Here is a 57,671-nt window from a genome sequence, read left to right on the forward strand (position 1 = left end):
CCGGCCCATGAGGTCCGACTGGTATTCAGCCAGGTAGTCGTTCACGGTGATCACGTGCACCCCGTTGCCGGTGAGTGCGTTCAGGTAGGCCGGAGCGGTGGCTACGAGGGTTTTGCCTTCACCGGTCTTCATTTCGGCGATATTGCCCAGGTGCAGGGCCGCGCCGCCCATCAGCTGGACGTCGAAGTGGCGCATGCCCAGGGTTCGGGAGGAGGCTTCACGGACCGCCGCGAAGGCCTCGGGCAGGAGGTCGTCCAGCTTCTCGCCGTCCTGGTGGCGTTCACGCAGCCGGTCGGTTTCTTCGCGCAGTTCGGCGTCGGTGAAAGTCTGGAAGGAGCTTTCCAGGGCATTGATGGAATCGGCATAGTTCCGCAGTTGCCTCAGGGTTTTTTTGTCACCCGTGCGGAGAAGTTTTTCGATAAGTGATGCCACGTGAAGTTGCTCCCAGTCTCAAGCTGCCGAATTCTGGCGTGTTCAGTCTACGGGAGAGACACAGGGCCGGTTACGCCTGTTCCCTCTCAGCGGATACACCGCTCCCTGCTCCGGACACGGCGTCTGCGAGCGCCGGTGCCAGGTCTCCTTTCCGGGACACAACAACCCGGTCCAGTTCCAACCACTCTGCCATGAGCTGCAGTTCCGCGGCGAGTTCGACGGCGGTGTCGGCGGGCGCCCCGGGCTCCGCGTGGACAGCCTTCGCCAGCAGGAGGCCGTTGGATCGGTCCGCTTTCAGGTCGATGCGGGCCACGATCCCGTCGCGTAGCAGGAAGGGAAGCACGTAATAGCCGTAGCGGCGTTTCGGCTCGGGGGTGTAGATCTCCAGGCGGTAGTGGAAGTCGAACAGGGCTTCAAGGCGCCGCCGCTCAAAGACCAGTGAGTCGAAGGGGCTCAGCAGTGCGCGTCCGGTGGCTGTACGCGGCAGTTTCGCCTCGGCGTGCCGGAAGAGGGGGTTGTCCCAGCCGGCCACGCTGACTGGCACCAGCCTTCCGGTTTCGACGAGGTGGTCCACTGCCAGGGCTGACGCACGCATCGGCGTCCGGAAGTAGTCGGCGAAGCACCGGAGCGTGCCGATCCCGTGCGCCCGGGCGGCGGCATCGATGAGGCGCACCAGCGCAGCCGCCTTGTCCGCCCCTGCGTCGGGAACGTCCGGCGCTGCGCCGGGCCGTTCGGGCAGGATCTTGGCGGTGAGGGTGTAGCGCCGTTCGAAGGATTCCGTGCGGGACGCGGCCGAGATGAGGCCCGCTTCGAAGAGGTGCTCCAGGACCCGTTTGACGGCGTTCCAGTTCCACCCCCAGTTGTCCTGCTGCCGGTCCTCCACATGACCCAGGTGGGCGGTGAGTTCGGCGGCAGTCATCGGCCGTCCGGCGGCCAGCGCCTCAAGCACCCGGGCGGCGACATCGCTCCGTACCTCGGGGTCCATGGAGTGCGCTCCCACCCACTTCCGGCTTTGCCACAGGACCAGGTCCTGGAAATGGTCCGGACGGATAAAGCTCGCCTCGTGGGCCCAGTACTCCATCATGCGGCGCGGGTGGGTGCCCGCCATTCGCTGGAGGATGGCGCTGTCGTAGTTCCCCAGGCGGGAGAAGAACGGCAGGTAATGGCTCCGCGACAGCACATTGACGGAGTCGATCTGGACGAGGTGGAGGCGGGCAAAAGTACGGCCCACCGCCCGTGATGTCACGGGTCCGGCGGGCCGTACTTTGTCCAATCCCTGGGCTGCCAGTGCGATCCGCCGCGCCTGTTTGAGGCTCAGCACTTCCTGCACGTCAGTCCCTTCGTTGGATGGTCAGCTCCAGCTTATGCGCTGGCTGGCTCATCCTCGGATCGGTACGCGAGAATCTTCTCTTCCAGCGGAGCCACACCCGGTTCGCAGGTCTGGTCAAGGGAGATCACCCCGTAGGTCCAACCGTCGCGGCGGTAGACGACGGACGGCGCTTTGGTTTCCTTATCGACAAACAGGTAGAAGTCGTGGCCCACGAGTTCCATGTTGTCGACGGCGTCGTCGAGCGTGAGTGATGCCGCCGGAAACACCTTGCGGCGGATCAGGACAGGCGAATCCCCCGCCGGGATGTCGTTGTCGACGTCGTACGGCGACTTTTCGACCGGTGCGGCCTGGGGCTCCTGATGGTTGCTTGCCTCCACGTACAGAGGCTCGGTGGTGCTGGCCGGCTCAAGGCTGGCTGTTGCCTCGGTGACCGACTTGGGGGTGTGCCGGCCATGGTGGACCTTCTTGCGGTCTTTGGCCCGGCGCAGGCGTTCAAGAAGCTTGTTGTAAGCGAGATCGAACGCGGCGAACTTGTCGGCGGCGCTGGCCTCTGCTCGAATGACGGGGCCCCGGCCCAAGACAGTCAGCTCAACCGTGAGCAATTCTGCGGTCTGGCGGGCCTTAGTCTCCTTTGAGACCTTCGCGTCCACCCGTTGGACCTTGTCTCCCAGCGATGCGATCTTTGAGATCTTCTCGTCGGCGTATTCGCGGAAGCGGTCTGAAACCGTCAAATTCCGTCCGCTGATCATGAACTCCATGGTGCCCTCCAAATGACTTCGGTGACACGACGGCGGCACTTCCCGGGGCCGATCTGACTGACAGTCGAGCCCCTTTCCGAGCCGCTATCGACAGGTACAACTGATCTTGGTACCCACAACCGACGTTAGTTCATCGCTACCCGTTATTCACCTTTTCTTCGTTTATTTTTTTCAAAGTCGGGCGCCCATCACTGCGGTGGCACCGGGAACGGCCGGTGGATCCGCAACGTCCGGCGGGCGTGTCGCCGCAAGTACGACGGCGCCCAGTACGACGCCCCCTGCCTGATGTACGGCCCGCGCTGCTTCCGCCAGCGTGGCCCCCGTGGTCAGCACGTCATCCACGATGATGCAGGGGCATCCCCGGATGTCAGGCGCGAGGAACGCCGGCCTTGCCCGCATGGAACCCCGGACACGTTTGGCACGGGCGCCTCGTCCGAGTCCTTTTTGCCCTCCCGCCATGGCGTGGGCGGCAGCCAGCACCTGGAGCCGTTCGGGCAGGGCAGCGGCCGACCATGGCCACTGTCCGAAGGTCCCTCCCTTGCGCAGCGCATCGGCTGGGCGCCCTCCGCCGAGGCGGCCGCTGCGGTCCAGATTCCGCAACAAAAGGTGCACGGGGCTGAAACCCCGCCTCCTGAACGCGCTGTTGGTGGTGGGTACGGGTATCAGGCAGACTCCATGCGTCGTGCCGGCAGCCACTGTGATCGCCCTCCCAAGCGCCTTCGACAGCACCGATTCAAGCTGGCGCTGGCCGTATTTCTTGAACGACAGCACAGCCTGGGCGAGCTCCTCCCGATAGACCCCGGCGGCCACGACGGGAAGAATAACCGAACCGTTCACATCCATCAGGGCGGGTGCCTGCCCTTCGGCGCGGAACGGCGTCCGCGTGAGCAGGCGCAGCGCCCGCTCACAGTGTCCGCATAGCGAGAAGTCTTCCGACCCGCAGCAGACGCACTCCACGGGTGCGGCGAGGGCCAACAGTTCGCGGCCAGCCTCCGCTGCACGGTCCGCGGCCCGCAGCCACCACCGTACATAATCGCTGCGGTGTCTTGCCGCCGCCGGCGCAGGCGGCTCGAGATCGGGATCGGGGCTTCTTGTCACAGACCAAGCCTGCCCGACGGGGTATCCCTGCGGGAGCCCGCTGTTCGACTATGTGGGCCCGGCGCTTATGTGGATAAAGTGTGGCCAGTACAACCTGCCCGCACGGCGCGGTGCAGGCCCCTGTGTCAGCCCGGGAATGACGGGTCCACGGGCCCTTTCAGCTGGGGCGACCAACCATTTCCGAGGCGCTGGAAGATACCGTCGGCGGACTGCCCGAAGATTTCCTCGGGTCCGTTGCCGGCGCTGATCGCGGTGAGCCCGGGCCAGGGCGCCAGTTGCTGCGGCTGCGTTGCTGCCAGGGAGAGCAATTCCGGGGTGACGTTGTCAGTGGCCGATGCCTTCATGACGGCTACCGTCGTGTCACTGACCCAGACCCCCTGGTCCGGTTCCCGGTCCGTCAGGAGCGTCGTTGGGGCGGTGAGGTCACGGGGGGTCCCGTCAGCATTGCGTACGATTCCGGTCACCTGCACGCGGGTCTTCCCGTTCTGCTCGGAAATCACGAGAGCCCGCACCCCCTCGCGCGATACGCGGAATTCTTTGACGGTGCGTCCGGCGAGCCAGGCCGGCGCCAGCGTGACAGTGGGCATGGCCGCGGCTTCAGCAACGTTCGTGGGGCGGTAGGCAAGCACTTCCGTTGCCCCGTTGGCCCCGGGCCCGGCAGTCCAGACCCAATCCTGCTGCCCGAACGACGGATGGGTGAGGGTGGAGCGGGTTGTCAGTGCCCGGGCCGGCTGGCCCGGCACGATCGAGTACAGGGTCGTCCGGCTGTTGTTGAGGAACGCCACCGACTGCGAAACGGGCGATTCGGCAGGGGAAACCGGCCCGAGGGCTCCTACGGACTGAATGTCCGGCAACGGCGAAATGCGGTTGTTCTCGTATCGGACCAGTTGGCCGTCATTCACGGCGATCTGGCGGGCCGGGACGTTCTTGTCCCTGACCGGAGGCAGCACGGAGCCGTTGTCCTCGACCCGGACCAGGTCCTGGTTTGCCCGGAGTTCGACGTTGACGACGTCCGGCTGGCCACGGAAGGTGAGAGCCAGCTGGGTCTGCATCCTCAGCCTGTCCTCGCTGGAGGCTTCGACGAGTTCCTTTGCCGACAGGTCCACCTGGGCTGCGCCCGAGACTACCGGTACAGACTCCCGCGTCAGCTTCATTCCGGACGGAAAGGCGCTAACTACGGCGCCCTTGAGATACGGGGCAGGTCCGCTGAGCAAGGCGCTGGTCATGGCTTTGACCGTTTTCTTCTTGTTGAACCATCTGACGTCCGGCACTGCGTAGGTGAAGCCGGGATCGTAGAAGTAGATGGGGTAGGCGCCGTAAATCACCTTGAATGTCTGCTCGGGGATGGCAATTCCGTCAGGGATTGCGGAGATGCGCCACTGACCGTCCACCTGCGTCAGCGTGACAGGAATGTTTTCCTTGGTGCCTTCGGGGAACTGCGTCGCGATCCCGTCTGCATCGACTGAGTAGGCAACGTCCAGTTCGTAGTTGAAGACATTTTCCACACCGGTCCGGACCACCCTGGTTGAGCGGAAAACGAGTGTGCGCTGGTCCGGCTTCCAGGCAACGGAGGCTGCCTGCGTCAGGTATTCCCTGGCAACGGCGTAGTCGTCCTCGTAGCCGCTGCCGGCGAGGTAGAAGTCTTCAATGACGGACTCCGGTCCGGCTCCTTCGCGTGGTGCCACCGGAAAGAAAACGGGCGCGTTGTTGGGCTTGCCGGCGCTCTCATCGGTACTTTTTCCCACCGGCCCCGAGCGCGGGATCTGTGCGCAGGAGGTCAGCAGCAGGAGCAGTAGCGTCATCAGGGCAAGGGCCGCGTTGCGCAACTTTGACGGGGTGCCGGTCATTTTGTTTCTTCCCTGCCCGCGGCCGGCTGTGCGTGCGGCGGGGCGGGCGCATCCGTCGAATCCGCGGGCGATGCAGCGGTTTCCAGGAGCAACATCGTGCCCTGCCCCGATCCGCCAGGCAATTCGACGTCGGCCGGTTCGAGCTGTAGCGGCGATTTGGAGATTGCTTCGCCCTGCCTCAGCGGAAGTGTCAGCCTGAAGTTTGATCCGGTTCCCTTGCTGCCCCAGGCCTGAAGCCATCCGTTGTGGAGCTTCGTGTCTTCCGCGGCGATGGACAGGCCCAGCCCGCTGCCGCCCGTGGTTCGCGCCCGGGCGGGGTCGGCCCGCCAGAAACGGTCAAAGACCCTTGCCGCCTCGGACTGCGTCATTCCGATGCCGTGGTCGCGGACGGCGACGGCGACGGCGGATTCATTTGCCGCTACCGAAATATTGACCGGATTCCCTTCGCTGTGCTCCAGCGCGTTGAGCACCAGGTTGCGAAGGATCCGCTCGATGCGCCGGTCGTCCATCTCCACCACGATGCTCTCATCCCGCGAATTAATGGTGACCTGCGAACCGTATTCGGCTGCGACGGGTCCTGCGTCTTCGACGACTTTCGCCACGAGTTGCAGGATATCGGTGGGTTCGGCGTCGAGCATGGCCACACCTGCATCGAAGCGGGAAATTTCCAGGAGATCAGCGAGCAGGGACTGGAAGCGCTCAACCTGGTTGTAGAGCAGCTCGGCCGAGCGCTTGTTGATGGGGTCGAAATCATGCCGTGCGTCGTACAGGACCTCGGCGGCCATCCGCACGGTCGTCAGGGGCGTGCGAAGTTCGTGGGACACATCGGAGACGAAGCGCTGCTGCATCTGGGACAGAGTCGCCAGCTGGGTGATTTGTTCCTGGAGGCTGGCAGCCATGTGGTTGAACGACGCGCCCAGCCGCGCCACCTCGTCCTCGCCTTTGACTACCATCCGCTCCTGGAGCTGCCCGGCCGCCAGTTTCTCCGAGACCACCGCGGCATGGCTGACCGGGCTGACCACGTTCCGGGTCACGTACCAGGCAATGGCACCGATGATCAGGACCAGTACCGCTCCGCCGGCGAGCAGGACGTTCTGTATCTCGTCCAGCGTTTTCTGCGCGGTGTTCAGGTCGTAAATGAGGTACAGCTCGTACACAGTGCCGTTAAATGTGACTTTGTTGCCCACGGCGATGCCCGGACGGTCTTCGGTACCCACCGGGAACTCCGTGGATGCCCAAAACTGGTCCTTTCCGGACTCCTGAACCGCCTTCCGCAGCTCGGGCGGAATGACACTGACCGTGAGCTGGTCCGACGCCCGCGATTCGACCCAGCGGTTGCGGGGTTTGGTCTGTTCCGGCATCGCCTCGAACACATACCGGCGCTGGATGACGTTTCCGCGGCCCTCCACGGCATTCAGGGTGTCGTACACCAGTGTGATCACGCTGGACTGGTCGGTGACCTGGGCGCCGTCGAACGTGTCCTGGACCTGCTTGACGTTGTACAGAGTCTCCGACTCCGCCTGGGCAAGCCGTTCCTGGAACAGGTTGTTGGCGATCTGGTTCGACAGGTAGGCCCCGACCACTGCGAACGAGCCGATCGAGAGCAGAAGCGTGGTGAGGACTGTGCGGAACTGCAGGGAACGGCGCCAGCGCCGATGAAGGGCCCGCAGCAGGAACCTGACACCGGGCAGGAGCCGGAGCAAGCCGGTCCGGACGAGCCTCGCGACCCGCAGTCCCACGATCCGGGCACGGCGAAGCCAAATGCGGGTCCGGAACGGCAGGTCGGAAAATACGCCGGCCATTGCATCCGTATGCTCCGGAGCGCCGTGTGAGTGGGCGTGTTCCGTCTTTTGGGGGCGGGCTACCTCCGGCTCACTGCCGGCTTCGCCGCGGGACGGTTCAGGAACCTGCTTTGTAGCCGACACCACGGACCGTCAAAACTACTTCGGGGGCTTCGGGGTCCCGCTCGATTTTCGACCTCAGCCGCTGGACATGGACGTTGACGAGGCGCGTGTCTGCCGCGTGCCGGTATCCCCAGACCTGCTCCAGGAGCAACTCTCGGGTGAAGACCTGCCACGGCTTCCGCGCAAGGGCAACGAGCAGGTCGAATTCGAGGGGTGTCAGCGAAATTCGTTCGTCGTTCCGGCTCACCAGGTGGCCGGCCACGTCAATGGTGATGTCGGCGATGCGGAGGGTCTCAGGGGCCTTTTGATCTCCGGGCCGGAGCCTGGCCCTGACACGGGCCACCAGTTCCGCCGGCTTAAACGGTTTGGGCACATAGTCGTCAGCACCGGACTCCAGTCCTCGGACCACGTCCGAGGTATCGGACTTGGCGGTGAGCATAACGATGGGTGAATCCGACTCGGCGCGGATCTGCCTGCACACTTCGATGCCGTCCATGCCCGGGAGCATCAGGTCCAGAAGCACAAGATCCGGTTTTGAGGATCGGAAAACTTCCAGCGCCTGCCCGCCGTCGGCGCAAAAGACCGGCTCGAAGCCGTCATTGCGCAAGACAATCCCGATCATCTCGGCCAGCGCCTCGTCATCGTCCACTACCAGAATGCGTGCCTTCATAGTTATATATTCGCCTATTGAATGGGCTTTGTCCCGTTGAGGGCCGACACGGCATGGCGCGGACACTGCCGCCAGGGAAGCACGCCGGGAGGGCGCTGTGACGCCACAGCCGGAAGAATCAGCCGGAAGCTATGAGGCTTGCGGCCAAAACTATAGGCTGGGAGCGGGCCGGACAGTGCAAACCACAACCGGCCCGGAGCGCCTGGCGGAAGCGGTGGCCGGTCAGCTCGCGGACAGCGTCTTTTGGGGAGGAACAGGTTGTCAGAGCAGGATCCGAACGTGCCGTCCCGGGAGGGTCAGCCACAGCCAGTGCAACCACCCGCCTGGGACGCGCCCGCCCAGTGGACCCCACCGCCGACGGCTCCCAGCGGACAGCCTCCCTGGGGCCCTCCTTACGCCGGAGCGCAACCGGGACATGCCCAACCGGCATACGTAGCCCCGCCAAAACCCGGCATCGTGCCCCTACGGCCCTTGATGTTCGGCGAAATCCTTGACGGAGCCTTCCAGACCATCAGGCGGAATCCCGCGGCAATGCTGGGTGCTGCGATGCTGGCACAGACCCTGGCGACCGTTGTCGGTGAGGTCTTCGCAGCCGAGACCGAATCGCGCGGACAGTCGCTCGGCCTGTGGCTGGCCGGCATGGCTCCCCCGGAAATGGTCAACCTCGGCGGGGGTCTCCTGATCGGCGCTGCCCTTCTGGGACTGGTCTCCTTCTTTATCTCCATTGTGCTTCAGGGTGTGATGGTGGTTCCGGTGGCCCGGTCGGTCCTGAACCGACGCACCGGTTTCAAGGAGATGTGGACATTGTCGCGGTCCAGGATCGGCGCACTGCTCGCTCTTGGCGGTCTGCAGATCCTGGCCGGCATCGCCTTCGCAGTAGTGCTGGTGGGAGGAACCTTCCTGCTGGCCGATTCCATGGGCGCAACGTCGGCGCTGATCATCGTCCCCCTGTTCCTCGGAGGCATTGCGACCATACTCTTGGTCTCCATCCGCCTGATGGTGACGCCGGCGGCGATCGTCGTCGAGGAACAAGGAGTACTCGACGGCCTGCGGAGATCCTGGCAACTCACCCGGCACAACTGGTGGCGGATCTTCGGCATCGTCCTGGTCATTTCCCTCCTGATCGGCATCATCAGCCAGATTGTCCAGATCCCCATCGGCCTCGCTACCGGCGGCTTCTCCTCCGTCATCGCTCCCCATGGTGGAGACGACGGGCAGCGGGTACTTTCCGCAGTTGTCGGGATCGCATCGATTATTGTCACAGCCGTTATCGGTGCCGTCGGGTATGCCTTCCAAACCTCTGTCATGGGCCTTTTGTACATGGACCTCCGGATGCGCAAGGAAGGCTTGGACCTCGCCCTCCAGCGGCAGCTTGAATCAGGCGAAGACTCCGACGGCGTTCCCGGGCGCGGAGTGGCGCCCGAGGGCAACTTTGCGGGCGGTCCCACCTCCGGCAGCTGGACCCGTTCGCCGTACAGTCCCCCGCCGGGCTACGGTCAGCCTCAGCCGTACAGTCCCCCGCCGGGCTACATCCCCCCGCCCGGCTACGGTCAGCCTCAGCCGTACGGTCCGCCACCCGGCTACATCCCCCCGCCCGGCTACGGTCAGCCTCAGCCGTACGGGCCGCCACCCGGCTACAACACCCCGCCCGGCTACGGTCAGCCTCAGCCGTACGGTCCCCCGCCGGGGTACGACCCTCCGCGGGGCTTGAACCCGCCGCCTTCCGGTCCGCCACCGGGCGCCGGATGAGCCGGCCAGGCTTCTTCGAGCCAGTGTTGGACGCGGCGTCAGTAGCAGGCGCGGTTTGGCATTCGACGTTAAGCCGCACGCAGGCCGAACCTCCCGTGGAGCCCGACAGGCAGGAGGCCCGCAGGTGGGCGGTCGAGGAGCTCGCAAAACCCGTATACGGGGATGCCGAGCCCGACTGGCTGACCGATCTGTGGCGGCAGTTCACAGAATGGCTGCGATCGCTTGGCAGCGGCGACCCCGCAGTCCACAGCGGTGTCGCAGTGCCGGCCATCGGAGTGACGATTATCGTCCTTATCGCCGTGGCCATCCTCCTGGCGCGCCCCCGGCTGAACGCCCGGCGCCGCCGCCCGGACAGGAACGACGTCGACGCGGATCCTTCCATCAGCCCGGCAGAATACCGCCGGCGCGCGGCAGCCGCGGCGGCTCGCGGCGAGTGGCGCACCGCCGTCGTCGAACAGTTCCGTGCCATCGTCCGGGCTGCGGAGGAGCGCACCGTTATCGACCCCCGGCCCGGCCGGACCGCGGATGAAGTGGCCGGCCAGCTTGCCGGCGCCTTCGGCAGCCATGCCGCTGCGCTTCGGCGTGCCGCCGGCGTCTTCGACGGCGTACGATACGGCAGCGCCGGTGCCACGGCCGGGGACCACGCCGGCATGGTGGCGTTGGACCAGCTACTTGAAACAGCAAGACCCGACTACGGCCGGACCACCGCGGACCACCTGGAGCTGCCCCGATGACGCCTGTCGTGGAGTCGGAGAAGCGGCCGGAACCTACGGTGACCGGAGGCGGCAGAGCGGGTCACGCCGTCACGGCATGGATCCGCCGGCACCGGACGTGGACCCTGCTGATTCTGGCCTTTTCCGTAGGCGTGGGGCTGACAATCCTGGCCCAGCAATCGCCCCGCAGCGACGGCCTGCCCCTGTCTGCACGCAACGCTGCTCCGGAGGGAGCACGGGCAGCAGCGGAAATACTGGGAAGGCAAGGCGTGGACGTCCGCCAGACCGACACCTTCGACGCAACGATGTCGGCGCTGGACAGCGCCTCCAGGGACAGCGCCTCCGAAGGGAGCGCCCCAGGAGCCGGGGAAGGGCCCGGACCCACATTGTTCCTCTACGATCGAAACGGCTACCTGGACGCTGACCAGCTGCAGGCTTTGCAGCAGGCCACGGACAGGATGGTGGTCATTACTCCCCGGCTGAGCACGCTCAGCGCCCTCGGCGGCGGCATCCGTCCCGCCGGAGTCGTGCCGGCGGGATCGGCAACCCTGGACCCGGGCTGCGCGTTGGACGATCCCGCCGCAGCCGGGGCGGTCTCGGCGGCCTCCGCCTACCTGTATCAGGCCAACCGCGTCTGCTACGAACCCGCGGAAGGCCTGGGCGGGCTCTTTGCCAGCAGTGACGACGGGAGGCTGACAGTGGTGGGCAGCACTCAGATCTTCAGCAACCGCCTGCTCGATGAACAAGGTAACGCCGCCCTGGCCTTCAGAACACTGGGGTCCTCGGACACACTCGTCTGGTACCTTCCCGGCTTGGCGGATGTCACCGCAGAGGACACCCCGAAGACATTGGATGAGCTCGCACCGCCCTGGGTTGCTTTCCTCGGCCCCTGGCTTGCCCTGGTGGCAGTGCTGGCGATGGCCTGGCGGGGAAGGCGGCTGGGACCGCTGGTCTTCGAACCGCTGCCCGTAGTGGTCAAGGCCGTGGAGACTGCCGAAGGCCGCGCACGGCTGTACCATGACGCCCACGCCGTGGACCGTGCAGCGGACAGCCTCAGGGCGGGTGCGCTGGTCCGGCTCGCCCGGGTCCTCCGACTGGGAGCGGATGCTGAGTCCCCGGCGATTGTCGACGCCGCCGCGCGGCACCTTGGGCGCACCCGCGAAGACGCGGCCGGCGTGCTGGAGGCCCGTCCCAGGACGGAGACCGAACTGGTGCACTGGGCCCAGCAACTTGAATCACTAGAGAAAGAGGTAACCGCCCGATGAGTGAGCAGACCAACGGATTCACGCAGGGCGGCCCCGGCGGCCCCGCGCTCGCAACCGCCGAGGCCACGGCGGGCACCGATCCCGTCCGCCAGGCCTTGCTCGATGTGCGGCACGAAGTTGCCAAGGCCGTGGTCGGCCAGGACTCCACCGTCACCGGGCTGCTCATCGCATTGCTCTGCCGCGGGCATGTCCTGCTCGAAGGGGTTCCGGGCGTGGCCAAGACCCTGCTGGTCCGCACACTCTCAGCAGCGCTAAGCCTGGACACCAAGCGCGTGCAGTTCACCCCTGACCTGATGCCCGGCGACATCACCGGCTCGCTGGTCTTCGACTCCCGGACCTCGGAGTTCAGCTTCCGCGAGGGCCCGGTCTTTACCAACATCCTGCTGGCTGACGAGATCAACAGGACTCCGCCGAAGACGCAGGCATCCCTGTTGGAGGCGATGGAGGAACGCCAGGTTTCGGCGGACGGAACCTCACGCCCGCTTCCGGTCCCGTTCATCGTTGCAGCCACGCAGAACCCGGTGGAGTACGAGGGCACCTATCCCCTGCCTGAGGCCCAGCTGGACCGTTTCCTCCTGAAGCTTGCCATGCCGTTGCCCGGGCGTGCCGACGAGATCGAGGTCATCCGCAGGCATGCGGCCGGCTTTGACTCCAGGAACCTGGCTGCCGCCGGCGTACGCGCGGTGGCGGGTGCGGCCGAGCTGGAGCAGGCACGCCTGGCGGTGGCTGCGGTGGAGGTGGCGCCTGAGGTGGCCGCCTACATCGTTGACATTGCGAGGGCAACGCGCGCGGCGCCGTCCTTCCAGCTCGGCGTGTCCCCGCGCGGCGCGACAGCCCTGCTGAGTGCCGCCCGCGCGTGGGCCTGGCTCTCCGGGCGGCAGTTCGTGACACCGGATGATGTGAAGGCCCTGGCCCTCCCCTGCCTCCGCCACCGCGTTGCCCTGCAGCCGGAAGCCCAGATGGACGGCGTGCACGTTGACGGCGTCCTCGCCAGCATCCTGGCTACCGTTCCCGTGCCCCGCTGACTCCATGGCTATATCGGGACGGTACGTACTTCTGGCGCTGGCAGGTCTGGTGCCCATCATGCTGTTTCCAGACTGGGGCACGGTCCTGCTGGTCTGCCTGGTCCTGTGCGCTGTCCTGCTCCTGGACCTCGCCATGGCCGCATCCCCCCGGAAAATCACGTTGGACCGGACCCTGCCCGGGAACGTCACACTGACCGGCAGCGCCGAATCGGTCCTGACCATCGGGAATACCGGTTCACGTCCGCTCCGCGCCTTGGTGCGGGACGCCTGGCAGCCATCTGCCGGTGCGCAGAATCCGCGCCAGCGCGTGGACGTTCCGGCCGGTGAGCGGCGGCGAATGAAGGTTCTGCTGACGCCTGCCCGGCGCGGCGACCTCAAGGCACCGCATGTGACTCTCCGGGCCTTCGGGCCGCTGCAGCTGGCCGCCCGGCAGCGGACACTTCCGTGCCCTGGCTCCGTCCGGGTGCTGCCGCCGTTCCACTCGCGACGCCATCTTCCATCCAAGCTCCGTAAACTGCGCGAGCTCGACGGAAAAGCGGCGGTCCAGATCAGAGGGCCAGGCACCGAGTTCGATTCCCTCCGCGACTATGTCCGTGGTGACGACGTCCGTTCCATTGACTGGCGCGCCACGGCACGGCGCTCCGCCGTCGTCGTCCGCACCTGGCGTCCTGAACGGGACCGGCGCGTGGTGATCATGCTCGATACCTCCCGGACGGCGGCGGCGAGGATCGACGACGAACCCCGCCTTGACACCGGAATCGAGGCGGCCCTGTTGCTGGCCGTCCTCGCCGAACGCGGCGGCGACCGCGTGGACTTCTTCGCCTTCGACCGGCGGATACGCGGACGGGCCGGATCCGCATCCAAAGGTAACCTGCTGGGGCAGCTCGTGCAGGCCATGGCGCCGCTGGAACCGGAGCTCATTGAGCTGGACTGGAGCCAGGTTCCGGGCCAGATCCGGCAGATATCCGCGCACCGCTCACTGGTGGTGCTGCTGACCCCGCTGGACAGCGGCGCGCCGGAAGAAGGACTGCTGCCGATGGCCGCGCAGCTCGCGCAGCAGCACGTGGTGGTGATCGCCTCCGTGCGGGACCCCATGCTGGGCACGATGCAGAAGGAACGGACGACGGCGGCACAGGTGTTCCGCGCGGCAGCCGCCGAACGGGCACTGCTGGAACGCGAGGCAGTGGCCATCCAGCTGCGCCAAATGGGGGTGGAAGTCGTGGACGCCGAACCCCACCAGCTGCCACCCGCGCTCGCGGACGCCTACATCCGGCTCAAAGCGGCAGGAAGACTATGACCCACGTGTCGAAAACCAGGAGGCTATTGTGAACACCCCCATCTATGAGCGGGCCTTGGGCAGCGACTTTGCCCGACTGCAGCCCGAGCTCCAGGAATACTTCTCGCTCGCCCCCGGCTCCGGACGCTATGGCGTCGGAGAGGGGGTGTTCGACGTCGTCGGGTGCCGGCAGACGTGGCTCCGCCCGCTGCTGCGGTTGACCGCCGGGGAGGAAGCGTTCTTCCCGGAGTACGGTGAGCGCATTCCTTTCCGGATCGAAAACCACGCGCACCTCGATCCGTTCGGCCGGTCAAGCCTGACCGCCAGGCGCGAGATCCACTTTCCCGGCCGCACCCGGTTGTTCCACGACACCACCAGCTTTGATGAGTCCCGAAGCAGCCCGGGACTCGTGGACTACGTCGGCCGCTACCGGCGCCTCGTCACCGACCTCAACCTCAGCGTGACCGCTGAAGGCCGGCTCCGCGGCGTCTCCGAAGCGTCCCGGCTCTTCCTGGGCCCGCTGCGCATCCCGCTGCCGGCGGCACTGGATGCCAAGGCCTTCGCGGAGCAGTGGTGGGAACCGTCGGAGGGCGAAAGCGGCAAGCACCGGATCCAGGTCAAGGTGATCCAGCCGCAGCTGGGACTTGTCCTGGTTTATGCGGGGAGCTTCGACTACCGGCTCCGTTCCTATCCGGGCGCCGCCACGACACCTGGCCACCTCCCGGGCTACGCCCGGCCGGACAGGTGGGAAAGCCGCGTTTAGCCGAGTGCCAGCTGGTTGAGCCCGTCCGCCACCTGGGTGAGGCGGACCAGGACCGCGGTGGCGGAGGACGGTGTGTGCCCGGACAGCCCCTCGGATGGCGTCACCCGGATTGAACCGAGCGAGGAAGCCGGTAGACCAAGCTGCCGCCAGGGCCGCCACACACTCTCCACGGCTTCCTGGACGCGCGGCAGGGAAGCAGCGGGGTGGCCGGCGGGCAGCACGCCGGCCCACAGGCTCTTCCCGGCCTCGACCGCACCGGCGAGCTGTTCCCATTGGCGGGATGTCAGCGCCTTGAGCGGAACTGCTATCCCGTCCGCCCCTGCCGCGAGAATGCGCTCGAAAGGCGCCTCAATTTCGGCAACCGCGATGACCGTTTCGGCGGCACCGGCGGCCCTGATGGCATCAATGACCAACCGCCACGACTCTGTCACTTCCCGGCCCGGCACAGCGCGCAAGGTCCGGTAGCCGCTGGAGGTTGGAATCGTGCCGGCGAGGACTGCCGCAATATCGGGTTCATCGACCTGGACCACCAGCCGGGCCCCGGGCACGGCCGTGCGGATGCGTGCCAGGAAATCGCCAACACCGGCCGCCAGCGATTCTGCAATGTCGCGCCGGGCGCCGTAGTCCAACAGGGCACGTTCGCCGTTGTGGAGGTGCAGCCCGGCGGCCAGGCTGAGTGGTCCGCGCACTTGGACCTTGAAGTCCCCCGCCGGACTGTCTTCGGTCCCGGCAACGTCGGCAAGGATGTTGATGTCCGTGGAGAGCGCCGACTTCGCCCGCATGAGGTCCTTGCCCGGCCGATCCACGATCCGCCAACCGTAGGGCTGGACGTCCACGGAGAGGTCCACCAGGAGCGAAGCCGTCCTGCCGAGCGCATCCGAGCCGACTCCGCGGTCCGGAAGCTCCACGAGGAACGGCAAGTGCGGGCTGCCGAGTTCGCCGCGGATGATCCGCGTTGCCTCCAGCGCGTCCTCACCCGGCCACGGCCCCAGGGCGGTGGCAGTTACCTGCGATTCGGGCATGGCCTAGGCGTCTACGGCGGTGGAGGGGGCGGGCGAGGAAAGGACCGGCCGGCTTGCAGCCGTTCCGTTGTTCTCGGCCGCCTGGTGGTCTTCGGCAATGGCTTCGTGGTGCCGGATAACCTCGCCGATGATGAAGTTCAGGAACTTCTCCGCAAAGGCCGGATCCAGGTGCGCCTCTTCGGCAAGGCGGCGCAGCCGTGCAATCTGGGCGGTTTCCCGGCCGGGGTCCCCGGCGGGCAGTTTGTGCGCCGCCTTGAGGAAGCCCACCTTCTGGGTGGCCTTGAACCGCTCGGCCAGGAGAAAGACAAGCGTGGCATCGATATTGTCGATGCTGGACCGGATAGACAGCAGTTCCGCCATGACCGATTGGTCCACCTGTCCGGCCAATGAACTGGCCGCGGGGTCGTAGGAATCGGCGTCTGGAAGGTCTTGGTTCTGCTCGGTCATGATTCCAGTCTATGGGCACCCCGCCAATTCCCCGTGGCTGTTAAGCGTCCGCGCAACGTTGCCTGGGGGACGGAAATGCCCGCCGTCCGGGCTGGACAGCGGGCATCACCACCACGGTATGGAACTAACCGGCGAGCAGCGAGCGGTTCGCTTCCCGGCGCTTGGCCTGTTCGTCCGGATCAGGCACGGGCAGCGACGCGATGAGCCGGCGCGTGTAGTCATGCCGGGGAGTTCCCATCACCTGGGTGCCAAGCCCCTGTTCCACGAGCTTTCCCTTGTAGAGCACACCAACCCAATGGGACAGGATGTCCACCACCGCGAGGTCGTGGCTGATGAACAGCGCAGCGAACCCGAACTCAGCCTGGATGTCTTTGAACAGTTCCAGCACCACGGCCTGGACGGAAACGTCCAGGGCCGACGTGGGCTCGTCTGCAATCAGCAGCTTCGGGTTCAGGATGAGCGCCCTGGCCAGTGACGCGCGCTGACGCTGCCCGCCGGAGAGCTCGTGCGGGAAGCGTTCAGCGTAGGCCGCCGGCAGCTGCACAGATTCGAGCAGTTCGCCCACTCGTTTCCGCGCCTGGGCGGGCGTGGGATTGCTGTGGATGATGAGCGGTTCGGCAACGCAGTCACCGATGGTCAGCTGCGGGTTGAAGGACGCGGCCGGATCCTGGAACACGAAGCCGATCTCCTTCCGGAGGGGCTTGAACGTCCGTTCCTTGAGGTTCAGCATCTCGTATCCCAGCACCTTCAGGCTGCCGCCCGTGGTGCGGTTAAGGCCCGCGATGGCGCGTCCGATGGTGGTCTTTCCGGATCCCGATTCACCGACCAGACCGAAGACCTCGCCTTCGGACAGCGTGAAGCTCACGCCGTCCACGGCCTTGAAGCCGGGGCTGCCCAGCCTGCCGGGGTATTCGATGGTCAGGCCCTTCGCTTCCACCAGGACCTTCCGGTCCTGATGGGCCCGCTCGGTCATTCCCTGGGAGGCGGAATTCCTGCCCAGGTGCGGAACAGCGGCCAGGAGCTTGCGCGTGTACTCCTGCTTCGGCTCGGCAAACAGGACCTTGGCGGTTGCCTCCTCGACGACGTCGCCCTGGTACATCACCACCACCCGGTCGGCGAGATCGGCCACCACCCCCATGTTGTGGGTGATCAACACGATCGAGGTGCCGTACTTGTCCCGCAGGTCCCTCAACAGCTGCAGGATCTCCGCCTGAACCGTGACGTCAAGGGCTGTGGTGGGTTCATCGGCGACGATCAGCCCCGGGTTGAGGGCAAGCGCGGCCGCGATGACCACACGCTGCTTCTGGCCTCCGGAAAACTGGTGGGGATAGTAATCAACGCGGTTTTCGGGATCCGGGATGCCCACTTTCCGGAGCGCGTCGATCGCACGGGATTTAGCTTCCTTTGCTGATACCCGCCCGCCCTTGCCGTGGGCGTGGGCGCGGATGCCTTCGGCGATCTGCCAGCCCACGGTGAAGACCGGGTTCAGCGCCGTGGACGGTTCCTGGAACACCATGGCGACGTCCCGGCCGCGGATCTGCCGGAGCTTGGCCGGGCTGACGCTGATCACGTTGTTGCCGTTGATCAGGACCGCACCGGAACTGATCGCCGTTTCCGGAAGCAGGCCCAGGATCGTTTTGGCGGTTACCGTCTTGCCCGAACCGGACTCGCCGACGATTGCCACGACTTCGCCCGGGTTGACCTCGAGGCTGACGTCCTTGACGGCGTAGACATCCCCTGCGTCGGTGGCAAACGTGACCTTCAGGTGGTCTATGTCCAGGACAGGACCGGTGCCGCGCTTGTCTATGTTGAGGGTCATGAACTTCTCACTTCTCCTTGGATCGCTGCCTGCGCGCCTGCGGTTGAATCCGGCCCGCCCTTGGCGGAGACTGCCTTCTTTCGCCCGCGCAGGCGCGGATCGTTGAGATCGTTGATGCTTTCGCCCACGAGCGTGAGTCCCAGAACAGTCAGCACAATTGCCAAGCCGGGGAACACGCCCGTCCACCAAATGCCTGAGGTGGTATCCGCCAGGGCTTTGTTGAGGTCGAAGCCCCACTCAGCGGCTGACGTCGGTTCAATGCCGAAGCCCAGGAAGCCCAGGCCTGCGAGCGTCAGGATGGCTTCCGAAGCGTTGAGCGTGAAGATCAGCGGCAGGGTGCGGGTGGCGTTCTTGAAGATGTGGCGGCTCATGATCCGGACGTTGGACGCTCCCACCACCTTCGCCGATTCCACGAAGGGTTCGGCCTTCAGGCGGATGGTTTCCGCCCGGATCACCCGGAAGTACTGCGGGATGAACACCACGGTGATCGAAATTGCCGCCGCCACAATGCCGCCCCACAGGCTGGACCTGCCGCCGCTAATGACAATCGCCATCACGATGGCAACGAGGAGGGACGGGAAGGCGTAGACGGCGTCTGCGATCACCACGAGGATGCGGTCCAGCCAGCCCCCGATGTAGCCGCTGACCAGGCCCAGGATCACACCGATGAAGATGGACATGACCACGGCCACCACAATCACCAGGACGGCGGTCTGCGCGCCCCAGACAACCCGGGAGAAGACGTCGTAGCCGCCCACGGTGGTGCCCCAGAGGTGCTTTCCGCCCGGTGCCTGCTGGGCGGGGAACCCGCCGTCGGCGTCGGAGATCTGCGAGAAGCCGTAGGGGGCGATGAGCGGCGCAAGAATGGCGGTGAGAAGGAAGATGCCCGTCAGGACGAGCCCGGTGACAAGCATTCCGCGCTGCAGGCCGACGCTCTTGTTGAAATGCGAGACGACGGGCAGGCGACGGAACCAGGAGGCCCGCGGATCCTTGTAGGTAGTCGCCAGGGAATCGGTGCTCATGTCAGTACCTCACGCGGGGGTCGATCAGCGCGGCGACAATGTCCACGATGAAGTTGGTCACGGCCACGATCACTGCTAGGAGGACCACGATGCCCTGGACAGCCACGAAGTCACGGGCCGTCAGGTAGGTGGCCAGCTGGAAGCCCAGGCCTTTCCATTCAAAGGTTGTTTCGGTCAGCACCGCACCGCCGAGCAGAACTGCGATCTGCAGGCCCATCACGGTGATGATGGGAATAAGGGCAGGCTTGTAGGCGTGCTTGGTCACCAGGCGGAATTCGCTGACGCCGCGTGAACGGCCTGCTTCCACGTAGTCCTTGCCGAGCGTGCCGATGACGTTGGTGCGGACCAGGCGCAGGAAGATGCCGGCCGTCAACAGTCCGAGGGCAAGGGCGGGCAGCACAGCATGTGCCATGACGTCACCGAGGGCGGCCATGTTGCCGCTGCGGACGGCATCCAGCCAGTAGATGCCGGTGGGAGCCTGAAGCGAGGTGAGTTGCAGTTCGCTGGACGTCTTGGCGCGTCCGGCAACCGGGAGCCAACCCAGCCATACGGAGAAGGTCAGCTTGAAGAGCAGCCCGGAGAAGAACACCGGCGTTGCGTAGCAAAGAATCGCAAAGATGCGCAGCACGGCGTCGGGTGCTTTGTCGCGGCGGTGCGCCGCGATCATGCCGAGCGGGATGCCCACCAGCAGTGCGACCAGCAACGCATTGATGGTCAGTTCAAGGGTGGCGGAACCGTAGGTGGTCAGCATCTCCGTGACCTGGCGGTTGTCGGAGAGTGTCGTGCCGAAATTGCCGGTCAGCAGCTGCCCGAGGTACTCGAAGTACTGCACCAGGATCGGACGGTCGTAGCCGGCCGCGGTGATCCTCTCGGCCAGCTGCTCGGGCGGGAGCCGTCCGCCGAGCGCGGCGGTAATAGGGTCACCGGTGATCCGCATCAGGAAGAACACCATCGTGACCAGAATCAGGATGGTTGGAAAAATCAGGAGGAACCTGATCAGGATGTATTGGCCCAGTCCCCCGCCGGACGACTTCTTCTTTGACGGCAGCAGGCCGTCGGCGTCGGTTGGCGGCGCCTCGATAAGTGTTGTCATTGGTACCTAAATGTGTGCTTCCGGCGGCCTCGTGAGCCCCGGAATCTGTTGCCCTGCCTCAGCACGAAAGGCGGGACGCCGTGGCGCCCCGCCTTTTGGGCTGGTCAGGACCGGATGGGGAACTGGACCTACTTGGAAATCACGCCAAGACGGGTCTTGAAGGACGCGTCCAGGGTCTTTTCAACACCCTTGACGTCCTTTCCGGCGACCATGAGCTGGGCGCCCTGCAGCAGCGGCAGCGTGGAGAGATCCTTGGCAACTGACGTCTGGGCTTCACCCAGGACCTTCTCGCGCTCTGCCTTGTCAACAGTGGTGAGCTGTTTGGTGATCAGGTCCGTCACGGACGGGTTTTCGTAGTGGTTCTTCAGGAAGTTGCCCGGTACGAAGAACGGGGTCAGGTAGTTGTCCGCGTCCGAGTAGTCCGGGAACCAGCCGAGCTGGTAGACCGGGTAGACGTCCTTGGTGCGGTCCTTTGAGTAGGTCACCCATTCAGTGGACTGCAGGTCCACCTTGAAGAGGCCGGACTTCTCCAGCTGTTCCTTGATCATGGCGTATTCGTCGCCCGAGGACTTGCCGTAGTGGTCGGGGTTGTACTGCAGCTTAATGTTGACCGGGGCCGTTACGCCTGCCTCGGAGAATGCCTTCTTGGCCTTGTCCAGGCTGGGCTTGCCGCTGCCGTCGCCGTACATTTCCTTGAGCGGCTGGATGGCTCCGACGAACCCGTCGGGGACTACGGAGTACGCGGGCAGGTAGGTGCCCTTGTAGACCTGGGTTGCGATGGCGTCGCGGTCAACGACGTTCGCCATGGCCTGGCGGACGGCGAGCGCCTTGGCGGGATCTGCCTCGGCGGTCTTCGCTCCGAACGGCATGGTGTCGAAGTTGAACACGATGTAGCGCAGCTCGCCGCCGGGACCCTTGTGGACGGTGACCTTGGAGTCCTTTTCGAGGTCAGCGGCGTCCGTAGCGGTCAGGCTGCGGCCGGCAACGTCGATGTTGCCCTGCTGGACGTCGAGCTTGAGGTTGTTCGAATCGGCGTAGTACTTGATGCTCGCGCCGTCATTGGCGGGCTTGCCCAGCAGGCCCTTGTAGTCCGGGTTGACCTTCAGGCTCACAAGCTCGTTCTTCTTGTAGCTCTCGATCGTGTAGGGGCCGGCGAACGGCTTGCCCTTGACGATTTCGTCGTCGCTCATGAGCTTGTCCGCCGGGAAGACCTCTTCATCGACGATGGGTCCTGCATTGGCAGCAAGGACGCCCGGGAAGACCTGGTCATTGCCGGCCTTGAGCTTGAAGACCACCGTGGAGTCGTCCTTGGCGGTAACCGACTCCAGGTTGCCCAGAAGCGAGGCAGGGCCGTTGTCGTCCGCGATCTTGACCACGCGGTCGATGGAGAACTTCACGTCGGAGGAGGTGAGCGCGTGTCCATTGGCAAATTTGAGGTCCGACTTGAGCTTGACGGTGTACTCCGTGGGGCTCGTGAATTCCGCGGACTCTGCGATATCGGGTGTGGCGTCCGCCGTGCCGGGCTTGGCGTTCAGCAGGAACGGGTAGATCTGGTTCATCACCATGAAGGAACCGGCGTCGTACGAGCCCGCAGGATCGAGGGTAACGACCTTGTCCGTGGTGCCGTAGGTAATGGTTCCGCCTCCGGCGCCGCCGGTGGAAGTTCCGCCGCCGCCGGACGGACCTGTGCAGGCTGTCAGTGCAAACGCGGAAACACCCGCGAGCGCGATAGCGCTGTGCAGGGCCTTTTTGTTCATTGCCATCTGTGGACTTTCTGTTCGATGAGTACACGCGTGCCGCCACGCAACTGGATCAGTTGGACTCGGTGGGCGGGACGTTGTCCTGATCACACGATTCAATCAGACGACGGCGCGATGAATCGTTACAACCTGTGAGATGAGACACAAAATTTACCTGATTGGGGCAAAACTATCGTTTTCTTCAGGATTCAGGCCGGATCAGCCTCCGGCGGAACGATTGCGAAACAGCCTCGGTGATTTCCATTGAACAGCCTTCCCCCCGGGAATAGAGTTGCCCTACCCGGCTAAAGGAACACATCATGAGCAAAGCCGCCCTCTGTGTAGGGATCAACGAATTTCAACATCTGCCGAAATCCAGCTGGCTGCAGGGCTGCGCCAACGACGCCCGGGACCTCGCCGGACTGCTGCAGGCCGGGTATGGGTTCGCTCCCACGGAGATCTCCGTGCTGCTGGATTCCCAGGCCACGAAGGGGCAGGTGATGGCGCAGCTCAATTCGATGATGGACCGCGCTGCCGCAGGCGAACTGCAGCATATCGTCTTCACTTTCTCCAGCCATGGGACGCAGATTCCGGACACCAGCGACGACGAGGCGGACCGGCTGGACGAGGCCTTCGCCTGCTACGACATCAACAACACCGGCGATTCATGGGACCCGGGCACCGTCATTTCGGACGACGAATTGTTCACCCTCTTTGCCCGGCTGCCTGACGGCGTGCTCATGGACGTCGTACTGGACACATGCCACAGCGGCACGGGCCTGAAATCACTGGACCTCCTGCCCGGGCGGCGGCCCCGCTTCCTGCCGGCACCGACAGCCCGCGGCGTTGCCGCCACCGAGTTCAGCGACACCAGGGCACTGCGGGACCTGGTCAAGGCCGGCAGGGGCGTCAAGCCGGTCCTCCTGGCTGCCTGCCGGGCCGACCAGACGGCCGCCGATGCCTTCCTCGACGGACGCTACAACGGCGCCTTCACGTACAACTTCATCAAGGCCGTCACAGGCGACGGCACCTTGGGCCGGGCCGACCTGCTCAAGTTGGTCAGCAAAGGCCTCCGGGCCGGCGGGTTCGACCAGGTGGCCCAGCTGGAAGGCTCGACGGCGGCACGGAAAGCTCCGTGGGGAAGCTGACGGAGAGGGGTAGCTGACACAGGCTCACTCCCGGCGTTCATCCTCCGGGTGGTACGTTGCCGTCGGCATTTTTACCCCTGCTTCCCGTTTGATGGTTTCCAGTTTTTCCTGCTGCCACTCCGCGTCCATGACCGGCTTGAGCGCGGCGAAACACAGCCGTCCGCCCTCATCGAAACGCAGCAGACCCCCGCCACGTACCGTGTAGTAGTCGCTGTCCACCCGGAGGCCAAGCTTGTTCCTTGCTTCGGATTTCGACATGGTGACTGACTGCACGTAGGAGGCGCCGATTTCGGAGACGACGAAACCATCCGGTCCCACGCGTGTGCTGGGGCGCACCCGGCTCACAACGGTGCTCGTGTCCTGGTCGATGCCCGCTGCCTCGATCAAACGCGGGTTTTCCCACATGAACCGGTTGACCTCCTCGGGATCGGCGGCCAGCGCAGACAACCGGACCGGGTAGCGCAGATCGCGAAGATGCTTCAGCCCGTCCAGTAGCTCATCGGGTTCCGTGGAAAGGTCGATGTCCCAAAAGGCGTCCCGCACGGCCTGCCGGTACCCCATCATGTCCGTCGGCACCAGCACTGCGTCGGCTGCGAGGATTCCGCGTAGCAAGTCCTCCCAGCCCGGGTCCACCGGCGGCATGTAGGCGAGCCCCCGCAGCACCATCCCAAGCATCTGGTGCCCAAGATGCGCTCCGGCTTCGGCCACCTGGTAGCGGCTCGAGCGGCCGCCCGGCTTTTCCAGCCGCTGCAGCCAGAGTTTGACGACGGCGTCCAGCACCGCCTTCACGGCGATCTCGCCCCGCCGGTGTGGTTCCGGATCCAGCCGCCACTCGAACGGCACGTCCATGTCGAGCGGCCTACGGGCGGCGCCGCGGGAGAACAGTCCGTCCGCCAGCCCGAAGAGCCCGGACGCCAGGACTTCCTTTTCCATGTTCCGGGCGGCTACGCCGCCCCGCCTGCCGTCAGGGCCCGGAACGGCCACTGATAACTGTTGTTCCACCCGCTCGGGGGATGAAAACACGCTCAGCATTGCCACGAGATCCGCTATGCATTCGTGCATGGCATACCCGTCAAGCAACGCGTCGCCGTCCGTCCACAGGCGCCGGTAACCGTCAAGGACCGCGTGCGTCACTTCATGGGCCACGAGGTCGTGATACAGCGCCAGCGGTACGGAACGCTTGGAACGGTCATCGGTTCTGTGCCCGAAACGGATCAGGCCGCGCTCGCGGTCGTAGCCGGTGGAGGCGTACGGGACCTTGTCGTAGACACTAATGACCAGCCGGTGGCCCGAGGCCCATCCCATCCGGCGGCCCAGGGTCACTTCAAAGGCCTGGAGAGTGGCCGTCGCCACCGCATAGACATGCTGGGCCAAAAACCGGCTGTCGGCCAGCAACTCCTCGAGCCCGGCCGGGGCGGGCTGGTCGTCAATGCACCATTCGTTGCGGTCGACGGACAGGGAAATAGGCCGGGGCCCGTCAGCTCCGGGAGCCCGCACCCGCAGCGCGAGGCGTGCTCCAACCGGGCCGTTGACGAGCCTCTCCACGGGAACGCGGATGCTGGTGGTGAGCGGTTTTCCTGATTTGCGGGTGAAGGGGCCTTCGGCGAGCGCAGTAAGCGCGACCATCTCGAGGCCATGCCCGATTCCGAGCGCTGCAGAGACCATAGCGGGCCCGCTTTCCTGAACTTTGCAGCCATACCTGGTGAAGGGATGGTCTGCGTCAAGTCTGGTTCCCCAGGCCTCAATTATTGCGGTCGCAGGCATGATTGACTACGGCGGCGCGCGACGCAGGACGGGGAAAGTCCGTTCTGTCAGAGGGCTGCGCGTTGCAGCGAGCGCGCTGTGTCGATAGTGGCCTGCCCCAGGACCCGGCTTCCCTGGTAGAGCACCACGGTCTGTCCGGGAGCTACTCCGCGCAGCGGAGTGGCCAGAGTGACCACAAGGTTCGTCCGCTCCGCGCCGTCGTCGTCCGTCAGCCGTTCCATGCGGGCCGTCGCCGGGACGGGATCGCCGTGGGCGCGGACCTGGGCATGGCAGTCGAACTCGTCGCCGGTGGCGACCTCCGCAATCGGAAGTCCGGCCCAGGAGACCTTGATGCCGCGGATCTCATCGATGGCCAGGAGCGCTTCCGGTCCCACCACCACCTTGTTCTCCTTCGGGCGGATCTCCAGTACGAACCGCGGCTTGCCGTCGGCGGCGGGGGTGCCCAGCTTGAGTCCCCGGCGCTGGCCTACGGTGAACGCGTTGGCGCCGGGGTGCTCGCCGACCTTCGTGCCGGCCTCATCCACGATATCGCCGGTGGTCATCTCGATCTTCTCGGCCAGCCAGCCGGCCGTATCGCCGTCCGGGATAAAGCAGATGTCATGGCTGTCCGGCTTGTTGGCGACAGAGAGCCCGCGGCGTTCCGCTTCGGCGCGGACTTCGGCTTTGGACGGCGTGTCCGCAAGCGGGAACATGGAGTGCTTCAGCTGTTCGTGGGTGAGGACACCCAGCACGTAGCTCTGGTCCTTCGCCCAGTCGGCTGCGCGGTGGAGTTCAGGGTTACCGTCGGCGTCGGTGATCACCTTGGCATAGTGGCCGGTGCAGACTGCGTCGAAGCCCAGGGCGATTGCCTTTTCGAGCAGCGCAGCAAACTTGATGCGTTCGTTGCAGCGCATGCAGGGGTTCGGGGTGCGTCCGGCTGCGTATTCGTCAATGAAGTCCTGGACCACATCCTCTTTGAACCGCTCGGAAAAGTCCCACACGTAATAAGGGATGCCCAGAACGTCGCAGGCGCGCCAGGCATCACGGGAATCCTCGATGGTGCAGCACCCTCGGCTGCCGGTACGGAGTGTTCCGGGCATCCGGGACAACGCCAGGTGGACACCGACGACGTCGTGTCCGGCCTCGACGGCGCGGGCGGCGGCAACGGCGGAATCGACTCCGCCGCTCATGGCTGCAAGAACTCGCATGCTGGCTTTCTATAGGGGGAGGTTTGGTGGTGCTGCAGCAGCGCGCTCGTGGCCGGCCCATTGCCGCACCGGCGGACACACTGCATGCCCATCTATTCTACTGCCTCGCCAAAGGGTGCCCGGAAGTCACCTCAGTACCCCTTGACTACCATGCCGGGGCCTTCTATCGTCAGGATTACTATTTTTAGAACCAGCCGGCAGGAGGCGCCGGCATTTCCGGAATCGAGCGGCACCATGACTGTCGAACGCACCATCGAAAGCATTGTGATCGCCGGGGCGGGCCTGGCTGGGGCCACCGCAGCCCGGACCCTGCGCAGCGAGGGCTACCAGGGCCGGATCAGCCTCATCGGCGCCGAACTGCACCACCCGTACCTCCGGCCGCCGCTTTCCAAGGAGTACCTGCTCGGCAGAGCGGGCGAGGACGCCATCCCGGTGGCACCGGAGGCCTGGTACTCAGAGAACGACGTCGACCTCCGCCTGGGCGTGACGGTCGCCGCCGTCGACCCCGGCCCGCACACGGTACATCTCAGCAGCGGTGAGTCCGTGGGCTATGACGCACTCCTGCTGGCCACAGGCGCACTCCCCCGACATGTCCGCCTGCCAGGGAGCGGGCTGGACGGCGTGGCCACATTCCGGACCCTGGATGACTGCCGCCGCCTGCGGGAGCAGCTAGCGCCGGGCGGAAAGAACGTTGTCATGATCGGCTCCGGCTGGATCGGAATGGAACTTGCGGCGGCGGCCACCGCTTACGGCAACCAGGTGACGCTGCTTGGGCTTGAGGACATCCCGCTGGCCGCCGCAATCGGACCCGAACTGGGCACGTTCTTCCGCTCGCTCCACGAAGCCAACGGTGTCCGGTTCCGCCTCGGTGCCACCGCGGCTGAACTCCGGGGCGACGCCGGCCGCGTCACCGCGGTGGTCACAGGAACAGGAGAGATACTGCCCGCCGACGTGGTCGTGGTGGCCGTAGGCGTCGCACCGGACACTTCGCTCGCGGAGGCGGCAGGGCTGGTCATTGACAACGGAATACTGACAGACGCCTCCCTGCGGACAAGCGCGCCTGACATCTTCGCAGCGGGGGACGTAGCCAACGCCCTGCATCCGTTCACCGGGCAGCACCACCGCAGCGAGCATTGGTCCAATGCGCTCAATGGCGGCAAGATCGCCGCGAAAACCATGCTCGGACAGGAGGCAACGCTGGCCACGATTCCGTACTTCTACACCGACCAGTACGACATCAGCATGGAGTACTCGGGTTTCCCCGCTTTGGCGGCGGGCGCCGAGCCGGTCATCCGGGGCACGCTGGCAGGCAAGGAATTCATCGCCTTCTGGCAGCACGAGGGCCGGGTGGTGGCCGGTATGAACGTCAACGTTCCGCGCACGCAGAAAGCCATCAAGGCCCTGATCTCCAGCCGGGCAACCATCAAGCCGGGCCGCCTGGCCGATCCCTCAGCCGCGCTTGATCAGCTCCTGGCGGATTGACGAGCGACTGTCGCAGCCGTCTGGATGGTTGATTCGTGCCCTGCCATCCCTGCCTGGCGGGCCCGTTCATAGGCACCCGGCAGCGCTGCCAGGAGCGCGTCGACGTCGGCCTCCACTGATGCGTGGCCCAGGGAGAAACGCTGCGCGCCCCGCGCAGTCTCCTCATCCAGCCCCATGGCCAGCAGGACGTGAGAAGGCCGCGGCACACCGGCGGTGCAGGCGGAGCCGGTGGAGGACTCCACGCCCGCAAGGTCCAGCAGGAACAGCAGGGAGTCGCCCTCACAACCAGGAAAAGTGAAGTGCGCGTTGCCGGGGAGCCGGCCGTCCCCCGGAGCTCCGCGCAGGACGGCGTCCGGGATTGCCTCCCGTACGCCCGCGATCAGCCTGTCCCGCATCCCCGCGATCCGGGCAGCCTCCTGCGGGAGGTCCTTGGTCACAGCTTCCGCCGCAGCGGCGAAGGCGGCGATCGACGCAGTATCCAGCGTCCCGGAGCGGACATCTCGCTCCTGGCCGCCGCCGTGCTGCACCGGAGTCAGCTTGACGGAACGGCCCAGCAGGAGGGCGCCGACGCCGACGGGGCCGCCGATCTTGTGACCGGAGACGGACATGGCATCCAGCCCGCTGGCCCGGAAGTCCACCGGCACGGAACCGAAGGCCTGGACGGCGTCGGAATGGACCGGCACGCCCACGGCATGGGCCAACTCAACCACTTCGGGCACCGGCTGGATGGTGCCCACCTCATTGTTAGCCCACATCACTGTGACGAGGGCGATGGACTCCGGATCCCGGGAGAGCTCGGACTTCAGCACATCGAGGTCAATAACTCCGCGGGAATCCACGGGCAGCCAGCACACTTCCGCCTCCTCGTGCCGTTCCAGCCACTCGACGGTGTCCAGGACAGCATGATGCTCGACGGCGGAGCACAGGATCCGCGTGCGCCTCGGGTTTTCGCCGCGGCGGGCCCAGTACAGGCCCTTCACAGCCAGGTTGTCGGCTTCCGTGCCGCCAGAGGTAAAGATGACCTCCGAGGGGTGGGCTCCGGCTGCGGCAGCAATCGACTCCCGGGCGTCCTCCACCGAGCGGCGGGCACGTCGTCCGGAGCCGTGCAGCGACGACGGGTTCCCGGTCCGGGCGAGTTCGCGGGTGAGTGCCGCCAATGCCTCGGCGGCGATAGGCGTGGTGGCGGCATGATCGAGGTAGACGGACACATCCCAATTCTAGCCGCGGCCAGCCCGCTCGCTCAGGCACCGGTGTAGATTCGAGCGGTGAAAGCCTCGATATACCTGGTGCTGGCCACCCTGTTCTGGTCCGGCAACCTCGTGGTGGGGCAGGCCGCCGTGAACACCATGACGCCGCTCGAACTCACCTTCTGGAGGTGGGCGCTGGCCGCCCTTCCGCTCGTTGCGCTGGCCCACTTCGTGGAACGTCCGGACTGGCGCGCTGTCCTTGGCCGATGGCGGGTGCTGTTGCTCCTGAGCGTCCTGGGCATGGGCTGCTACACGCTCCTGCTGTACATTGCCCTGCAGCACACCTCGGCGCTCAATGCTTCGCTAATCACTGCCGCTAATCCGGCGCTCATCGTGGTGATGGCCATTTTCATTCTCGGCGAAAGGCCCGGCCTCTTCGGCTGGCTGGGCATAGCTTTGGGCCTCGCCGGCGTGCTCCTGGTACTGACCCGCGGCGAACTGCAGCGGGTGTTCAGCATTACGTTCAACTTTGGCGAGCTGTTGATGATCGGGGCGATCACGGTGTGGGGCTTCTATACCATCATTTCCCGCCGGCTTGGGCTGCCGGCCATTGCGGCCACGGCTGTGCAGGTGGTGATGGCGACGGCCCTCCTCGCTCCGGTCGCGCTCGCAGCTGGAGCCGGGTTCCCCTCGACCGCAGCCGAGCGGTGGTCGATCGCGTACATCGCCGCTTTCCCCTCGCTGGGGGCGTATCTGTGCTGGAACCTCGCACTCAAAACGACGGCACCGGCCACCGCCGGCAATTACCTGAACCTGATCGTTGTGTTCACGGCGGCCATCACGGTCATGATGGGCATTCCGGTCAGCCTGCCCCAGGCCATCGGGGGCCTGCTTGTCATAGCCGGCGTCCTGCTGGCGAGCCGACCAAGACGGTCCCCGGCAATCAGGGCGGCGTAACCCTGGCGCAGCACTGGCCCGGTGTTGTGTTCCCTGCTATTCGGCTTTCCTCAACACCACAGCCGGCGGCCGCGCCGCAGAGGAAAGCGCCGTTCATGGCACAGACCACCTCCGTATGGCCGTCTGCCAGCCGGTGGAACGGGCAGTTTTCAAGGACAAAGCCGCCGCCTCCGTCCGGATTCGGCATGTAGCCCTCCGCCGAGAGGAATTCCTCGAGGCTTCCACTCCCCTCCGCCATCGCCAGGCCCTTCGCATATGAGGTGGCCAGCAACACTTCCCGGACAGGTTCTCCGGCAGCACTCGACCGTTCGATGGCGGTGGCCATCAGTTCACCGGCGAGATCGTAGTTGCGGTCAGGAACGGACGCCCCCACTTCCGGCTGCGCCGGCCGGTACATTTTCGCCGGTCTGCCGGAGCCGGGCCCGGCCTTGCCGCCGAGCTTGCGGAATTCGACGGCCAGGACACCGTCCTGCACCATTCTGTCCAGATGGAACGACGCCGTGCTTCGCGGGATTTCCAGCGCAGCGGCCGCTTCGTCACGCCCCACCGGACGGGACGATGCGGCGATAAATCCGAAAAGTCTCCGGCGGTTCTCATCGCCCAGCGATGCCACGGCCGCGATCCGGCGGGCCCAGGGAAGTCTGCGCATGGAACACCCTAACTCTAAAAACAAGATTCATTGCTTAATGGCGCAAAGGTTTCTAAAATCAGAATACCTACTTTTAGAAGGAGTCGTCATGAAATCTTCCGCTGTACTAAATGCGCCGGGCACCGCGCTGGCGTCGGAACCGGGGAGGCAGGCGTTCCTGCTGCTTCGCACGGTGTTCACGGTCGCACCGGTCATTTTCGGCCTCGACAAATTCACCAACCTCCTGGCCGACTGGACCATGTATCTGGCGCCCGTAGCAACGGCAGTGGTGCCGCTCCCGGCCCAGACGATCATGTACATCGTCGGCGTCGTTGAAGTGGTGGCTGGCATCGCGGTGGCAGTCCGGCCGCGTTTCGGATCGATACTCGTGGCCGTGTGGCTGCTGGGGATCATCATCAACCTGCTGCTCCTGGGCAGTTTCTTTGATGTCGCCCTTCGAGACTTCGGCCTGCTCGTGGGCGCGCTCGCCCTCAACCGGCTGTCACCCAGGAGTTCCCGCAGGCCATAGTGCCGCAGCTCAGCAGCCGGATCAGTTTGAAGGCGGAACGACCACCAGTCGTTCCGCCACGTCCGCACGGGCTGCCGCGAGCGCGGCCGGGTCAGGACACGAGAGCGAGATGTAGACGGACGAACCAGCTGTGGCAAAGAGCCGGGCCAGCACTGCGTTCGATCTTCCCCCTGGCGCAGATCCACCCTCGAAGGCCAGCACTTCTGCCTTTGGCCCGGGCTTGTCCGGCTCACCGCCCCAGCGCAGGGTATCGGTCTTCAGGTAGCCGGGCAGGATGGTGGAATCCAGATATTTGAACAGTTCAACCGTGGAGGCCCTGTCATCCCCGGCCACGGCGAGCGCCGCCTGGTTCACACGGACCCGCGCCGAGACCAGGCATCCGTCGGCTTTAAGGTAGCGGTTCTCCCCCGCTACGTTCTCCTTGATTGTCTTCCACCCCGGCGCTTCGCGGAGTCCGTCGGAAAGGCCGACGGCAGCTCCTGCGGCCAGCGAGTCTCCGGCCGTCAGCGGAAGGTCCTTCGCCGCCACCGCAGCCGCATCGTAGCCCGGGGTAATGGTAGGCGTTGCCAGCGCGGGCGTGGTCCGGACGTCACTCGGGGCTGCAGGATCCGGGACGCCCACGCTGCATCCAGCGAGCGCGGCCACCACCAGGGCCAGGGTCAGCGACAAAGCCATCGCCCGGGTCGCCCCGGGTACTCGTCCCGTCCGGACCGCAGCGGGTCCCCTGCCCGTCGATTGCACATTGCCCCCACATACGGTCTGCCGGCGGCACTGCTCCGGCCGGTCCTCCGCAAGAGTTTAGACCGTCCGGCCGGCATGTCGTCACGGCGAGGCCAGCACCCTGATGGCAGCGGGCACCACCTCCACAGTCAGCGGCAGCGGGCCCACCCTCTCGCCGTCGGCATACGCAACGACGCCTCCCGCCGAAAGCTCAACCCGGCGCACCTGCCGGATGTGCACTGCCTGGTGCCCGGTATGGCGGCCGGTAAAGACCTTCGGGAAGACGGCAAGGAACCGCAGGCGGGACAGTGGTTTGACGATGAACAGATCCAGGAATCCGTCGTCCAGCAAGGCGTCCGGGGTAACTTTCATGCCGCCCCCGATGGACTGCCCGTTCGCCACCGAGATGAGCATGGCTCCCTGCAGCCAGGTTTCCCCGTCAGCGGTCACCGCGTAGTCGATGGCCTTGAAGGTGGCGAGTTCACGGAGCATGGCCAGGTTGTACCTGCTCCTGCCGCGGGGCCAGCGCCAGGAGTTGGCGCGTTCGTTAACGGCGGCATCGAACCCGGCGGATACAACTCCGGCAAACCAGCGGCTTGTGCCGTTGCCGGTAATCCGCCCGGCATCGATGAGGCGGCCGCCCGCCTCCATTGCGGACCATATCCGGTCACAGGCGGCAACTGCGTCATTCAAGGGAAGGCCCAGGGCACGGGCCATGTCGTTCCCGGTGCCGCTGGGAACGATGCCTAGCGGCACAGTGCCGAAGGGGGCACCGGACTCGGCGAGCGCATTGATGCCCAGGTGGACCATGCCGTCACCGCCCACAACAACCAGGGCATCGCAACCTGTAGCCAGCACGTTGCCCACCGCTGCTGCAAGCCGTTCATAGCTGGCCTTCTGCAGCACGATGACGCGCGCCCCGGCGGCGCGGAAGTAGGCCGCCACCGTGTCGCCGGTGCGCTGTGCGCCGCCGAAAGAAGCCCGGGGGTTGATGGCAACGGCGATGATCATGCGCTGAATTATGCCAGCAGCGGGAACCATGGCCGCGGGCGCGGACGTTGAGCCTATGCACGGTTAAACTGGGCGGACCGGACTGCCTGAGTGGACTGGAACCTACAAGAAAAGGATCAGTGTTTGACCCAGGGCAGCAGCTCCCATTACCAGGTCCTTCGTCTTCCTGTGACGGCGACGGACAAAGAGATCAAAGTGGCCTACCGCAAGGCGGCCCGCCGGGCACATCCCGACCATGGCGGGGATGCCGCCGTCTTCCGGCAGGTGACGCTGGCCTACGAGACGCTGATAGATCCGAAGCGTCGCGCCGCCTACGACCGCTCGTACGCGCACGGGACCCCCGGCACGGCAGCCACGGAGGGCGCCCATTTCGATGCGCCGGCAGCCGGGAGCCGCGCGTCGGCAACCGTCCACCGGCCCAACACGCCGCGGAACACGGCAGGCGATCCGCCCGTGTACGTTCCGCCGTTCGAGCATCCGGAGTCCGGCAACGTGCCGCTGATTCCGGAGGAGCTTGCCGCCCGGCAGGTCCACGGCGTGCCCCGTAAACGGGGTATCTTCGGAGCGGAAGCCCGGATCCAGCGGGAGATGCGGACCGTCCAGCTGATCAGCAGGCAGATCCTCCCGGCCATTCCGGCAGCCAGGTTGATCAACGGGCTGCAGTCGCCCGCGGACAACAGCCACATCGACCACGCGCTGTTGTCCGGCTACCGGCTGGCCCTGATCGGATCCATGCTGCTGCCCAAGGGAGCCTACGCCTGGAACGGAACCACGCTGACGCACGGCGGCCGGGCCATTGCGCCGCCGCAGCTGGCGCACATTGTGCGGCGCATGCAGGACATCTTCCCGGAGCTCAACGTAACGGGGTGGACTGTCATCCACAGTCCCGACGGCAACCTTCATGAACCGGTGATCGACCACCACAGGCGCTCGCACCGCGGGCATGAAACCGTCCAGGTGGTCAACGGGGCCGGACTTGTCCGGGGCCTCAAGGAGTTCCTGGGCTCCGGGCCTGCCCCCAACACGGTCAATGTCCCCGTCCTCGCCAGACTGCTGCGCGGGATGCACTAAGGCCCGAAGTGGCTAGGATGGGACGGTGTTCCGCATCCTCTTCCACACTCCTGAAATTCCCGGCAATACGGGCAACGCCATCCGCCTGGCTGCCATCACGGGCGCCGAACTGCACCTCGTGGAGCCTCTGGGCTTTGATTTTTCCGACGCCAAACTTCGCCGCGCCGGCCTGGACTACCACGACCTCGCCGTCGTGACGGTGCACAAAAGCATCGAGGCCGCCTGGGAGGCTTTGCAGCCTGAGCGCGTCTATGCGTTCACGTCCGACGGCGAAACCTCCTACGCGGATATCAGTTACCTCCCCGGCGACGTCCTTCTCTTCGGACCGGAATCTGTGGGACTTCCGGCGGAACTCAAGAACGATCCGCATGTGACGTCCCGGGTGCGGCTTCCCATGCTGCCGTCCCTGCGGTCCCTGAATCTTGCCAACGCGGCGTCGATCGCGGTCTTTGAGGCCTGGCGGCAAAACGGCTTCGCCGGCGCCAAACTCTAGCGGGGCAGCACCCGGGGCCGTCCGCCCGCCCGCCCCGACGGCCCGTCAATTTGCAGAAATCGCCGCCCATCCATCCCCGCTTGCACTCCGAATTACCTGTAGAGGCCAACCCGGGCCAACCACAGGATTGCGAGGAGCGGCAGGTGACTACATTGCAGGTCCGCCGGTCCCAGACCCGTAGCCCGGAGACCCACCGCGACATTCCAAGCGCCCCTGCTGACTTATGCTTGGGAGTGATGGAAACTCCCAACGCCCCAAACCCAGAGGCCACTGCTTCCCCTGGCACTTCGGCCGACGTGAACCGCCGGCTTGGCGACCTGCTGGCTCGAATCGCCGACGGGGACCAAGGGGCCTTTGCGGAGTTTTACGAATTGACGTCACGGCGTGTGTTCGGCATGGCCCGCCGCGTCCTGATCGACCCTGAGCTCAGTGAGGACACCACCCAGGAAGTGTTCCTCCAGGTCTGGCAAAACGCGGCGAAGTTCAATCCGGAGGCCGGCAGTCCGCTGGCCTGGCTGATGACTATTTCGCACCGCCGGGCGGTGGACAAGGTGAGGTCCTCCCAGTCGTCCACCGACAGGGAGGCCAAGTACGGGGCCAGCAGCCAGGAGATTGACCATGACTCCGTCTCGGATGAGGTCGGAAGCAGGCTGGAAGCCGAGGCCGTGGTCAGGTGTCTGGACACCCTCACGGAGACGCAGCAGCAGTCCGTCCGGCTGGCCTACTACGGCGGGCTGACGTACCGCGAAGTCGCGGAGAAACTGAACACCGCCGTGCCCACCATCAAGTCCCGCATCCGCGATGGACTGATCCGTTTGAAGACCTGTCTGGGGGTGAGTTGAGATGACCGACATGAACCAACCGAACAGCAGCCGTTCCTCCGGAATGTTTGCCCATGATATCGCCACGGACCTGGCCTCCGGCCGGGCCGTGGAACTGGCGGAAGTGTATGCCCTGGACGCCGTGGACCCTGCCGAGCGTTCTGCCATTGAGGATTACATCTCGACCGCGCCGGCGCTGGAACGGGAGGCGTTCGATGAGCGCGTGCGGCAAGCACGCGAAACGCTGGCCGTTACCTTTACTGCCGAGGAGGAACCCCCGGCGGGGCTGTTCGACCGCATCCTGGCACAGCTGCCCGCGCAGCCCCAGGGTCAGCTTCCGTCACAGCCGGGCACCATTCCCGTCTCTACTCCCCCGTTCCACGGACATGCTCGGGAACCGGGCCGGGCACCTGTCTCCGATGAACTCGGTGCGGCCCGCGTACGCCGCGAGGAGCGGCGCCGGGCACCGGGACTCCGCAACTGGCTGGTGGGCGTGGCTGCGGCCGCTGTCATCGCCTTGGGTGGCGTGGGAGTGGGCGCATATGTGGCCAACCAGAACGATCCACTCAACCAGGTGCTCCAGGCCCAGGACGTTCGGGAGGCAACCGTCGATGTTAGCGGCGGAGGCACGGCCACCGTGGCCATTTCGACCTCCAAGGACGCAGTCGTGGTCAAGATGAACGGTGTCCCGGCTCCTCCTGCCGGCAAGGTGTACCAGATGTGGCTGATTCCCAAGGACGGTTCGGCACCGGTTTCGCAGGGGCTCATGGACGCAGAGGCACTGTCCAAACCGGCCGTCGTAAAGGGCATTCATTCGGCAGCAGCGCTGGGCATCACCGTTGAACCGGTCGGCGGCTCCGCGTCGCCAACTCTGCCGACCGTTGCCGCGGCTCCGCTCGGAGCCTAGCCGGACGCTGTTTTCCAAACCGGCCTGCCGGTGCCGCCACACTGGCGTGCACCGGCAGGCCGCGGACTTTAAGCACTACCCGTCACAGCTGCGCGTATTGACATTGACGCAACGTCAACTTCTACGATGAAGGAATGAAGCAGGAGGAGCACCGCAGCTGGTCCATTGCCGAGGTTGCGCGGCTGAGCAAAGTCTCGTCCCGCACCGTCCGGCACTATCACCAGCTGGGGATCCTGGATCCCGCCTACACCGGGCAGAACGGCTACCGATATTACGGCCAGGAGCAGCTCTTCCGGCTGCAGCGGATTCTCCTGCTTCGCGAATTGGGCCTCGGCCTCGAGGCCATCGCCGACGTCCTCGCCGGACAAACCAGCCAGCTGGAGGCACTTGCCGTGCACCGTGAATGGCTGCTGGCTGAACACGACCGCCTCGGGCGGATGGCCGCCACCGTGGACGCCACCATGACAGCGCTAAGACAAGGAGACACCATGTCCGCCGAGGAAATCTTTAAGGATTTCGACAACAACCCGTACGAGGAAGAGGCCCGGCAGCGCTGGGGCGACCAGGCCGTTGAGGACAGCAAGGCACGTCACGCCGCGATGAGCGACGCCGCCAAAAAGGCGTTCATGCAGGAAGCACAGGACATCAACGAGGAGCTGGCGCGCTGCTTCGACGCCGGACTGCAGGCCGCAGCGCCGGAAGTACAGGCCGTCGTCGACCGGCACTACAAGTGGGTTTGCGCCAGCTGGACCCCGGACGCCGAAGGCTACGTCGGCCTTGGCCGGATGTACGTCGAGGACCCCCGGTTTACTGCCTTCTACGACAAGAGCCGCGCAGGCCTGGCTCCCTACCTTTTCGAGGGAATCAAGGCCTACGCGGCGGCACGGCTCAGTTAGTCCTCCGCGAGGCAGCGCTAGAAACCCGCAATTGTCCCTTGGCCGTTAACGGAGACCACGTGGAAGGCCTCGGCGCTGTGTCCGGGAGGCAATCCGGCCCGTTGGCCGGCGGCCAGCATAAGGCCCCGGACCGTCCGGTCCATCGCTTCAAGGTCGGGGTGCTGGCTGGCGTGCACGTGGATGGCCTCAAGTTTGTTGTCCACGTGGGCAGTGACGTCAACGAAGTGGTTTTCCCGTTCCTCCGGCCCGGCAAACAACCACAGCCACGGTAGCTTGTAGGCCGCCAGCCCCGCTTCGGCAAGGTCGGGGTAGGCAAAAGGGTTTTCCAGGGCAGGATAAACCGCCCGGGTGACGGCTTCGCCCACGGCCAGGTGGTCCGGGTGGCTCTTCTGGATGCGGTTCCAGTTGCGTTCAGGATGCATGGAAAGAACGACGTCGGGCCGGATCTCACGGATCAGCTTCACCACTCCCCTCATCACCTCGTGCGTGGGCTCCAGGTAGCCGTCCCGCTCGTGCAGGTAGTGGATGTCCGTCACGCCGACCAGGGCGGCGGCGCGGCGCTGCTCTTCGGCCCTCATGGCCACTATCTCCTCGCGCTGCGCGGGATCGAAGCCGCCGGCGTCGCCGTCGGTCATGATGCAGTAGCTCACCTCAACCCCGGCCCTGGTCCAGGCTGCGATGGTTCCGGCGGCACCAAAGTCGATGTCGTCCGGGTGGGCGGTAAAACAAAGGACCCGCTCAATCCGGTGGTGTTCCGGATTGAACGGGCTTTGCGCCGTGGCGTTGGTGCTCAAATCATCAGCCCTTGCGCTTCTTGATCTCTTCAGTCGCCTGCGGAAGGACCTGGAAGAGATCCCCGATGATCCCGAAGTCGGCAATTTCGAAGACGGGCGACTCGGCATCCTTGTTGATGGCAACGATGACCTTGGCGGTTTGCATGCCGGCTTTCTGCTGGATCGCGCCGGAGATGCCGGCCGAAATGTACAGCTGGGGGGAAACGGTCTTGCCGGTCTGGCCCACCTGCGCATCGTGGCCGATCCAGCCGGCGTCCGTAGCGGCGCGGGAAGCACCCACGGCAGCACCGAGGGCGTCGGCAAGCTCCTCCACCGGGCCGAAGTCGCCATCCACGCCGCGACCGCCTGCCACCACGATCCGGGCTTCGGTGAGGTCCGGGCGGCCGCTGGCGGGCTTGTCCTTGCGTCCGGTAATGCGGGCAGCGCCGGCCGTGGCAGAGTCCGGAACGTCAACGGTGAGGACTTCCGGGCTCGCTGCCGCAGCGGCGGGATCGGGCGTGACACTGTTCGGCTTGACCGTCAGCACGGAAACGGCCGTGGTGGCCTTGGCCGTGGTGGTGTAGGACCCGGCCAGGACGGACTTGTGGGCAGTGCCGTCAGGTTCAACGCCTACGACGTCCGTGATGACACCCGCGCCGAGCTTGATGCCAAGCCGGGCTGCGATCTCCTTGCCGTCGAACGAGTTCTCCAGGAGCACGGTGGTGGCGCCCGAAGCCGCAACGGCACCGGCAAGGTAGGCGGCCTTGGGACCAATCAGGTAGGCGTCTAGGTCCTCGGACGACGGACGGAAGACGGCCGTGGCGCCGTGGGCGCCCAGGGCGGCTACGACGTCGTCGTTCAGCGCGCCGTTGACGGCGACGGCCGTCTCACCCAGCGAGCGCGCGATTGTCAGCAGTTCCAGGCTGCTCTTCTTGAGGGCCTGGCCGGGGTTATCAATGAATACAAGTACTTTTGCCATGTCGGGGATCCTCTTAGAGCAGCTTCTGGGCGGCCAGGAAGTCCACCAGCTTGATGCCGGCGTCGCCTTCGTCGGTGATGATGGTGCCGGCGGTGCGCGGCGGACGTGCAGCTGCCGTTTTTACTTCGGTCCAGGAACCGGTCTTGCCCACCTCTGCGGGGTCCACACCGATCTCCGCGAGCGTGAGGGTGGTGATCGTCTTGCGCTTGGCCGCGATGATTCCCTTGAAGTTGGGGAACCGGGGTTCGTTGATCTGGTCGGTCACGGACACGACAGCGGGCAGTGTTGCCTCGACGGTGTCGTAGTGGGTGTCGCTGTCGCGGCGGGCGATGACGCGGCCGCCGTCAACTTCGAGTTCGGAGGCAAACGTGACCTGCGGGAGGTCAAGCCGCTCTGCAAGTTGCGCGGGCACCAGGGAGGTTTCGCCGTCGGTGGATGCCATGCCGGTCAGGACCAGGTCCACCGGGCCGTCGGCTCCGATGTGCCGGACCGCTGCTGCCAGCGCCAGGGAGGTCGCAGCGGCATCGGATCCGGCAAGGGCGTCGTCACGGAGGTGGACGCCCTCGGTGGCGCCGATCTGGAGTGACTTCTTGATGGCGTTGACGGCGCCCGCCGGACCCATGCTGAGGGCGATGACCTGGTTGCCGGCTTTGGCTCCGCCGCGGGCCTCGGTCAGCTGCAGTGCAGCTTCCAGGGCGTATTCGTCCAGCTCGGACAGGATGCTATCGGCGCGGTCGGTGGTGTTGTCCTCGTCGCTGAGGTGACGGTCCAATTGCGCGTCTGGTACATGTTTGACCAGAACGATGATCTTCAATGTCTCTTCCACTTTCTGTACAGCAGCCTTCCATGCTTGTGGATAGCCAGCCGGGTGAGGTCATGGCCGCGGATCTCCCCCGGGGTGCGGGTAGATCCAAGCTAACCATATAGCGGGGCACCCGCGCCGTCCCGTTAACGCCTGTGTCAGGCGGCACCAAGGACCGCGGGTTAACACCGTGGAGGCGGGACCACCGTACCGGTGTCCCCGCCTCCCACGGTCGGGTTGCTGCGTGCCCGGGGCATGTCCTGCCCTATGCCCGGAACCTTATGCGGCCCTTACTGCTCCGCTGCCGCGCCGAGCGTCACGTCAACCTGCTGTTCCTGGCCTCCGCGCTGGATGGTGACCTTCACAGACGCGCCCGCGGGCTGCTCCCTGACGGCTGCGGTCAGCTGATTGGGATCACTGATGGTGAGGTCGTTGAACTTCGTGACAACGTCGCCCACCTTGAGTCCGGCCTTGGCAGCAGCGGAGCCGGACTCCACTGTGGCCACTTCGGCGCCCACCGAGAAGGAAGAGCTCGACGACGTCGACGACTTCGCCTTGACGCTGACTCCGAACTGGCCGTGCGTCGCCTTGCCGTTCTCGATGATCTCCTGGGCCACGCGCTTGGCGTGGTTGATGGGAACGCTGAAGCCCACGCCGATGTTGCCGCTGGTGCTGGAGCTTGAGTCACCCCCGGCCGAGGCGATGGCAACATTCACGCCGATGACTTCACCCTTGCTGTTGACCAGGGCACCGCCGGAGTTGCCGGGGTTGATGGCGGCGTCGGTCTGGATCACGTTGATCGAGATGGAGCCCTGGTTCGAGGGGCTTTGGCTCTGGCCGCCGTCCGGCGGCGCAAACTGGAAGCCGCCCTCGCCGTTGCTCTGCGAATCGTCCGCTCCATCCTTCGGCGCGGCAGAAGAAGCCACGCTGATGGTCCGGTTCAGGGTGGAGACGATGCCGTCGGTGACGGTGCCTGTCAGGCCCAGGGGTGAACCGATGGCGATGGCCGTGTCCCCCACATTCAGCTTGCCGGAGTCGCCAAGGGTTGCCGGAGTCAGCCCGGACGCGTTGTCCACCTTGATGACAGCCAGGTCGCTCAGGGGATCCGTGCCCACGATCTTGGCGGTGAGAACCTTGCCACTATTCGTGCGGACTTCGATGGTGGCGTTGGCCGTTTTGCCGTCCAGTGTCACCACGTGGGTGTTCGTCAGGATATGGCCTTGGTCGTCGAGGATAATGCCTGAGCCGGTGCCGCCGTCGCTACCGCTCGTCGCCTTGATGGTCACAACGCTCGGCGACGCCTTCACCGAAGCAGCAGTGATGACGTTGACGTCGTCCTTGTTGTTCACGATCACGGTGCCGGGCTGGCTGCCGGTGCCGCTGACAGCAGACGTGGAACCGTTGGTCAGGAAGGCGTCACTGGCCGCCACCACGCCGCCGCCCACGAGGCCGGCGGCAAGGATGCTGGCAACCAGGGTTCCCACGCCGAAGGCAGCTTTCCGCTTCGGCGCACTCGCGGGATCGGAGGCGTAGATGCTGCCCTGGTGGTGCTGGTGGGCCTGGTACGGGCCGCCGGCCTGGGGGGCTCCGGCACCTGAATATGTGCCGCTTCCTGTGTGGGCGCCATGCTGGGTGGCGGCGCCGCCCTGCTGGCCGTAGAACGGCTGGTGCTGCGGATAGACGGGCTGCGGGGCACCGTCCGCGCCGGGGTGCGCCTGTCCGTTGTCGGACCGGGGCTGGTCCAGCCGGGCGGTCGGGTTGTCATGGTCTGAGTCTCCGGCCGGCTTCTCCGCTGACTGCGGCTGCGCCCGGTGTGCCGCGTCCAGCGGTTGGGTGTCGGCATGAGGAGGCTGCGCGGGCCAGCCATCCCGGGGCTTTTCCGGACCCCTGTTCTCAGGCGATCCACCCTGTGCTGGGTTCTCAGTCATTAGACTTCCTTTCGTCCTTGTCTGCCTTTAACTATGGACCCTCAGACTGAAGCTAAAGGGGACGTTGGCTGGGAGGTTCCTGAACGCCGTCAGAATCCATTTTTTGCGGGTCCGGGCCACGGGTGCAGCGCTTTTCGCTGGTGGCATATTCCCCGTTGTGGACGGGCATATTGGTGCACCATAGAATCAAATGGAATTGCCACAGCGACCTGCGGCTTTACACATGCGTGGGGGCGCTGCTGCATTCTGTGACGACTGGCTCGGCCCGAATCAGTCGCAGAAGTGCTGAAGGGTTGCACATGCGGTCTAAGTTCAAACGTCTCCTCGCCGTGATTGGCCTTGCCGGGTTGCTGGCGGTCCCCGCCACCTCAGCCTGGGCCGAAGCCCCGGTGCCTATTCCGTCCGGCACTAACATCGTGGACAAGGCCAATGTGCTCGGAAGCCGCAAGGCTGAAGTGCAGGACGCAATCCAGAAGCTCCTCAAGGACCACAAATACAACCTTTACGTGGTTACGGTGAACTCCTTCGAGAGCCCTGATGACCCGACGGCTTGGGGCGAGGCTGTCGCTACGCAGAAGAAGATGGGCAACGCTGACGTCCTGCTCGCCATCTCCACGGCAGGCCAGTACTACTTTGCGCCGTCTACGAAGAGTTCGATCTACGCCAAGAAGTCGAACATCACCCAGAACGCCATCGTGGCTAACCTTGCCGGTGGCAAGAAGGACTACGCCCAGGCCGCCATTGACACCGCATCGGCAGTCGGCGACGCCGCGGGCGGCGGCAGCGGTACCGTCTCATCCGGTGATGGTGCCGGAGCGGCAGTACTAGTCGGCACCGGCGTGGTTGTAGCCGGTGGCGCGGGTGCTTACCTCTATTTCCGGAACCGCCGGAAGAAGGCTGCAGTCGCATCGAGTGCCAGTTATGGCCCGCAGGGTGCGGAGCTGGACCCGCTGGCTTCACTGAGCGTGGACGAACTGCGCCGGAAGAGCGGTTCGCTGCTTATTGAGGCTGATAACGCCATCAACTCGAGCGAACAGGAACTCGGGTTCGCCCAGGCTCAGTACGGCGATGCCGCCGTCGGAAACTTCACCAAGGCGCTGCAGGAAGCCAAGGGCCACATGTCCGAGTCCTTCAAACTGCAGCAGCAGCTTGACGACCATATTCCGGACACCGAGGAGCAGCAGCGCAGCTGGCTCGGCGAAATCATCCGCCGCTCGGAGGCTGCACTGGCCTCCCTCCAGGAACAAAAGGCAGACTTCGATTCCCTGCGGGAGCTGGAGAAGAACGCACCGCAGGCCCTTGCCGCAGTGAACGCCGGTGCCACCGATGCTGACGCCCGGATCGCCAGCGCGGAGCAAACACTGACTGAACTGCGGGCCAAGTATGCCGACAGCGCCCTTGCGCAAGTTTCGGACAACATCGGGCAGGCCAAGGAGCGGCTCGCCTTCGTGCAAAATGCCAGCTCGACTGCCCGGGACAAGTTGGCCTCCGGCGAGGGCAGCCTGGCCGCCGTTGCCGTCCGCGCCGCCGAGGAAAGCCTGCACCAGACAAAAGTTCTCCTGGAAGCCATCACCAAGGTCTCCGGAAACCTTGACGAGGCACGCAACAGCCTTGAGGCCGCCGTTGCGGACACCTCCCAGGACCTCGCCCAGGCAAGAGCGATGATCCAGTCAGGAGCCCATCCGGAACTTGCCGGACCGGTAGCCGGAGTGGAAGCGGCCCTGGCACAGGTCAAGGCGGAGATCCAGGGTGGGAAGATCGATCCGATTGCCACGCTGGAGCGGGTGGAGGCGGCCCATCAGTCACTGGACCAGTCCCTGACCGGTATCCGCGACCAGCAGGAGCAGGCCCGCCGTGCGCAGGCGTCGTTGCAGCAGACCATCATGTCGGCCCAGGCCCAGATCAGTGCCACCTCGGACTACATCACTGCGCGTCGCGGCGGAGTAGGAACCGAAGCACGGACCCGCCTTGCCGAGGCCCAGCGGAACCTGGACTATGCCCTGTCCATATCCCGCAATGATCCCGTCACCGCCCTGACCTATGCCCAGCAGGCCCACGCACTGGCAGCCCAGGCCGCGCAACTCGCCCAGGGGGATGTGGACAGCTTCGGCTACACAAACCAGGGCTATGGCCGCGGCGGCATGTTCGGCGGCGGTGGCGGAGGCGGCCTCGGCGGCGCCATCCTGGGCGGCATCCTCATCAACTCCATCCTCAACGGAGGCAGCGGCGGCGGCTGGGGCGGCGGCCACAGCGACGGCGGCGGCTGGGGCGGCGGCGATTTCGGCGGCGGAGGCGGGGACTTCGGCGGAGGCGATTTCGGCGGCGGGGACTCCGGCAGCTTCTAGCCGATCCACAGACTAGGCGGCGGCCGGTACCGCCGGCCGCCGGGTAGAAACGGTACATCAACTGTTCACTGATTTCAGTGGCGACCACTGAGCAGGATGAAAGGCAACACCATGGTTAAGCAGTCCATTTTCGGCCGTATGGCGCAGCTGGCAAAGGCGAACATCAACTCTTTGCTGGACCAGGCCGAAGATCCGCAGAAAATGCTGGACCAGATGGTCCGGGACTACACGAACAACATTGCCGAAGCTGAATCTGCCGTTGCGCAGACCATCGGAAACCTGCGCATGCTCCAGGACGACTACAACGAGGACGTCAAGAACGCCCAGGATTGGGGCAACAAGGCCCTGGCGGCGTCCCGCAAAGCCGACGAGTACCGCAGCAGCGGCGACACCGTGGACGCCCAGAAGTTCGACAACTTGGCCAAGGTCGCCATCCAGCGCCAGATGTCAGCCGAGAACGAGGCCAAGGCTGCCGAGCCCAGCATCGCTTCGCAGACCGAAGTCGTGGAAAAACTCAAGACCGGCCTGGACCAGATGAAGGGCAAGCTCAACGAGCTGACCAGCAAGCGCAATGAGCTGGTGGCCCGCTCCAAGACCGCCGCCGCGCAGTCCCAGGTGCACGACGCCCTCAAGAGCATCGACTTCATGGATCCCACCAGCGAGGTGGGCCGCTTCGAAGAGAAGATCCGCCGCGAAGAAGCCAAGGTCCGCGGTCAGCAGGAACTGGCAGCGTCCAGCCTTGACGCACAGTTCAACCAGCTGGAAGACCTCGGCGAACAGACGGAGATCGAAGCCCGCCTCGCGGCTTTGAAGTCCGGCGGCGCGAAGCCTGCCATCGGATCGTCAGCCAATTCTTCGGCTGCCGGCTCCACTGTTGAAGAAGCTGATTTCGACAAGCTCTAGGCTGCGCCTCCGGTTTTGGCCGGACCAAAGAGAGGCCGGGGTCCCGCGAAGGGGCCCCGGCCTCGCTGCGTCTTTGCCGTAAGGCGGGCTAGCGCAGAGCGACAGCAGGTTCTCCTGCCGTGGTCAGCCCGGCCCCGGCCGCCACGCAACTGCCGGAACGAACGTCGCCGTCGTTGTAGACCTGGCGCAGGCAGTTGCGCAGGGCCAGCTGGCCCCAATAGTTGGGGTGCAGCGATTCCTGGATGTAGTAGTCGCTGAACACGGTGCTGGCGGTCCGGACCTCGTTGATCCATTCGCTGACGTCCGCGGCGCCTGCGCCCCGCCAGTCACTCAGCGCGGTGCTGTCCAGCTTCTTCGTTGTGTCCGCACACAGTTCGTGGCCGGTGAAGAGCGCGGCCACGTTCAGCGTGTGAACGCCGTCCAGACCCGAAGCAGCGATGCCGGCCGAAATGGTGGAGTTGATGGCGGGGACGGCAGTACCCGAAGCCCAATCCAGGTCCGCGTTCCAGAATCCGCAACCGTAGGTGCTCTGCCTGCTGAACCCTGCTTCGGGGTAGGCAACGTCGGAACTGCGCGGCAGCGGCGAGACGTAGTTCTGCACCACCAGGCTGTATCCACCGGGCGCATAGCCGGCGCCGGCCATGGCCTGCGCCACGTTCGCGAGCGAGACGCCGATCCGGGATGCCACTGCGGCCCGGTTTGTCGCCGAAAAGTTCGTAGCCACCGCAGTAGAGTCCTTGCAGTAACTCGGAGCCCAGGACGGGCTGGTCATGAACTTTGACACACACGTGGCGATGATGCCGGCGAAACCAAGATCGTTCCCGCCCACCGAGACCACCACCATCTTGACCCGGTGGGCCGATGCGAAGTTCTGCAGGGCAAGGGCCTGCCCCATATTGCCGGCAGCATCGTTGTAGAAATCCAGGCCAGGCTTGAATTCCCCGGAGGAGTTCCAGGACGTGGCCGTCTTGGCACCGGAACACGCCAGATTCGCTGACTGTGCCTGCCCGATCCTGATCTCCGCCGAGGAGGAGCGGTGGCAGCCGGCCGTACTCTCGGATCGACCGGCATCAAGATAGGCCGCGTCACCCAGCGCATCAGTCTGGCCGGGATCACTCGAATTGCCGGCCCAGCGGCCCGCTTCCCCCGAAATGTAGGAATCCCCCATGCTGACCACCCACTCATCGCCGCCGACGGGCGCGGCGTGGGCCGAAGGGGCAATGGCAGCGGACACGGTGGCAGCGGCTGCGATTGCCGCAACGAGCGCTCTGGTGGCCGCAAGCCACGGGCGAGCTGTCCCGGGCCGCGTGGCCGGGGAAAGGAATAGCTTCATTGGTCATCCTTTTTCTGCACGCGGCAACATTGCGGCGCACAGGTGGCCGACATCCGGCCGCCTCAGCCGGGTGCCGATGTCAACAGGAAAAAAGCCTGATCCGAACGGAACCGTCCGTGCGGAGAATGAACGCAGGGGACGACTGGAGCGAGTCTACGGCCAAGTTACCGGCCGGTAAATAGCGCCCGTCGGCGTGTACCGTGGAACCATGCCTTCCACCATTGTCTGGCTCCGTGACGACCTTCGGCTCGATGACAATCCGGCCCTGGCCGATGCGGCGGCCATGGGCCACCCGCTGACCGTCGTCTACATTCTGGATGAAGAATCACCGGGGGTGCGGCCCCTCGGCGGGGCGGCCAAATGGTGGCTCCACCATTCATTGGTGTCCTTGGCCGGCGGTCTGGAAGCGGCAGGCTCCCGACTGGTCCTTCGACGCGGGAGCGCTGCAGGAATCATCCAGGAGCTGGCTGCCGAAACCGGAGCCACCCATCTCAGGTGGAACCGCAGGTACGGCGGACCTGAACGCAGCATCGACGCCGGCGTCAAAGCCTGGGCAGGGGAACAGGGACTTGATGCAGCGAGCTTCCAGGCCAGCCTCATGTTCGAGCCCTGGACCGTCCGCACCGGGGCGGGCGGGCCGTACAAGGTCTTCACGCCCTTCTGGCGCGCATGCCTCGAAAGCGGAGAGCCGCGGATCCCCTCCGACGGCCCCGGCACGTTGCCTCATCCCGCCGGGCACGGAGACGGCGGGCCGCCCCAAAGCGATGACCTGGACAGCTGGGCGCTTCTCCCCCGCACGCCCGACTGGAGCGCAGGACTCGCGGAACAGTGGACGCCCGGCGAAGCGGGCGCCCACAGCCGTCTGAAGGACTTCCTGGACGGCCCTGTCGAGGAGTATGGAACCGGCCGCGACCGGCCGGGAGTCGAAGGCACCAGCCGCCTCTCCCCCCATCTTCGCTTTGGTGAGATCAGTCCCTTCCGCATCTGGCACGCGCTCCGTGAGCGCTTCCCGCGCCAGGCTCCTGCCGACGTCGGAATCTTCCGCTCCGAACTGGGCTGGCGCGAGTTTTGCTGGCAGCTTCTCTACGAGAACCCGGAGCTGGCCAGCCGAAACTACCGTCCCGACTTTGACCGGTTCGAATGGCAGACGCCGTCGGACGCCGAACTGGAAGCCTGGCAGCAGGGCCGGACAGGCTATCCGCTGGTGGACGCCGGGATGCGCCAGCTGTGGCAGACGGGTTGGATGCACAACCGCGTCCGCATGGCCGCCGCGTCGTTCCTGGTGAAGAACCTGCTCGCGGACTGGAGGCTGGGCGAAGCCTGGTTCTGGGACACGCTGGTGGACGCCGATTCCGCAAGCAACCCGGCCAACTGGCAATGGGTGGCGGGCTCCGGAGCGGACGCCTCCCCCTATTTCCGGATCTTCAACCCCGTGACGCAAAGCAAGAAATTCGACGCCGCCGGCCGCTACCTGCGGGAGTTCATTCCGGAGATCGCGAACCTGAGTGAAAAAGAGATCCACGAACCGTGGAAGGCGCCGGAACTGGCCGCCGGTTATCCGGAGCCGTTGGTGGGCCTGCCCGAGTCGCGTGAGCGGGCCCTGGAGACATACCAGAAGCTCAAGGACAGCTAAGCTGCGGCGGGGTCCGGCGCCCCTGCTGCGGACCGGTCAGCGGCTGCTGACCTTGCCCATCAGGGAAGCTATGGGACTCAGGAAGAGCGGCCGTGCCAGGAACCACCCGGCGACCATCACTGCGACGGACGCCGCGAAGATGCCGAATCCCACCCAGCTGACGTCGTCGCTGCTGCCGTACATGTGGTTGAGGTTCCGGAGGGCTCCGGTGGCCAGCACCAGGAAAACGTGGACCACAATGAAGGCGACGAAGTAGATCATCACCGGGAAGTGCACGGCGCGGGCAGCCTCGATTGGATAGGCCTTGTTCAGCGCCTTGGCATTCTTAGGCCACGCCGAGGACATCCGCAGGCCCGTGATGAAGGCCAGGGGCGCCGCGATGAAGACGGTCAGGAAGTACGTCAATAGCTGGAGGGCGTTGTAGTTGACCCAACCGTTCTCCGTCGGCCAGTTCAGCGAGGCGTACTGCAGCGCGGCCGAGAGCGCGTTCGGGAAGACATCCCAGCTGGTGGGTACGATCCTGGCCCACTGGCCGGTGGCGAAGATCAGGACCGCGAACACGATGCCGTTGAGGATCCACAGCGCGTCAAGGACAAGATGGAACCACAGCGCCAGGCTGATCTTCGTCGGCGCATTCCTGGTACGGACCAGGCCCCTGTTGTTCCGGGTCCAGTAGGCGGCCGGACGCGTCTGCGTGCGCACCTGCCAGCCGGAACGGATGATCAGCAGCAGGAAGAAGCCGTTGAGGAAGTGTTGCCACGCCAACCAAGCCGGAAACCCAACGGGAGTGCCTTCAGGCAGCTCTGTATGGCCCGGGTAGGCCGCCAGGAAGTCTTTTACCCCGGCGAGCCCTGTGACCCACTTAGCGAGCAGTACCACGAGAAGAAGGGCAACGAGCGCGGCCGGAACTGCCCAGTACAGCTTGGCCCATTTGCTCTTCGCAGGTCCGGACTTCTTCTTGGTTGGTAGAGACATCGAGCAGCATTCCTCTCGAGAATGATCGACTGGAAACAGGCGGGTCAGCCCTGCCGGGTGCACCGACAGGAGCGCCGGCCGGGTTAAGTGCGCCTTAATAGCTTGAATCATGAACAGCGGAAGAGCGAACCCGTGCGGGGCTTCGGTCATGCCCCGCAACATAGCGACCCCCGCCTGGAGGCGGCGGCCAGCCCATGCGTTGATCGACATCGAACAGCCGTATGGCACCGCAGGACGTTGCCCCCGGGAATGAGAATACTAGGAAATGCTAGTAGTTGGAGTGCTTCAGACAAGAAAAGAGGCCCTGACCGGCATAATTCCCGGTCAGGGCCTCTCATAGTGGTTGCGGGGACAGGATTTGAACCTGTGACCTCTGGGTTATGAGCCCAGCGAGCTACCGAACTGCTCCACCCCGCGTCGCTTGATCAACACTACCCTACTTTTGGGACCGTCCCGACCACCCCATGCCTGGACCTCTAACGGTCCGCCGGACGCTCCACCGAGCGGTCCGCTCAACGGTCCGACGGACGGCCCATGGGCAACCCGCCGGCAGCAAAGCAAAAGACCCGGAATTCTCTTTCGAGAATTCCGGGTCTTTCCGTCAGTTGCGGGGACAGGATTTGAACCTGTGACCTCTGGGTTATGAGCCCAGCGAGCTACCGAACTGCTCCACCCCGCGTCGCAAGAACAACATTACCTGCCGGTGAACGTCAGACCAAATTGAGGGGACGTGATCTGCGTCTCCGCGTCGACACGGGCCTTCCGGACCCGCGCTACCGGGCTTCCTGACCGGCGCTACCGGGCCCGGGAATTGGTACTCCAGCCGGAAACCGCAAAGGCCGGTTTCCCCTTCCTGCTGGAAGGGAAACCGGCCTTGCGGGCGGGCGTTACGGGGAGCACCCCCCTGATCAGTTACTCGGAGAGGGCGACGGCGTCGCGGCGGCCGACGGGGTCGCTGTGGGAGCCGTGGTGGCTCCCGGCGTCGGCGAGGCACCTTCCGAACCGAGCTTCGCTTCGGCATCGATCGCCTTCTGGAGGGCGGCGGACAGCTTCTTCTGCTGCTCGCCGTAGGCGGCGAAGTCCCCCTTGGCCAGAGCCTCCTGGCCCGCACGGATGGCTGCGTTCGCCTCATCCAGTGCGGCTTTCAGTTCCGCCTTGGCGTCCGTACCACCGGTGGCCGGCGGAGTGCTTCCTCCGGCTGCGGGCGGCGGTGTCTGGCCGTTATTGGCAAAGTCACCGGCCTTGGCGCCCGACTGGCCGCCGAAGAGTTGGTTCAGCGCTTCATCCAGTGTCGGCGCGAACCCGATCTTGTCACCGAAGGCAACCAGCACGCGCTGCAGTGTGGGGTAGGACGTTTCGCCCGTGGAGCGGAGGTAGACAGGCTGCACGTACAGCAAACCGCCGCCCACCGGGAGGGTCAGCAGGTTGCCGTTGAGGACGGCCGACGCGCCTTGCCGGAGCAGGTTCAACGCCTGGGACACTGTGGGATCGGAGTTGAACTTGTTCTGGGCCTGGCCCGGGCCCGGGACCTGAGCTTCCGGAGGAATCTGCAGCAGCCGTAGCTGGCCGTAGCTTTCCGCCTTCACGCCCTTCTGGTTGCCGGCATCGGAGTCCGCGGCCAGGAAGCCGTAGAGCACGTTGCGAGCGGTGCCGTTGACCACCTGCGGAATGAACGACGACGTGAGCTGGAAGGCGGGCTTGTCCTGGTCCGGCATCTGCAGTGACATGTAGAACGGCGGCTGCTTGACCTCTTCCTTGACCGTGGGATCGTTCGGCACGGACCAGGCATCGTTGTTCGTGTAGAAGTTGTCCGGCTGCGTGACGTGGTAGCGGCCCAGCAGTTCGCGCTGGACCTTGAACAGGTCCTCGGGGTAGCGGACGTGACTCATGAGCGCGCCGGACATCTCCGAATAGGGCTTCAGGGATGTCGGGAAGACGTTCTGCCATGCCTTCAGCACCGGGTCCTGATCGTCCCAGGCGTAAAGCGTCACCGAGCCGTCGTAGGCGTCAACCGTTGCCTTCACGGAGTTGCGGATGTAGTTCACCGAGCTATTCGGCAACGCGACCGTGCGCCCGGCCGTGGTCTGCGAATCAGCGGTGGCTGCGGACAGTTGCTCCTGCTGCGAGTACGGGTAGTACTGGCTGGTGGTGTAGCCGTCCACGATCCACTTCACGCGGCCGTCCACCACCGCCGGGTAGGCGTTGCCGTCGACCGTGAGGTAGGGGGCCACCTTTTCGACGCGGTCCCGCGGGTTGCGGTCGTAGAGGATCTGCGACTCGGCGTTGACGCCGTCGGACAGCAGCAGGTCGGACGATTGGAACTTGATCGCGTAGAGGACCTTGTTGAAGAAGCTGCCTACGTTCGGGCCGCCGTTGCCGGTGAAGGTGTACTGGGTTTCGCCATCGCCTTCCTTGCCGGCGGGACGGTCCTGCTCACGGTGCGGCGAACCCTCGGGTGCCCCTACGATCGAGTACTCGGGCGAGTTTTCGCCGAAGTAGATCCGGGGCTGGTACGTCGAATCGTTGCCGAGCACGCCGGTGGATGGAATGCCGGCCTGCAGGAACTCAGGCTTGCCGTCGGCGGTGAACTTGTTGCCCTTAGCGGCCACTACGCCGTAACCGTGGGTGTAGACCACGTGCCGGTTCAGCCAGGACTGCTGGTTGGCGCTGAGGCCGTCCGGGTTCAGCTCGCGGACAGCAATCACAGTGTCCTGCACCTTGCCGTCAACTTCATACCGGTCCACATTGAGCGCGCTCGGGAACTGGTAGTAGGGACGGTACTGCTCAAGCTGGGAGAAGGCGTCCGAAATCAGGTTCGGGTCCAGGAGGCGGATATTGGCAGTGGTCTGCGCGTCCGGTGCCAGTGCTCCTGTGGTGGCGTTAGTGGTGGCGTTGTACCGCTTCTCCTGGATCTTATCCAGGCCGTAGGCGGCGCGGGTCATGCTGATGTTCCGCTCGATGAACTGCCTCTCGAGGGTCTGTTCCGACGGGCGCACCTGGAACTGCTGGATGACCCACGGGTAGACACCGCCGGCGAGGATGGAGGTGATGACCAGCATTGCCGTGCCGATGACGGGCAGTCGCCATTTGCCGATCACTGCGGCGACGATGAACAGGATTGCCACCAGCGCGGCGGCTACAGCCAGGATCGATTTGGTGGGGATGACGGCGTTGACGTCCGTGTAAAGGGCGCCGGCCCAGCGTCCGTTGCTGTTCTGAACTGAGGAATAGCGGTCCAGCCAGAAGTTCACGCCAAGCAGAAGCAGGAAGACCGCACCGGTGACGGCGAGGTGGATTTGCGCGGCACGGCTGGTGAAGATGCCGCGTTCCATGATCCGGATGCTGCCGTAGAGATAGTGCGTCAGGATTCCCGCGATACCAGCGACCACAACGACGCTGATGAGGAAGCCGGTCACGAAGCCGAGGAACGGCAGGGTCATCAGGTAGAAGCTGATGTCCAGGTTGAACTGCGGATCGTTCTGGCCGAACGGCTCCTGGTTCAGGAACAGCAGCACCTTCTGCCACTGGCTGGCGGCCGCGCTTCCGGCAAAGAGGCCGAACAGCACCGGCAGACCGATCATGACCACCCGGCGGACGGGTTCCAGTTGAGCCTGGTAGCGGTTCAGGTTGTCCCTGATCTCCGAGTCCGGCGCGTAGACGGGACGGGCGTGGTACGCGATCCGAATGGCATAGAACATGGCCACGAACATCAGCGCGAAGCCGGCAAGGAAGATGATGATCCGGGCCAGGTTCTCCGTGAGGAATACTTCAAAGAACCCGAGCTGCTGGTACCAGAGGACATCGGTCCAGACATTGGCGAAGAAGATGAATCCGACCACAACCAGTGCTACGACGATCAACGTCGGCGTCAAGGCACCTCGCCTTGGCTGGGGTCTTCCGGGCGGAGTGGAGCTGGCGGGACGGGACAAACTCGGTACCTCATAGCTGGTTGTCAGTTACTGGTCTTGTCAAGAAATCAGGGTGCGCGTCATGATGTGCTGCTAGAACTGCCGCGTCACCCCGAACACGGGGCTCAGCAGCGTTCACTAGTGCCACGAGTGGCACTAGTGCTTAGTTCCTGCAATTAGTCTAGTTGCTGGTGCACGCGGGAAGCCCGGATGTGTCCCCGCCTGAACCGATCACGGTGACGGCTTCCCGTGCCTCGGCCAGGTTCTCGACTTTGACCACCTGCAGCCCGTCCGGAATGTGTCCCACCACTTCCGGGCAGTTGGCCGCCGGTGCCAGGAACACCTCCGCGCCGTCCGCCCTGGCCCCGTACATCTTCTGTCCGATACCGCCGATGGATCCCACGACGCCGTCGGGCGTGATGGTGCCGGTCCCGGCGATGTGTTTGCCTCCGGTCAGGTCCCCCGGGGTGACGGTGTCGATGATGCCCAGGGCGAACATCATGCCCGCGCTGGGGCCACCCACCTTGTCGAGGGAAATCTTCACGTCAAAGGGGAACTTGAAGTCGTACTGCAGCAGCACACCAAGGATGAACTTGCCTGCCGCGTTCTCCGTGGGGGTAATAGTTTCGGTCACCGGCGTTCCGTTCCGGTCGACGACGACGGTGGCCGGTTTGCCCTGCCCGGCGGCAAGTTCCTCCTGCACTACGCTGAGCGACGTCACAGGCTTGCCGTTCACAGTGTTGAACACATCGCCGGCCTGCAGCTTGCCGGCGGACGCCGACCGCTCCGCGAGGTCGGCCACCCGCAGTTTCTGCTCAAAGGGAATATCAAGCTCCTTCAGGGCGGACGCCGTGGCGTTCTCCTGGGAAGTGGTCATGGCCACAGCACTCTCCTGCTGGGATTCCTCCTTGGTGACCCCGCTCGGAAAGATGAGCTCTTCCGGATAAACAGCCTTCGACTTGTCCAGCCAGGCTGAGAAAGCCTCGAATACGCTGACCGGACCATTGGGTCCGCCGTCGACATAGACAGTGGTGAGGTCCAGGTTGCCCTTGGCCGGGAACGTCTCGCGGCCGGTCACGCTGATGACCGGTTTGCCGTTGTCGTTGGCGAGGGTGTTGAAGGTTGGCCCGGGCGATTCCACGACATAGGGCACGGGAAGGCTCGCGGCGGTGATACCCAGTGCCAGTGCCACCAGCCCGGAGGTCACCATGGCGGGGTAGCGGTTATCGCGTGCTTTGGCCCGGCGGGACTTGGGCCGGCGCAAAAGCCTGCCGCGCGGGCTACCGCTGCCGCTTCCGGATTCCGCCGGATCCCCCGGAACCTGGTCACCCTGAGTGATTGTCAATGAAGGACCTCTCCGTACCTGCGCCCGCGGACGCGGCCCCGTGGCTGAACCGGATCGCACTGACGGCAGCCTGCAAATATTCCGATTACTAACACTACGCGTTGAGCGGGCGGTGCCGCTCTTTGCCTACAGCGAACGGGGCCGGATTCGGCAGACAGCCGCCAAGGCACCGGGGTACCGTGAAGGTGAGCAACAGTCACACCGACGATCGGCGGGATCATGACCTCCAACCCACTCAATCCGTCCAATGGCGACGACGACAACCCCAAGGATCCGCTTGCGGAAATGCTTCAGAACCTTATGGGCGGGAAGGGCATGGGCGACATAGACCCCGCCGAGCTGGCCAAGGCCGCAGGCCTTCCTGACGATCCGAACCTGCTTGCCCAGATGTTCTCGCAGGTGCAGGCCATGATGAGCGCCCCCTCTGAAGGGCCCGTCAACTGGCAGCTTGCCCACGATAACGCGAGGCGGGTGGCGGCGAGCGGCTCCGACCCCTCTGTCACGGCGCAACAGTCGCGCGACATCGATGAGGCACTGCGTTTGGCCGAACTGTGGCTTGACCAGGTCACGGACCTCCCCGCGACAGGCCTGATCGGCCGGGCATGGTCCCGGGCGGAATGGGTGGAGGAGACGCTCGGCACGTGGAAGCGGCTCACCGAACCGGTGGCGAACAGCATTGCCAATGCACTGTCCACCGCCATGACCGAGCAGATGCCCGAAGAAATGAAGTCCATGATGGGCGGAGCTTCATCCATGCTGCAGAACATGGGCGGTGCCATCTTCGGCATGCAGCTGGGCCAGGCCATCGGCGCCCTGTCTGCGGAAGTAGTGAGTTCAACGGACATCGGGGTGCCGCTGGCCGACCTGGAAATGGCCCTTCTCCCGGCCAATGTGGCCAAGTTCGGCGAAGGCCTGAGCCTGCCCGAAAACGACATCCGGCTTTTCCTGGCGGTGCGGGAAGCAGCGCACGCCCGGCTCTTCGTCCAGGTGCCCTGGCTCCGCGGACACCTGCTGGGTGCCATCGAGGCCTACGCCCGTGGCATCCACATAGACACGTCCAAGATCGAGGAACTGGCGCGGGAAATCGACCCCAGCAATCCCGAAGGCATCCAGGAGGCGCTGTCCCAGGGCGTCTTCATGCCCCAGCGGACGCCCGCCCAGGAACAGGCACTGGAAAAACTGGAAACGGCGCTGGCGCTGGTTGAAGGCTGGGTGGACGAACTGACCGCAGCGGCCACGGAGAAGTTCCTGCCCTCGGCATCGGCACTGCGTGAAACGGTCCGGCGGCGCCGTGCCACCGGCGGTCCGGCAGAGCACGCCTTCTCGTCCCTGGTGGGCCTGGAGCTGCGTCCCCGCCGCCTTCGCGAGGCTGCCGCCCTGTGGGCCTCGCTCAAGGAAGAACGTGGCACCGAGGGCCGGGACGCCATCTGGCAGCACCCGGACCTCCTGCCCACAGGCGAGGACCTGGACGACCCGCAGGGGTTCAGTGCGCGGCGCAAGCTCGCCGAAGCGAGCGACACGGAGGTGGATGACGCCCTGCAGAAACTGTTGAACGGCGGATTCGACGAACCGGCCGCGGACGATGCAGCCCCCGACAAGGACAATGACGGCTCCGACACGGAAACGGGCGGTTCGGGCATGGACGACGACGGCGGGACGCCTCGGGCCTGACCTGCTGGCTTTCCTGCCCGCTAGCCGAGCACTGACGGAACGTTGGTTCCGTCAGTGCTCGTGCTGTCTCCGTCAACGTCCGGTGAGATTCCGCGGGACGTGGCGAACGCGACGCCCTCGAGGAACGCCTTGGCCCGCTGGGTTTCGGGGTAGGCCTCCAGGAGGCGCCAAAACGCGGCGTTGTGCCCGGCGACGAGCAGATGCGCCAGTTCGTGCAGCAGCACGTAGTCAATCACCCACTGCGGCATGGGCCGCAGCTTGTCCGAAAGCCGGATGGTTCCGTCCGCGGGTGTGGCCGAACCCCAGCGGGAATTCTGGTTGCTGACCCAGCGCACTGAAGTCGGCACGGAACGGCCCCCAAGGTACTTCGCCGACAGTTCGGCTGCGTGCGCGGCCAGGGCTGCGTCCGTGGCCGGCCTGCGCTGTCCTGCCCCGCGCGACCGCCGGGTTCCCTGCAGCCGGAGCTTCTCCAGCATCCGGTGGACCCATTCGCTTTCCTGTGCCTTGCTGAAATGCGCCGGGATGGCCACCACGGCCGTTCCGTTCTCCCAGAACGCGGCCACGGTCCGGCGACGGCGCGCGGAACGACGGACCAGCACCGGGGCGCCGTCGGAGGTAGTCTGCGGAATCGCCCGTGGTTGGGCGCTTCCGGCCATCAGGCGCTGCCGCTTTCCGTGAGGACCTCGAGCACGGCTTCGCCGTACTTCTCCAGCTTCGAGGGACCGATTCCGGCCAGCTGGGACAATTCCTCGAGGGACGCCGGCCGTGCCTCCGCGATCGCAGTCAACGTCGCATCGGTAAACACCACGAACGCCGGAACTTCGGCGGCAAGAGCCACATCCTTCCGCCACTGGCGCAGCGCGTCGAAGGTCTGTTCCTCGTAGCTCGGCGGGCACTGGCTGCAGCGGCCGACCTTGCGTTCGGCGCCGCTGGACAGCATGCTTCCGCAGACCCGGCACATCGCAGGTGTCGCTGCCTTCCGCCGCGGAGCGGGGCCCTTGCCGCGCGCCGTCGAACTGGCCACCGAGTCCGGCCGAAGGCCGTCCAGGAACCGCGACGGCTTCCGGTTTGCCCTGCCGCCGGGGGTCCGGGCCAACGACCAGGACAGCGATAAGTGCTCGCGCGCGCGGGTGATGCCCACGTACAGCAACCGGCGCTCCTCATCCACGTCCTCCGGGGAGTCGGCGAACGAGATCGGCATGAGCCCTTCGCAGAGGCCCACGAGGAAGACCGCATCCCATTCGAGCCCCTTGGCGGCGTGCAGCGACGCCAGGGTCACCCCTTGGACGGTGGGGGCATGCTGGGCAAGCGACCGTTCCTGCAGTTCGTTGACAAAATCCGAAAGGCTGAACTGCGGGCCCCGGCTCAGCACCAGCTCATCCGCCAGGGCAACCAGTGCCGCCAGCGACTCCCAGCGTTCCCGCAGCGCTCCGCCGTTGTGCGGGGCGGATTCCGTGTAGCCCAGGGACGCCACGATGTCCCGGACAAGCTGGCCCAGGCGCTCGGGTTCCGACGTTTCGGCAGCGGCCCGGGTGGCAGCCCTCAGCTGGAGGATTGCGTCCCGCACTTCCTTCCGGGCGAAGAACCGTTCCCCGCCGCGCAGCTGATAGCCGATTCCGGCTGAAGCCAAAGCCTGTTCATAGGCTTCGGACTGCCCGTTGGTGCGGAACAGCACGGCGATCTCGCTGGCCGGGGTGCCGGCGTCGAGCAGTTCGCGGATCTTGATAGCTACCGTCGCGGCTTCGGCTTCATCATCCGCGCACTCTGTGAACTGCGGCGGAGGCCCCGGCGGCCGTTGCGCGACGAGCTTGAGCGGCGCCGCCCACGCGGCGTCCGCCACGGGGCCGCCGCTGCGCCGTCCCGCGAGCAGGTCATTGGCGAGCTTTACCACCTGCGGCGTGGAGCGGTAATCCCGGATCAGCTTGACGACGTTGGCGCCGGGGTACATGGCTTTGAAACCGAGCAGGTGTTTGGGTGAGGCGCCGGTAAACGAGTAGATGGTCTGGCTGGCGTCGCCAACGACGCACAGCTCATCGCGTCCTCCCAGCCAGAGCTCCAGGAGCCGCTGTTGCAACGGCGAGACGTCCTGGTATTCGTCCACCACGAAGTGGCGGTATTGTTCGCGGACGGTAGCTGCCACCTTCGGGTCCTCCTGCAGGATCCCTACAGTGATTAGCAGGACGTCCTCAAAGTCGATGACGTTGCGGTCCGTTTTGACGTCCTCATAGGACTGGAACACCCGTGCCACAGCTGTCAGGTCGAACCCTCCGGGGTTGCCGCGGTCCTGCGCGTTCTCGAGGTAG

48 protein-coding genes and 2 tRNA genes (2 of these 50 cut by a window edge) are annotated in these 57,671 nt (G+C 65.3%); 19 read left to right on the plus strand and 31 right to left on the minus strand.

Annotated features, from left to right (window positions below):
• From secA to mtrA, 7 genes are all read right to left on the minus strand, one after another.
• Positions 1-432, minus strand: partial view of a preprotein translocase subunit SecA gene (secA, locus tag ARTH_RS13740; protein ID WP_011692546.1) — the start only. The gene continues 2,307 nt to the left of window position 1, outside the view; the window shows 432 of its 2,739 coding nt (coding positions 1-432); the start codon lies at positions 430-432; its stop codon lies off the left edge, out of view.
• 70 nt (positions 433-502) lie between these two features.
• The gene (locus tag ARTH_RS13745) at positions 503-1,762 is read right to left on the minus strand and encodes a winged helix-turn-helix domain-containing protein (protein ID WP_011692547.1); all 1,260 of its coding nucleotides are present in this window, start codon (positions 1,760-1,762) and stop codon (positions 503-505) included.
• A 32-nt stretch (positions 1,763-1,794) separates the two neighbouring features.
• Positions 1,795-2,520: a ribosome hibernation-promoting factor, HPF/YfiA family gene (gene hpf / locus ARTH_RS13750; protein ID WP_011692548.1), complete on the minus strand. Its 726-nt coding sequence runs from the start codon at positions 2,518-2,520 to the stop codon at positions 1,795-1,797.
• A gap of 171 nt (positions 2,521-2,691) precedes the next feature.
• The gene (locus tag ARTH_RS13755; protein ID WP_011692549.1) at positions 2,692-3,618 is read right to left on the minus strand and encodes a ComF family protein; all 927 of its coding nucleotides are present in this window, start codon (positions 3,616-3,618) and stop codon (positions 2,692-2,694) included.
• Between the two features lie 125 nt (positions 3,619-3,743).
• Entirely contained in the window at positions 3,744-5,465 is a 1,722-nt protein-coding gene (locus tag ARTH_RS13760; RefSeq protein WP_011692550.1) for an LpqB family beta-propeller domain-containing protein, read from the minus strand.
• Positions 5,462-7,267, minus strand: a complete 1,806-nt coding sequence (gene mtrB / locus ARTH_RS13765) for an MtrAB system histidine kinase MtrB (protein WP_011692551.1) — start codon at positions 7,265-7,267, stop codon at positions 5,462-5,464. Before mtrB ends, ARTH_RS13760 begins: the two co-directional genes overlap by 4 nt.
• Before the next feature lie 97 nt (positions 7,268-7,364).
• The gene (gene mtrA, locus ARTH_RS13770) at positions 7,365-8,039 is read right to left on the minus strand and encodes an MtrAB system response regulator MtrA (protein ID WP_011692552.1); all 675 of its coding nucleotides are present in this window, start codon (positions 8,037-8,039) and stop codon (positions 7,365-7,367) included.
• 456 nt (positions 8,040-8,495) lie between these two features.
• Between mtrA and ARTH_RS13775 the strand changes: the two genes are divergently transcribed.
• The 6 genes from ARTH_RS13775 to ARTH_RS13800 all read left to right on the plus strand — a co-directional run bounded on the left by ARTH_RS13775 (position 8,496) and on the right by ARTH_RS13800 (position 14,830).
• Positions 8,496-9,788, plus strand: coding sequence for a DUF7847 domain-containing protein (locus ARTH_RS13775; RefSeq protein ID WP_232223518.1), 1,293 nt, complete (start codon positions 8,496-8,498; stop codon positions 9,786-9,788).
• Between the two features lie 95 nt (positions 9,789-9,883).
• Positions 9,884-10,522: a DUF4129 domain-containing protein gene (locus ARTH_RS13780; protein WP_232223519.1), complete on the plus strand. Its 639-nt coding sequence runs from the start codon at positions 9,884-9,886 to the stop codon at positions 10,520-10,522.
• Positions 10,519-11,766 carry a DUF4350 domain-containing protein gene (locus ARTH_RS13785; protein WP_052309698.1) on the plus strand — a complete coding sequence of 416 codons (1,248 nt, stop codon included), beginning with the start codon at positions 10,519-10,521 and terminating at the stop codon, positions 11,764-11,766. Before ARTH_RS13780 ends, ARTH_RS13785 begins: the two co-directional genes overlap by 4 nt.
• Positions 11,763-12,791, plus strand: a complete 1,029-nt coding sequence (locus tag ARTH_RS13790; RefSeq protein WP_011692556.1) for an AAA family ATPase — start codon at positions 11,763-11,765, stop codon at positions 12,789-12,791. The genes ARTH_RS13785 and ARTH_RS13790 overlap by 4 nt, the downstream gene beginning before the upstream one ends.
• 4 nt (positions 12,792-12,795) lie before the next feature.
• The gene (locus tag ARTH_RS13795) at positions 12,796-14,088 is read left to right on the plus strand and encodes a DUF58 domain-containing protein (protein WP_043429898.1); all 1,293 of its coding nucleotides are present in this window, start codon (positions 12,796-12,798) and stop codon (positions 14,086-14,088) included.
• A 28-nt stretch (positions 14,089-14,116) separates the two neighbouring features.
• Positions 14,117-14,830, plus strand: a complete 714-nt coding sequence (locus tag ARTH_RS13800; protein ID WP_011692558.1) for a DUF4166 domain-containing protein — start codon at positions 14,117-14,119, stop codon at positions 14,828-14,830.
• Here the strand turns inward: ARTH_RS13800 and ARTH_RS13805 are convergent.
• From ARTH_RS13805 to ARTH_RS13830, 6 genes are all read right to left on the minus strand, one after another.
• A complete protein-coding gene (locus tag ARTH_RS13805; RefSeq protein ID WP_011692559.1) occupies positions 14,827-15,852 on the minus strand; it encodes a hypothetical protein in 1,026 nt (341 codons plus the stop codon). The genes ARTH_RS13800 and ARTH_RS13805 overlap by 4 nt on opposite strands.
• A gap of 3 nt (positions 15,853-15,855) precedes the next feature.
• Positions 15,856-16,299 carry a chorismate mutase gene (locus ARTH_RS13810; protein ID WP_011692560.1) on the minus strand — a complete coding sequence of 148 codons (444 nt, stop codon included), beginning with the start codon at positions 16,297-16,299 and terminating at the stop codon, positions 15,856-15,858.
• A 124-nt stretch (positions 16,300-16,423) separates the two neighbouring features.
• Positions 16,424-18,118, minus strand: coding sequence for an ABC transporter ATP-binding protein (locus tag ARTH_RS13815; protein ID WP_011692561.1), 1,695 nt, complete (start codon positions 18,116-18,118; stop codon positions 16,424-16,426).
• Positions 18,115-19,140 (minus strand): ABC transporter permease, encoded by a 1,026-nt coding sequence (locus tag ARTH_RS13820; RefSeq protein WP_011692562.1) that lies wholly within the window; start codon positions 19,138-19,140, stop codon positions 18,115-18,117. The genes ARTH_RS13815 and ARTH_RS13820 overlap by 4 nt, the downstream gene beginning before the upstream one ends.
• 1 nt (position 19,141) lies before the next feature.
• Complete coding sequence (locus ARTH_RS13825) at positions 19,142-20,233, minus strand: ABC transporter permease (protein ID WP_011692563.1); 1,092 nt, start codon at positions 20,231-20,233, stop codon at positions 19,142-19,144.
• 128 nt (positions 20,234-20,361) lie between these two features.
• On the minus strand, positions 20,362-21,996 hold the full coding sequence (locus ARTH_RS13830; protein WP_011692564.1) for an ABC transporter substrate-binding protein: 1,635 nt from the start codon (positions 21,994-21,996) through the stop codon (positions 20,362-20,364).
• A 296-nt stretch (positions 21,997-22,292) separates the two neighbouring features.
• Here ARTH_RS13830 and ARTH_RS13835 point away from each other — a divergent pair, with 296 nt between their 5' ends.
• Positions 22,293-23,120, plus strand: coding sequence for a caspase family protein (locus tag ARTH_RS13835; RefSeq protein WP_011692565.1), 828 nt, complete (start codon positions 22,293-22,295; stop codon positions 23,118-23,120).
• 24 nt (positions 23,121-23,144) lie between these two features.
• Here the strand turns inward: ARTH_RS13835 and ARTH_RS13840 are convergent, their stop codons facing one another.
• Positions 23,145-24,785 (minus strand): hypothetical protein, encoded by a 1,641-nt coding sequence (locus ARTH_RS13840; protein ID WP_043429900.1) that lies wholly within the window; start codon positions 24,783-24,785, stop codon positions 23,145-23,147.
• A 146-nt stretch (positions 24,786-24,931) separates the two neighbouring features.
• A complete protein-coding gene (gene mnmA, locus ARTH_RS13845) occupies positions 24,932-26,071 on the minus strand; it encodes a tRNA 2-thiouridine(34) synthase MnmA (RefSeq protein ID WP_011692567.1) in 1,140 nt (379 codons plus the stop codon).
• 234 nt (positions 26,072-26,305) lie between these two features.
• On the opposite strand from mnmA, the gene ARTH_RS13850 reads away from it, so the two are divergent.
• Positions 26,306-27,553, plus strand: coding sequence for an NAD(P)/FAD-dependent oxidoreductase (locus tag ARTH_RS13850; protein ID WP_011692568.1), 1,248 nt, complete (start codon positions 26,306-26,308; stop codon positions 27,551-27,553).
• Here ARTH_RS13850 and ARTH_RS13855 read toward each other — a convergent pair.
• Positions 27,535-28,761, minus strand: coding sequence for a cysteine desulfurase family protein (locus ARTH_RS13855; RefSeq protein ID WP_011692569.1), 1,227 nt, complete (start codon positions 28,759-28,761; stop codon positions 27,535-27,537). The genes ARTH_RS13850 and ARTH_RS13855 overlap by 19 nt on opposite strands.
• Positions 28,762-28,818: 57 nt before the next feature.
• On the opposite strand from ARTH_RS13855, the gene ARTH_RS13860 reads away from it, so the two are divergent.
• Entirely contained in the window at positions 28,819-29,697 is an 879-nt protein-coding gene (locus tag ARTH_RS13860) for a DMT family transporter (RefSeq protein ID WP_011692570.1), read from the plus strand.
• Here ARTH_RS13860 and ARTH_RS13865 read toward each other — a convergent pair.
• Positions 29,684-30,346: a helix-turn-helix transcriptional regulator gene (locus tag ARTH_RS13865; protein ID WP_011692571.1), complete on the minus strand. Its 663-nt coding sequence runs from the start codon at positions 30,344-30,346 to the stop codon at positions 29,684-29,686. The two genes, ARTH_RS13860 and ARTH_RS13865, sit on opposite strands and share 14 nt — an antisense overlap.
• An 88-nt stretch (positions 30,347-30,434) precedes the next feature.
• Between ARTH_RS13865 and ARTH_RS13870 the strand changes: the two genes are divergently transcribed.
• Positions 30,435-30,854, plus strand: a complete 420-nt coding sequence (locus ARTH_RS13870) for a hypothetical protein (protein WP_011692572.1) — start codon at positions 30,435-30,437, stop codon at positions 30,852-30,854.
• A 21-nt stretch (positions 30,855-30,875) separates the two neighbouring features.
• On the opposite strand, the gene ARTH_RS13875 is transcribed toward ARTH_RS13870, so the two are convergent.
• Entirely contained in the window at positions 30,876-31,529 is a 654-nt protein-coding gene (locus ARTH_RS13875) for a hypothetical protein (protein ID WP_011692573.1), read from the minus strand.
• Between the two features lie 147 nt (positions 31,530-31,676).
• Positions 31,677-32,585, minus strand: a complete 909-nt coding sequence (locus tag ARTH_RS13880) for a diacylglycerol/lipid kinase family protein (protein ID WP_043429902.1) — start codon at positions 32,583-32,585, stop codon at positions 31,677-31,679.
• 123 nt (positions 32,586-32,708) lie between these two features.
• Here ARTH_RS13880 and ARTH_RS13885 point away from each other — a divergent pair, with 123 nt between their 5' ends.
• The 5 genes from ARTH_RS13885 to ARTH_RS13905 all read left to right on the plus strand — a co-directional run bounded on the left by ARTH_RS13885 (position 32,709) and on the right by ARTH_RS13905 (position 36,773).
• Positions 32,709-33,656 (plus strand): J domain-containing protein, encoded by a 948-nt coding sequence (locus ARTH_RS13885; protein ID WP_011692575.1) that lies wholly within the window; start codon positions 32,709-32,711, stop codon positions 33,654-33,656.
• Positions 33,657-33,681: 25 nt separating this feature from the next.
• On the plus strand, positions 33,682-34,149 hold the full coding sequence (locus ARTH_RS13890; protein ID WP_011692576.1) for a tRNA (cytidine(34)-2'-O)-methyltransferase: 468 nt from the start codon (positions 33,682-33,684) through the stop codon (positions 34,147-34,149).
• A gap of 236 nt (positions 34,150-34,385) precedes the next feature.
• Positions 34,386-34,991: a sigma-70 family RNA polymerase sigma factor gene (locus ARTH_RS13895; RefSeq protein WP_011692577.1), complete on the plus strand. Its 606-nt coding sequence runs from the start codon at positions 34,386-34,388 to the stop codon at positions 34,989-34,991.
• Between the two features lies 1 nt (position 34,992).
• A complete protein-coding gene (locus ARTH_RS13900) occupies positions 34,993-35,877 on the plus strand; it encodes an anti-sigma factor (protein ID WP_011692578.1) in 885 nt (294 codons plus the stop codon).
• Between the two features lie 134 nt (positions 35,878-36,011).
• Entirely contained in the window at positions 36,012-36,773 is a 762-nt protein-coding gene (locus ARTH_RS13905) for a MerR family transcriptional regulator (RefSeq protein WP_011692579.1), read from the plus strand.
• Between the two features lie 17 nt (positions 36,774-36,790).
• On the opposite strand, the gene ARTH_RS13910 is transcribed toward ARTH_RS13905, so the two are convergent.
• From ARTH_RS13910 to ARTH_RS13925, 4 genes are all read right to left on the minus strand, one after another.
• Complete coding sequence (locus ARTH_RS13910; RefSeq protein ID WP_011692580.1) at positions 36,791-37,567, minus strand: PIG-L deacetylase family protein; 777 nt, start codon at positions 37,565-37,567, stop codon at positions 36,791-36,793.
• Between the two features lie 4 nt (positions 37,568-37,571).
• Positions 37,572-38,525, minus strand: coding sequence for an electron transfer flavoprotein subunit alpha/FixB family protein (locus ARTH_RS13915; protein ID WP_011692581.1), 954 nt, complete (start codon positions 38,523-38,525; stop codon positions 37,572-37,574).
• Between the two features lie 13 nt (positions 38,526-38,538).
• Positions 38,539-39,339 carry an electron transfer flavoprotein subunit beta/FixA family protein gene (locus ARTH_RS13920; RefSeq protein WP_043429903.1) on the minus strand — a complete coding sequence of 267 codons (801 nt, stop codon included), beginning with the start codon at positions 39,337-39,339 and terminating at the stop codon, positions 38,539-38,541.
• A gap of 278 nt (positions 39,340-39,617) precedes the next feature.
• Complete coding sequence (locus tag ARTH_RS13925; protein ID WP_011692583.1) at positions 39,618-41,255, minus strand: S1C family serine protease; 1,638 nt, start codon at positions 41,253-41,255, stop codon at positions 39,618-39,620.
• 299 nt (positions 41,256-41,554) lie between these two features.
• Between ARTH_RS13925 and ARTH_RS13930 the strand changes: the two genes are divergently transcribed.
• On the plus strand, positions 41,555-43,600 hold the full coding sequence (locus ARTH_RS13930; protein WP_011692584.1) for a TPM domain-containing protein: 2,046 nt from the start codon (positions 41,555-41,557) through the stop codon (positions 43,598-43,600).
• A 111-nt stretch (positions 43,601-43,711) separates the two neighbouring features.
• Positions 43,712-44,503 carry a PspA/IM30 family protein gene (locus ARTH_RS13935; protein ID WP_043430842.1) on the plus strand — a complete coding sequence of 264 codons (792 nt, stop codon included), beginning with the start codon at positions 43,712-43,714 and terminating at the stop codon, positions 44,501-44,503.
• Positions 44,504-44,591: 88 nt separating this feature from the next.
• On the opposite strand, the gene ARTH_RS13940 is transcribed toward ARTH_RS13935, so the two are convergent.
• Positions 44,592-45,836, minus strand: coding sequence for a hypothetical protein (locus tag ARTH_RS13940; protein WP_011692586.1), 1,245 nt, complete (start codon positions 45,834-45,836; stop codon positions 44,592-44,594).
• A gap of 208 nt (positions 45,837-46,044) precedes the next feature.
• Between ARTH_RS13940 and ARTH_RS13945 the strand changes: the two genes are divergently transcribed.
• Complete coding sequence (locus ARTH_RS13945) at positions 46,045-47,469, plus strand: cryptochrome/photolyase family protein (protein WP_011692587.1); 1,425 nt, start codon at positions 46,045-46,047, stop codon at positions 47,467-47,469.
• Between the two features lie 36 nt (positions 47,470-47,505).
• Here the strand turns inward: ARTH_RS13945 and ARTH_RS13950 are convergent, their stop codons facing one another.
• The 5 genes from ARTH_RS13950 to ARTH_RS13970 form a co-directional block, all read right to left on the minus strand.
• Positions 47,506-48,444 (minus strand): cytochrome b/b6 domain-containing protein, encoded by a 939-nt coding sequence (locus ARTH_RS13950; protein WP_043429905.1) that lies wholly within the window; start codon positions 48,442-48,444, stop codon positions 47,506-47,508.
• Between the two features lie 340 nt (positions 48,445-48,784).
• Positions 48,785-48,861: transfer RNA gene (locus ARTH_RS13955), tRNA-Met, on the minus strand.
• A gap of 188 nt (positions 48,862-49,049) precedes the next feature.
• A tRNA-Met gene (locus ARTH_RS13960) sits at positions 49,050-49,123 on the minus strand.
• 229 nt (positions 49,124-49,352) lie between these two features.
• Positions 49,353-52,373 (minus strand): UPF0182 family membrane protein, encoded by a 3,021-nt coding sequence (locus ARTH_RS13965; protein WP_011692589.1) that lies wholly within the window; start codon positions 52,371-52,373, stop codon positions 49,353-49,355.
• A 160-nt stretch (positions 52,374-52,533) separates the two neighbouring features.
• Positions 52,534-53,697 carry a YlbL family protein gene (locus ARTH_RS13970; protein ID WP_011692590.1) on the minus strand — a complete coding sequence of 388 codons (1,164 nt, stop codon included), beginning with the start codon at positions 53,695-53,697 and terminating at the stop codon, positions 52,534-52,536.
• Positions 53,698-53,916: 219 nt separating this feature from the next.
• Between ARTH_RS13970 and ARTH_RS13975 the strand changes: the two genes are divergently transcribed.
• Positions 53,917-55,368 (plus strand): zinc-dependent metalloprotease, encoded by a 1,452-nt coding sequence (locus ARTH_RS13975; protein ID WP_011692591.1) that lies wholly within the window; start codon positions 53,917-53,919, stop codon positions 55,366-55,368.
• Positions 55,369-55,388: 20 nt separating this feature from the next.
• Here ARTH_RS13975 and ARTH_RS24485 read toward each other — a convergent pair whose 3' ends face one another.
• Positions 55,389-56,024, minus strand: coding sequence for a M48 metallopeptidase family protein (locus tag ARTH_RS24485; RefSeq protein WP_011692592.1), 636 nt, complete (start codon positions 56,022-56,024; stop codon positions 55,389-55,391).
• On the minus strand, positions 56,024-57,671 hold the 3' portion of the coding sequence (locus ARTH_RS13985; protein ID WP_011692593.1) for an ATP-dependent DNA helicase UvrD2. It continues 533 nt past the right edge of the window; only the last 1,648 of its 2,181 coding nucleotides appear in the window; its start codon lies beyond the right edge, outside the window; it ends in the stop codon at positions 56,024-56,026. The genes ARTH_RS24485 and ARTH_RS13985 overlap by 1 nt, the downstream gene beginning before the upstream one ends.

This window comes from Arthrobacter sp. FB24 (assembly GCF_000196235.1).
Lineage (GTDB): Bacteria > Actinomycetota > Actinomycetes > Actinomycetales > Micrococcaceae > Arthrobacter.

Coding starts and splice junctions, on each gene's coding strand:
- hpf (WP_011692548.1), bottom strand. CDS start 2,520: ATGGAGTTCATGATCAGCGGACGGAATTTGACGGTTTCAGACCGCTTC.
- ARTH_RS13760 (WP_011692550.1), bottom strand. CDS start 5,465: ATGACCGGCACCCCGTCAAAGTTGCGCAACGCGGCCCTTGCCCTGATG.
- mtrB (WP_011692551.1), bottom strand. CDS start 7,267: ATGGCCGGCGTATTTTCCGACCTGCCGTTCCGGACCCGCATTTGGCTT.
- mtrA (WP_011692552.1), bottom strand. CDS start 8,039: ATGAAGGCACGCATTCTGGTAGTGGACGATGACGAGGCGCTGGCCGAG.
- ARTH_RS13785 (WP_052309698.1), top strand. CDS start 10,519: ATGACGCCTGTCGTGGAGTCGGAGAAGCGGCCGGAACCTACGGTGACC.
- ARTH_RS13790 (WP_011692556.1), top strand. CDS start 11,763: ATGAGTGAGCAGACCAACGGATTCACGCAGGGCGGCCCCGGCGGCCCC.
- ARTH_RS13795 (WP_043429898.1), top strand. CDS start 12,796: ATGGCTATATCGGGACGGTACGTACTTCTGGCGCTGGCAGGTCTGGTG.
- ARTH_RS13805 (WP_011692559.1), bottom strand. CDS start 15,852: ATGCCCGAATCGCAGGTAACTGCCACCGCCCTGGGGCCGTGGCCGGGT.
- ARTH_RS13810 (WP_011692560.1), bottom strand. CDS start 16,299: ATGACCGAGCAGAACCAAGACCTTCCAGACGCCGATTCCTACGACCCC.
- ARTH_RS13815 (WP_011692561.1), bottom strand. CDS start 18,118: ATGACCCTCAACATAGACAAGCGCGGCACCGGTCCTGTCCTGGACATA.
- ARTH_RS13820 (WP_011692562.1), bottom strand. CDS start 19,140: ATGAGCACCGATTCCCTGGCGACTACCTACAAGGATCCGCGGGCCTCC.
- ARTH_RS13825 (WP_011692563.1), bottom strand. CDS start 20,233: ATGACAACACTTATCGAGGCGCCGCCAACCGACGCCGACGGCCTGCTG.
- ARTH_RS13830 (WP_011692564.1), bottom strand. CDS start 21,996: ATGGCAATGAACAAAAAGGCCCTGCACAGCGCTATCGCGCTCGCGGGT.
- ARTH_RS13835 (WP_011692565.1), top strand. CDS start 22,293: ATGAGCAAAGCCGCCCTCTGTGTAGGGATCAACGAATTTCAACATCTG.
- ARTH_RS13840 (WP_043429900.1), bottom strand. CDS start 24,785: ATGGTCTCTGCAGCGCTCGGAATCGGGCATGGCCTCGAGATGGTCGCG.
- mnmA (WP_011692567.1), bottom strand. CDS start 26,071: ATGCGAGTTCTTGCAGCCATGAGCGGCGGAGTCGATTCCGCCGTTGCC.
- ARTH_RS13850 (WP_011692568.1), top strand. CDS start 26,306: ATGACTGTCGAACGCACCATCGAAAGCATTGTGATCGCCGGGGCGGGC.
- ARTH_RS13865 (WP_011692571.1), bottom strand. CDS start 30,346: ATGCGCAGACTTCCCTGGGCCCGCCGGATCGCGGCCGTGGCATCGCTG.
- ARTH_RS13870 (WP_011692572.1), top strand. CDS start 30,435: ATGAAATCTTCCGCTGTACTAAATGCGCCGGGCACCGCGCTGGCGTCG.
- ARTH_RS13875 (WP_011692573.1), bottom strand. CDS start 31,529: ATGGCTTTGTCGCTGACCCTGGCCCTGGTGGTGGCCGCGCTCGCTGGA.
- ARTH_RS13880 (WP_043429902.1), bottom strand. CDS start 32,585: ATGATCATCGCCGTTGCCATCAACCCCCGGGCTTCTTTCGGCGGCGCA.
- ARTH_RS13895 (WP_011692577.1), top strand. CDS start 34,386: ATGGAAACTCCCAACGCCCCAAACCCAGAGGCCACTGCTTCCCCTGGC.
- ARTH_RS13900 (WP_011692578.1), top strand. CDS start 34,993: ATGACCGACATGAACCAACCGAACAGCAGCCGTTCCTCCGGAATGTTT.
- ARTH_RS13905 (WP_011692579.1), top strand. CDS start 36,012: ATGAAGCAGGAGGAGCACCGCAGCTGGTCCATTGCCGAGGTTGCGCGG.
- ARTH_RS13915 (WP_011692581.1), bottom strand. CDS start 38,525: ATGGCAAAAGTACTTGTATTCATTGATAACCCCGGCCAGGCCCTCAAG.
- ARTH_RS13925 (WP_011692583.1), bottom strand. CDS start 41,255: ATGACTGAGAACCCAGCACAGGGTGGATCGCCTGAGAACAGGGGTCCG.
- ARTH_RS13930 (WP_011692584.1), top strand. CDS start 41,555: ATGCGGTCTAAGTTCAAACGTCTCCTCGCCGTGATTGGCCTTGCCGGG.
- ARTH_RS13935 (WP_043430842.1), top strand. CDS start 43,712: ATGGTTAAGCAGTCCATTTTCGGCCGTATGGCGCAGCTGGCAAAGGCG.
- ARTH_RS13940 (WP_011692586.1), bottom strand. CDS start 45,836: ATGAAGCTATTCCTTTCCCCGGCCACGCGGCCCGGGACAGCTCGCCCG.
- ARTH_RS13945 (WP_011692587.1), top strand. CDS start 46,045: ATGCCTTCCACCATTGTCTGGCTCCGTGACGACCTTCGGCTCGATGAC.
- ARTH_RS13950 (WP_043429905.1), bottom strand. CDS start 48,444: ATGTCTCTACCAACCAAGAAGAAGTCCGGACCTGCGAAGAGCAAATGG.
- ARTH_RS13975 (WP_011692591.1), top strand. CDS start 53,917: ATGACCTCCAACCCACTCAATCCGTCCAATGGCGACGACGACAACCCC.
- ARTH_RS24485 (WP_011692592.1), bottom strand. CDS start 56,024: ATGGCCGGAAGCGCCCAACCACGGGCGATTCCGCAGACTACCTCCGAC.